The organism is Cupriavidus nantongensis (assembly GCF_001598055.1).
GTDB classification, from domain to species: Bacteria; Pseudomonadota; Gammaproteobacteria; order Burkholderiales; family Burkholderiaceae; genus Cupriavidus; species Cupriavidus nantongensis.
Genome location: NZ_CP014845.1, coordinates 1,083,765 through 1,141,435, shown reverse-complemented (window position 1 = coordinate 1,141,435; position 57,671 = coordinate 1,083,765). Strand labels below are relative to the sequence as shown.

Below are 57,671 nucleotides of genomic sequence, written 5' to 3'. Positions count from 1 at the left end.
CGCAGCATGGGGCAGCCGTTCGAGGTGCTGATGGAGAAAACGCTGTTCCCCGCGCTGGGGCTGCGCAGCACCTACATCACGGTGCCGCAGGCGCGCATGAAGGACTATGCCTATGGCTACACCAAGGACGGCAAGGCGGTCCGCGTCACGCCCGGCGTGCTGGATGCCGAGGCCTACGGCGTGAAAACCACGTCGGCCGACATGATGTGCTTCGTCATGGCCAATATCGACGGCAGCGGGCTGGACCAGACCCTGCAGCGCGCGCTGGCCACCACCCGCACCGGTTACTTCAAGGTCGGCGACATGGTGCAGGGACTGGCGTGGGAAATGTACGCATGGCCGGCGCAGCGCGACAGCGTGCTGGCCGGCAGCTCGCAGCAGGTGGTGTTCGAGGCCAACCCGGTGGCGCGACTGGAGCCGCCGCAGGCGGCGCGCAGCGCCATGCTGGTCAACAAGACCGGCTCGACCAATGGCTTCGGCGCCTATGTCGCCTACGTGCCATCGCAGCGCATCGGCATCGTGATGCTGGCAAACAAGAACTACCCGGTCGCGGAGCGGGTGAAGGCGGGGTTCAAGGTACTGCAGTATCTGGACGGACGGCCGGTGGGGGAGGGGAAGCAGCCTTGAGCGGATGATTGATGCGGCTGGCTTCGTTGATGCGCTGGCCCTCACCCCCGCCCCTCTCCCGCACGCGGGAGAGGGGAGCAAGCAAGCGGGCAATAAAAGCCGGAGGGATCGCCAGCGACAACGCGTGCGAGCGCAGCGACGCACTCCATGCCCGCGCAGCAGACCTGAGATAGTGAGCGCGCGCAGCGCAGCCGAAGGCGTCCCACCAATAACGTGCTTAGCAGGCTGCCACCGACCTAAAGTCGGGTTCGTCCATCCGACCCCGAACGCCAGGCACCTCCAGGTAGCGTCAGCAGGGTGGAACCACCAAGCGCCTGACCGCAAGTCACCACCATTGGAACCGCCAGCGCCGCCTTAGCCAGCCGCTTAGGCGACGCGCTCTTTGCCTCCTTTCTGTCGCTCGGACAGAAAGGAGGTCGCCGGCTACGCCGGCGAAACAGCCGCGCCCGCCAAGCACCCGATCCCAACCACAACCGATATTTTTCACGCGTGACGGAATAGTCCAGACACCTCACGTGTATACGCAGAAAACCCTCCCGAACCAGGCCCAAGCCGGTCCGGGGCAACCGGAGACCCTGCGATGCAACGGAGTTCCTTACCCCATGGCGCCGCCGCGGCACGCGTCATCGCGGCCCTGTGCCTGTCGGCTGCAAGCCTTGCCGCGCCGGCCCAGAACGCACACCCGCATCCGCATCACGCGACGGCACCGCCTCCCTTCGTCGCCAGTACCGCCAAGCCCTATGCCACCCTGATCGACGACGCCATGAACGTAATGCACCACGGCATGACGCAGGCCCCCACCAACGGCTTCCCCGACCATGACTTCGTCGCCATGATGATCCCGCACCACCAGGGCGCGATCGACATGGCCAAGGCGCTGCTGCTGTACGGCAAGGATCCGGCGCTGCGCAACCTGGCGCAGGGCATCATCACCGAGCAGCAGAACGAGATTCGGCTGATGCAGGCGTGGCTGCAGCGCCACCAGGCCCAGCCATCGCAGGTCACGCCGCGCTGACCATGCCAACCGCATCCATACCCCTTACTGCCATGAAGAAGAACACGCTTGTCGCCCTCGCCATCTCGCTCGGCGCACCACTGGCCAGCGCCGCCCCGCAACCGCAGGACCGCGTCTACACCGCCGACCAGAACAGCAACACCGTGTCGGTGATCGACCCCGCCGCCAACAGGCTGCTCGGCCAGATCCGGCTTGGCAATGCACGGCCCGATGTGCTGTCGCCGCTGTACAAGGGCGAACTCAATGTACATGGTCTGGGTTTTTCCCCGGACCACCGGACGCTGATCGCCGTCTCCAATGGCTCCAACTCGGTCGCGTTCATCGATACCGCCACCAACCGCGTCAAGGGCATCGCCTATATCGGCCGCTCGCCGCACGAGGGCTTCTTTACCGCTGATGGCAAAGAGGTATGGGTGGTGGTGCGCGGCGAGGACTACATCTCGGTCATCGATCCCGCCACGTTCCGCGAAACCCGCCGAATCCCGACCACGGCCGGGCCAGGCATGGTGCTGTTCCATCCGGCGGGCAAGCTTGCCTTCGTCGTGTCGAGTTTCAATCCGGTGGTCGATGTGATCGACGTCAAGGCCCGCAAGGTGGTGAAGCGGCTTGACGTGGCCAGCCCGTTCTCGCCCTTCCTGCAATTCACGCCGGACTTCAGGGAAGTCTGGATGACGCACAAGGACGTGGGCAAGGTCACGCGCATCGATACCGAGAAGCTTGCGGTAAAGGGCGTGTTCGATACCGGCTTTATCACCAACCACCTCGCTTTCGCCCGCACCGCGCGCGGCACGCTCGCCTACGTGACGGTCGGGGGCGAGAACGTGGTGAAGGTGTTCACCACCGACGCCACCCCCACGCTGGTCGCGACCATTCCCGTCGGCGCGCTGCCGCATGGCATCTGGGCGGCGGACGATGGCTCGCGCGTCTATGTCGGCCTGGAAAACGGCGATGCGGTCGATGTGATCGACACCGCCGACAACCGCGTCACCGCGCGCGTGCCGGTGGGCCAGGCGCCGCAGGCGCTGGTCTATGTCAGCAACGCCGTGCCCAACGGCGCCGGCACCGCCAACCTGGTTCCGAGGGCGAACACCGAGCCGCTCAACGTTGCGCTCAAGCCGGTCCGCGGCGGCGACGCCAAAGGCTTTGTCGTGGCGCGCAACCTGGGCGTGGTCGACGCGCTCGAGGTCTCGCTGTTCAAGCTGAAGCCGGAAACGCAATACAGCGTCTACGTGGGCGCGCACAAGACGCCGGTGGCAAGCTTCAGGACCAACCCGGCCGGCATGGCCAACGGCACCGCGATCGGGCCGCTGCGCGAGGTGGTGCCGACGCTGTCGCCGCAGGCGCCGTCACCGGTGCAGCTGGTGGTGATGGAGGGCAACGCGCCGCCGGACCCGGCCAACGCGGTACTGGTCAGCGCGCCGTGAGCGCGTTTGCGTATCGCGAGGCATGCATCACGGGGCAGCGTGCTCACGGCACATTGCTCTGCGTAAAATCGAACGGCTTGCCGGGCACTTCATAGGCGCCGCCGAACTCGAACGGCGCATTGCCCGACTTGCCGACGCCGATATGCAGCGGCGTATTGCCGCCTTGCAAGGCAATTGGCGCATAGCGGTAGTTCATCACCTGCCTGCCGGTGTAATCCGCAATGGTGATGACGCTGGTCAGCAGCGGGTTCTGCTGGGTCTCGTCCACCGTGATGGGGTCGACGATGCGCGAATCCTGCAGCGTCTTCTCGACGGTCAGGCCCACCATGTCGACCAGCAGGATCTTCTGCGCGCCGCGCGAGACCACCCACAGCCGGGTGTTGGAATTGCCCAGCCCCACGTTGACATGGTGCTTCATGCTGGTGGGATTCTTGCCGACCTGCACGCTCAGCATTTCCTCGATCCGCCCGGGGTCGGGATTGCGGCCGGACTGCAGCCCCGCCACGGAGAACGCGCGGATCTTGCCTTCTTCCGTCGCTACCCAGGCGCGGCCGGGAACCGGCAGGATCGAGATCCGGACCGCCGTGGGCTTTTGCGGCAGGCGCACCGACTTGACGATGGTCGGCGCATAGTGGTCGACGGCAAAGACCGGCGGCCACTGCGCATCGCCCAGGCCGGTGTTGGCCAGAGTCGCCTGCAGCGCGGCATGGCTGCTGTCGAAGTAGGCCCGGTTGACCTTGTCGAACAGCGGCTTCAGGTCCAGGAAGATCACCTTCTTCTCTGACTTCGAGATCACCGCGGCCACGCCGGCCCGCGACACCAGCTTGCCGTTGATGCCGGTACGCGTGAAGCTTCTCTGGTTCACGCTGCTGGTGGCGGGGTTGACCTCGGTCATGGTCAGGCTGGCACCGCGGCGGCCGACCGGGTCGATCAGCCAGCCCTGCGTGCTGTTGTCCTGCATCACGGCGAAATCCGTCACCGCCGACACATCGGTCGGCGCCACCATCCCGGGCAGGTCGATAAAGCCCAGCAGCTTGATAAAGACAAAGTTGGACATATTGCGCAGGCCGGGATAAAGGCCCGGCCACGACCCCGCGCTGGGGTCATAGGGCCCGCCCACCTTGCTGCCATCGGCCAGGCTGCCCAGCGCCAGCACCGCCAGCTGCCCCTTGAAATTGACGGTATCCCAGACCGTTACCAGTGCGAATTCCGAATTGGTGGTGATCGCAATCGCCGTGGGAACCTTGCCGGCAGGCAACTTCACGGCCGCCGAGTGCGAGGCGGTATTGCTGCCAACGGAGGCGATCAGGCCGTTCTGGAACGCGATCAAGGCCTGGGCGCAATCGTGTTCGCTGCAGCGCCCCATGGCAATCGGGCGCCTGGGCAATTGGCCGCCATTGGCCGCGATATGGTTATTCAACTGGGGGTCGGTCGCGACATGCCCGTAAACCCACGGCAATTGCGGTTTCTGGGCAACCGTCCCGGCACTCAGCGCCAGCGTCAGCAAGGAGGTAACGCCAGGGTCCGACGCCGCATCGGCGCGATAAATGACATCGCCCATATTGCTGCCGTAATCGTTGCGGGAGCAGTCCAGCTTGCCCAGCTGATAGATGACCTTGAGGCTGTGGTCCAGTTCGGCCTTGGGAAATTCCTTCTGATAGCAGGGATTGGCGTGCGGATAGAAGGTCTGGTCGGCCGGCTGCCAGTGCGTTGGCGCCCCCGCCACCGGCCTGGTATTGGCAGGGCCGTAGCGATAGGCGATGGCCTCGTCGCTGCTGTAATCCGACGCAATCGCCAGATAGGCTTCCCGCACCAGCTTGCCTTCGGCATCCAGGATGTCGTCGAACCAAGCCCGCGGCGGTGCTGCTGGTGCCGCCGGTGCTTGCGGCGGGCGCTCCGCCGGCGCCTGCGCGGGCACCGGTTTGGCGGCCACCGCCACCGATGCGGTACCAGGCGGCACCGGCGCCGCGCTGCGGCGCTCCGCGTCGCGTTCGCAGCCCGCCAGCGCCGGCACGACGGCGCAGGCAGCCAGCGTCAGGTTCACGGCCCGACGCACGACAGTGTGGTGCGATGGCAAGCGTTTCCCAGGCATCAGTCTTTATGCGGCGCAAAAGAAAATCGTGGGGCGCAAAGATTCGCCAGGTTGGACTTTGGCAGCTTTTTGGGCGCGGCTTAGTACGCCAGCACATATTTCTGGTGCATTGGCTCTCGTGGCTGCACTCAATGTCTGCATTGTTATCGGTAATCGCCCCAATCGACGTTGCGGCGCGCTTGTAATCCGTGTTGCCGGTTCCGGCACGCTGCTTGCTTTTTGCCACAAAACGACATAGGTTTCCTCATGCATATCGGTTGAGCCATTCGTTCGCCGGCTGCATCAGGGGTCGAGAAACCGGCTGGCAAAGCGCGGGACCAAAACACAGGACCAACACGCGCGCACAGGGCGGTTTCGATAAATCGAACTGGGAGGAATCGATTTGTCGTGGCGGCGTCGGCATTCTCGCCAACGCCGCTTCGGTGTCTTCGTCGGCGGCCTTGCAGTCGGCTCGCCAGCCCGAATATGACCGGCTCCCCTGGGCCCCCGCGATGATCCATCTGCCCCCGCGCGTGCAAAGCATGACGATCCGCATGAGAACGGTCACCCTGTCGGCGGCCTTCATGCTGGTGGTGTTTCTGCTGGTGACCTGGATGGTTTCGTACCAGATGGTCAGCCATTCCCGGCAGGACCGCAAACAGGTCCAGGCCGTCTACGTCGCCAGCAAGGAAAAGGAGCTGCGCCACTACGTCGAACTCGGACACGCGACCCTGACCCGCATCGCCCAGGGCAGCGGCGAGGAAGCCGCGCTGCAGCAGCAGGTGATTGCCGCGCTGTCGCGCATGCACTTCGGCAATGACGGCTACTTCTTTGTCTACGACCGTCTCGGCAACGTGCTGCTGAACCCGGGCAGCATGGGCATCGACGGGGTCGATTTCTGCGACCCGGCCGATACCGGCAGCGACCAGGCCAGGATGCTGATCAAGCAGGCGCAAGCCGGCGGCGGCATTGTCCGCTACAACTGGATCAAGCCATCCTCGCGTACCGAGGCGCCCAAGATGTCGTATGTCAGGACCGCCGACAAATGGGGCTGGATCATCGGCGCCGGCCTCTACATGGACGACATCGAGCGCGAACTGGCCACGTTCGATGCCAACGCCGCGCGCACGCTGCGCGATACGCAGATCCGGCTGACCGCTTTCGCGATCGGCTCGGTCATGCTGATCAGCCTGGCCGGACTGGCCTGGAACCTGCGCAATTCGCGCATCTCCGGCGAGAAGCTGCGGCGCCTGGCGCGGCGCGTGGTGAGTTCGCAGGAAGAGGAACGCGCCCGCGTCGCGCGCGAGCTGCATGATGGCGTGGTGCAGGTGCTGGTGTCGTCCAAGTACCTGCTGGAGACCGCGCAGGTGCATCTGGAACAGGACCCAGGCACCGCCCCGGACAAGGACCACCCGCCATCGCGCCGCCACGCGCCGCAGGCACTGCTGGCGCAGGGCCTGGGCCGCCTGCAGGAAGCGCTGGTCGAGATCCGGCGCGTCTCGCACGGGTTGCATCCGGCCTTGCTGAGCGACCTGGGGCTGGCCGCCGCGCTGCGCATGCTGGTCGAGCAGCTGCACCCGCCGCGCGCCGTCGAGGTGCGCTTCATCGAGCAGGGCACCGTCCCCACGCTGTCGCAGGCCCAGCGCACCGCGCTGTTCCGGGTCGCGCAGGAGGCCTTGAACAACGCCCTTACGCATGCACAGGCGGGCCGGGTCCAGGTCAGGCTGGCCGGCAGCGGCCATCACGTCGCGCTGACGATCGAGGACGACGGCCATGGCTTCGACCTGAACAAGGTCCGCGCCGACGGCAAGGGCGGCATCGGCCTGCGCAATATGCGCGAGCGCATCGAAAGCCTGGAAGGCAGCGACTTCGCCGTGCACACCGGTCCCGCCGGCACGCGCGTCGAGGCCCGCCTGCGCCTGCCGGCGCCAGCGCCCGCGCCCGCAACCCAGACCAGGACCACAACCCGGCGCGGACGACGCCTGGGCCATCATTCCCCCGCCAGGAGGCCTGCCGCATGACCCCCAACCTTCGTGTGCTGCTGGTCGATGACCATCCGTTTGTGCTGGACGGCGTCCGCCTGCGCCTCGAAGCCACCGGGGAAATGACGGTGGTGGGCCAGGCGGCGAGCGTGGAGCAGGCGATCGTGCTGGCCGGCCAGCACGACCCGGACCTGGTGGTGTCGGACATCCACATGCCCGATGCCAACGGCCTGCAGCTTGCCACGCGCTTTGCCGAACGCTTTCCGTCGGTGCGCGTGATCGCGCTGTCGATGCACAAGGACCCCGAATACGTGCGGCGCGCCTTTGCGCTGGGCGTGGCCGCCTACGTCCTCAAGGAAGCGCCCGCGCAGGAACTGGTGACCGCAATCCGCACCGTCGCGGCCGGCGGCACTTACCTCAACGCCGAACTGCAGGCCTTCCTGCACACCGACGAGCCGTCGCCGTCGTCGCGCCGCGCGCTGACGCCGAAGGAAGCCACGGTGCTGAAGCTGCTGGCCGAGGGGCGCTCCAACAAGGAGATCGCCGAGCGGCTCGGCACTTCGGTGCGCACCGTCGAAACGCACCGGCTGCACCTGCGCCGCAAGCTGCGGGTTGGCGGCCGCGCCGAGCTGGTGAAGTACGCGGTCCACTTCTCCGACCTGCACGCGATCCAGCTGGCCGACGCCGCACTGGCCGCCGACTGCTGACTGCCCTCCAGCCGTGCGATGTGTTCATGCCTGGTGCGTCTGCACCGCGGCAGGGCGGTGGTGCGCACCATCTTCGCCGCGCAAACGGGCTCTCTGTATTACTGCGTAGGGGAAAGTCGTGCTGCTGTTGCCGCGGTTGTTTGCGTAGACTTTTTTCCAGAACAGGCGCCAGGCATGCGGGCACGCTGGCCGCCGATGCGCCGAACGTCGGACACAACGGGAGAGCACCATGGACGAGCTGAAGCAAACGCAGAGAGCGGCTGTCGCGACGCCACCGCATCCGGAAGACATGGCGACCTGGACGCCAAAGCGGCGAGAATTCTTGCGCATGCTGGCCTACGGTGCCGGCTCGCTGGCGCTGGCGCCGCTGATCAGCGCCTGTTCGGATGATGCCTCGGCGGCATCGTCGGACCTGCGCTCGCAGCTGGCGCAGGATGAGGCCTTCTGGAACGAGGTGCAGGGCATGTTCGTGCTCAAGCCCGAGAAGGTCTACATGAACATCGGCACCGGCGGCTCGATGCCCAAGGTGGTGCTCGATGTCTTCAGCCAGGAGAACCTGGCCAAGGCCGCCGATTCATCGAGCGGCTACGGCAACCTGGCCGACCTGCGCGCAGCCGTGGCCAAGGGCTTCGGCGTCGACGGCGATGAGGTGGCATTCTCCGGCAATACCTCGTCGGGCATGTGCCATGCGATCCTCGGCATCAAGTGGGAGCCGGGCGATGTGGTGGTCACCACCAACCACGAACACGGCGGCGGCCTGACCCCGCTCAATATCGCGGTCGACCGCTACGGCATCGAGGTCTCGACCATCGCGCTGCCGGTCGGCAACAACCAGACCGCCAGCACCTATGTCCAGCTGTTCGACGAGCGCATCCGCGCGCTGAAAGGGCAGGGCAAGCGGGTGCGCGCGATGATGTGGTCGTCGCCCACCTACAAGACCGGCACCATGCTGCCGATCGCCGACCTGATGCAGGTGGTGAAGACCCACAGCCTGATCAGCATCGTCGACGGTGCCCACCTGCCTGGCATGATGGCGTACGACTACGGTGCGCTCGGCATGGACTTCATGTCCGGCGCCGGCCACAAGTGGCAGTGCGGCCCGGGCTCCACCGGCATCCTGGTGATCCGCAACAAGATGCGCCCGTCCAACCCGCTGCCGCTGCCGGAGTGGTATCCGATCCATACCAGCTCCTACGTCAGGCAGCCGCGCGGTGCCTATGACATCGCCGCCACGGTCACGTCCTGCGGCAGCCTGCACGTGCCGATGTTCCGCGCACTGGCGCGCGCCTGCGAAATGTGGGACACCATCGGCAGGAAGAAGATCGAGACCTACGACCTGACGCTGTCATCGTACCTGAAGGAGAAAATCGTCGAACGCTGGGGCGTCGAGTCGCTGTACTCGCCCAAGGACGATCCGAAGCTGCTGTCCGCGCTGACCTGCTTCAACCCGTTCCGCAACCGCAACGATGTCATGAACCAGCAAAAGGCCACGATGTTCGTCAACCGCATGCTGAGCGACTTTGCCCCGGGCTTCGTGATCCGCTCGGTGAACTTCGAGGTCATCGGCGCGCCGGCCCAGCACTACGGCATCCGCATCTCCACGCACCTGTGGCACGACGCGAACGACATCGACCGGCTGGTCGATTCGATGTGGACCCTGTCCGGTGCCATGGCCTAACCGGTTCCGTTCCAACACGACAAGAGTCAAGCCCATGAAACGATCTATCGCTCTGATGGCCGCGGCGCTGTGCGGCGCGGCATCGCTGTCGGCCTGCGCCCAGCACGGCGGCACGCTGCGCGCGGTCTCGTCGACCGACGCCCCCAAGGCCATCGGCCCGTACTCCCAGGCCATCCGCGCCGGCAACGTGCTGTATCTTGCCGGCCAGATCCCGATCCACCCGAAGACCGGAGAACTGCTCAAGGATGCCCCCATCGAAGCCCAGACCCGGCTGGTGCTCGACAACCTCAAGGCGGTTCTGGCGGCCGACGGCATGACCATGGCCGACGTGGTTTCCACCACGGTCTACATGAAGGACCTGAACGACTTCGCCAAGATGAACGAGGTCTACGGGACCTACTTCACCGGCGTTGCGCCGGCACGGGCGACGGTGCAGGTCGCGCGTTTGCCGCGCGATGTTGCCGTGGAGATTGGGGCGATCGCGGTCAAGCCCTGAGGGTAGTGCGTGCGGAGCAGGGCAGCGGGGTACGGTTCGACCGTCCCCGCTGTTGGCGTTGGGCTTTCGGGATGCGCCTCGCCATTACAATGTCGCAAGCCATTTCCATAGCAGTGCGCGGCCACCAGCAGGCGCGGATGTGCCCCGCATGAAGGGCGATGGCCAGGGAGACGTTCAGTATGGAGCGAGGATGCAGCCGGTTATCGAATCATCAGACAGCACCGTGGCATCGGCCTCGGCCAACCCAGGCCGGAGTAGCGCCTTCAAGGCCGGCATAGCGATCGGGATTATCGTTAGCATCACGACAGCCATGGTGATGGTCCTGGGCGAAGTCGACCCGTATCCCTTGGGGGGAAATCAGAGCCTGCGCTGGTGGTTGCTGCGTTTTCCACTGGTTTTTGCGGGGCTGTTCATCTTCATCATGGCCCAAACGCTGTTGGCCGCGCTGATCCGCCCCATCGGCCCACAGATCAGCGATGCTGGCAGCGGTCTTTTGTACTCCCTGTTTCCCTGCGCCCTGATGCTGGTGGCATTCGAAGGAGCTACCGTCATGAACCTCTACAACGCGGCGTATGGCACGCCCTTGGCGGTGACCGCGCAGCGTTGGAACACGACCATCCAGCCTGCGGCGCATCGGACGCCTGCCAGGACCTACGTTCAATACAAGGTGCTGACAGGGCCGATGAAGGACGAAGTCTTTTCCGTCGGCCGGTATGGCGCCGTCGGGCACGGAAATTATGGGGATCAAGGCAACGCGGCTTTGCTGTACCTGCGAACAAGCTGGATGGGGGCGTCTGTCGTGAGCGTGAAGGAGCAGGCTGACACCCTTCACAAAAACTGAACACGCCTTAATCACCACCATCTTTCGTCTCCGTCGGGCCCTGCTTACAGTCGAGCCCACAAGGAGATTCCCCCATGAAAGATGTGCTGGTGATCGGCGGCGGCAATGCCGCGCTGTGCGCCGCGTTGATGGCGCGCGAGGCGGGTGCCTCGGTGCTGCTGCTGGAGGGGTCGCCGCGCGCATGGCGCGGCGGCAATTCGCAGCACACCCGCAACTTGCGCTGCATGCATGATGCGCCGCAGGATGTGCTGGTCGACGCCTACCCGGAAGAGGAGTACTGGCAGGACCTGCTGAAGGTGACGGGTGGCATCACCAACGAACGGCTGGCGCGCATGACGATCCGTGCATCGTCGCGCTGCCGGGGCTGGATGCGCCGGCACGGCGTGCATTTCCAGCCGCCGCTGTCCGGAGCGCTTCATGTGGCGCGCACCAATGCGTTCTTCATGGGCGGCGGCAAGGCGCTCGTCAACGCCTATTTCCGCAGTGCCGGGGCACTGGGTGTCGAGATCCGCTACGACACCCCGGTGGTTGCCATCGAGCGCGACGGCGACCGTTTCGTCGCTGCCGTGACCGCTGCCGGCGAGCGCATCGAGGCCAGCACCTGCGTGCTGGCCGCCGGCGGCTTCGAGTCGAACCGGGACTGGCTGCGCGAAGCGTGGGGCCAGAACGAACGTGGCGAGTGGCCGTCGGACAACTTCCTGATCCGCGGCACGCGCTTCAACCAGGGCGTGCTGCTGCGCCATATGATCGACGCCGGCGCCGATGCGATCGGCGACCCGACCCAGGCGCATATGGTGGCGATCGACGCGCGCGCGCCGCTTTATGACGGCGGCATCTGCACGCGCATCGATTGCGTCTCGCTCGGCGTGGTAGTCAATCGCGACGGCGAACGCTTCTACGACGAGGGCGAGGACTTCTGGCCCAAGCGCTACGCCATCTGGGGACGGCTGGTCGCGCAACAGCCGGGGCAGATCGGTTACTCGATCATCGACCAGAAGGCCATCGGCCGCTTCATGCCGCCGGTGTTTCCTGGCACCAGCGCCAACACGCTCGGCGAACTGGCGCGCAAGCTCGGCGTGCCGGAAGCCAGCTTCGTGCGGACCGTCGAAGCCTTCAACGCCGCCTGCCGGCCCGGCACCTTCGACCACACGGTGCTGGACGACTGCGCCACGGCGGGCCTTACCCCGGCCAAGACGCACTGGGCGCGGCCGCTCGACACGCCGCCCTACATCGGCTACGCGCTGCGTCCCGGCGTGACCTTCACTTACCTGGGCCTCAAGGTCAACGAGAGCGCTCAGGTCCACTTTGATGGCAGGCCCAGCCCGAACCTGTTCGTCGCCGGCGAGATGATGGCCGGCAACGTGCTTGGCAAAGGCTATACCGCCGGCGTCGGCATGGCGATCGGCACGGCCTTCGGCCGCATCGCCGGCGTGGGCGCCGCGCGTGCCTGCGGCTTCCGACATCCCGATTTCGAAATGGAGCAGTCCGATGCCATCGCTGGCTGAACTGGTCGATCAGGCTCGTGCCGACGCCCAAGGCGTGGGCGGCGCTGACCGGCGCGTGATTCCGATCCACCCCGTACTGCCGCTGACGGCTGCCGAAGGCGAAGTCGCGCGCATCCTGCAGATCTGCAATGCCTGCCGCTATTGCGAAGGCTTCTGCGCGGTGTTCCCCGCGATGACACGGCGGCTCGAGTTCGGCCGCGCCGACGTGCACTATATGGCTAACCTGTGCCACAACTGCGGCGCATGCTTGCATGCCTGCCAGTACGCGCCGCCGCACGAGTTCGGCGTCAACATCCCGGTGGCGATGGCGGAACTCCGTGGCCAGACCTACCAGGACTATGCCTGGCCGCCAGTGCTGGGCAAGCTGTACCGGCGCAATGGCCTGGTCGTGTCGCTGGCCCTGGCGCTTGCGCTGACCCTGTTCCTGCTGCTGGCCGTGGCGCTCAACGGTACGTTGTGGGGCGGTCCTGCCAGCGGCAATTTCTACGCGCTGTTCCCGCATAACCTGCTGGTGTCGATGTTTGCGCCGGTGTTCGGCTTCGTCGTGCTTGCGCTGGCGATGGGCGTGCGCAGGTTCTGGCGCGAAGTCACCCCTGCAACCAGCGGTGCGCCAGTGAGCGCGCCGGCCGCGGCAGAGGCGGGGGCCGCCGTGCTGCAGCTGAAATACCTCGATGGCGGCCACGGGGCCGGCTGCAACAATGCCGACGACGCCTTCACGCTGTCGCGCCGGCGTTTCCACCACCTGACGTTCTATGGCTTCGCGCTGTGCTTTGCCGCCACCGCCGCGGCGACGATCTATCACTATGTCTTCGGCTGGCAAGCGCCATACGAACTGCCGAGCCTGCCCAAGGTGCTCGGTGCCCTTGGCGGCGCCAGTCTCGCGATCGGCACCGCAGGGCTCGGCTGGCTCAACCTGCAACGCCACCGCCTGCACCTGGCGCAAGGCCAGCGGCCGATGGACCTGGGCTTCATCGCCTTGCTGTTCCTGACCGCCACCAGCGGCCTGGCGCTGTGGCTGGGACGCGGCACGCCGGCTATGGCGATGCTCTTGTGCCTGCACCTGGGCGCGGTGATGGCGTTGTTCGCCACCATGCCCTACGGCAAGTTTGCGCACGGTGTGTTCCGCAGTGCCGCGCTGCTGCGCCATGCAGTCGAAAAGCGCCGGCCGAACCCGGTCGGGCTCGGCGCGGACTGAGCGGCCGAGGCTTGGCCAATCCCCACGCCTTTCCAGATAGACCTTTTACAGAACGACAATACGGAGACCGATTCAATGGACCGTCGACTGATGCTGCGCGCCACCTTGCTGACCGCGCTGTGCTTTTCCTTCTCATCGGGCCTTGCGCAAGCGCAACCCATTGCCGGCGGCAAGCCGGTCACGCTGGTGGTAGGCTTCGCCGCGGGCGGCGCAGCCGATGCGGCTGCGCGGCTGATTGCGAAGAAACTGGCGGACAACCTCGGCCAGCCGGTCGTCGTCGACAACCGCGGCGGCGCCGGCGGCAATATTGCACACCAACTGGTGGCCCGCGGTCCCGCGGACGGCAGCATGCTGCTGTTCGGCTCGATCGGGCCGCTGACCATCGCGCCACACCTGATGAAGCTGCCCTACGATCCGTTCAGGGACCTGGCCCCGGTCTCGGGCGGCGTGAACTTTCCCAATATGCTGGTGGTGCACAAGGGCGCCGGCGTGAACAACCTGGCCGAGCTGGTCGCGCTGGCGAAGAAAAAGCCAGGGACCGTGGACTACGCGTCGACCGGTGCCGGCTCCGCCTCGCATCTTGCCGGTGAAATGTTCAACCAGCGTGCCGGCATCGAGATGGTCCACATTCCCTACAAGGGCGGGGCGCCGGCACTGCAGGACCTGCTTGGCCAGCGTGTGACCTCCTACTTCGCGGCACCGCCGACCGCGATGCCGCAGGTCGAGGCCGGCAAGCTGGTGCCGCTGGCTACCACCGGTCCGGTGCGCCCGGCGTACCTGCCCAACGTACCCACCGTGGCGGAATCCGGCTACCCCGGCTTCGAGGCGCTGAACTGGTATGCCTTCGTGGCCCCGGGCAAGACGCCGGCCCCGGTCCTCGATCGCTGGAACCAGGAGATCGTCAAGGTGCTGAACGATGCCGCGGTGAAGGATGCGCTGAACAAGCATGGCCTGACGCCGCAGCCGACCACGCGGCCGGAACTGCTTGCGTTCATGAAGAAGGAGAGCGCCAAGTGGAGCGCGATCGTCAGGGAGCGGAAGATCACGGTCGATTGAGGCCGACGGTCAGACCGGGCGGCAGCGCCGCCGTCCCGGTCTCAATCCCTGTGCAGCGTGGCGCCGAACCACGCGCCGTCGCGCACCAGGCTGCGCGCGGTATCGGCCAGCACCACCCGCGCCGCCAGTGCCGCAGGCGACAGCTCATCATCGGAAAGGCTCGCCAGCAGGTTGTGCCGCCCGACCTGGGCATCGACCACCAGCGACCGGACCAGCGTCGGGTCATTGAGGCGGGCGGTCGCCGCGCCCGGCTGGATGGTGGCGCCAAAGCCCGCGCGCACCGCATCCATCAGCAGCGACAGGCCGTCGATCTCCGCCACCACGTTCGGCGCCATACGCACCCGCGCAAAGGCTGCATCGAGCAGGGCCCGCAAACCGTGGCTCGCACTGGGCAGGATCAGCGGCAGTTCCCCCAACTGGGCGAGCCGGGCGCGCTTGCCCTTCGGCAAGCCAGGCAGGCCCGAAGCCCCTAGCACATAAAGCTTCTCGTCGAGCAGCGGCGTCACGCTCCAGCGGCGCGCGGTCTCGGTGCGGAATACGATGGCCAGGTCCAGCCGGCGCGCATTGAGCATCTCGGTCAGATGACCGGACAGCGCCTCGACCACGTGCACCCGCACGTCGGGATAGCGCGCAGCCATGGCACGCAGCAGCGGCACGCCCAGCACCGCGGCGGTAGTCGAAGCCAGGCCGATGCTGACATGGCCGGACAGCCGCGCCTGCTGGGCGGCGCGTACCGCATCGTCGGCGTGGCGCAGCGTCAGCTGGGCCTGCCGCAGGAAGGCAAGCCCCGCATCGGTCGGCACCACGCCCGTAGACTGGCGCTGCAGCAGGCGCGTGGACAGTTCGCGCTCCAGCCGGCTGATCTGCTGGCTGAGCGCGGAGGTGGCGAGCTCCAGTTCGAGCGCTGCCTTGCCGAAGCTGCCAAGTTCGCAAACCTTGGCGAAATAGCGGAGTTGACGCAGTTCCATGGAATATTCGGTGGCATCGCACTATGCGAGCGCCGCGGCGACGGGCCATTGGCTGGCCGTCGTTGCGTGCGGCATGCCGCCGATGGTAGCACCTGGCAGGATGGCTGCGCGGATGGGAGCAGGGAACGGAACTGTCCGGGCGGGTTTTGAAGTAGGGTACCCGCCCGGGATCCAAGTGGACATTTCTGCTTCAGTTGTAGCCCAGCACCGCGATCGTTGCGACATCCGGCCGGTCGTTCGAGTTGTCGGTCAGCACTTCCGTGGGGGTCTTTTCCTTGCCGGTCCGGATCACCCGATGCGAGCCAGGCTGCGGCGCCTGTCGGACAGCTCGAAGCAAAGATGCAAGAGACGGGTCAATGCTCGTGATGGCGTTCATGGGCTTTTCTCGATGGTAAGCACTTCAGGTCGACGACTGTTCAGGCTTGGCCTGCGTGGACAGCGCCATCAAGGGATTTCTGGGTCCGGCTGCGCTTGATGACGCCGAACACGATCAGCACCACCGGAAGGATCAACAGGCCTTCGGCCAGTTCGGGATCCACGGGCAGCCTGACGACATGCAACGCCTTCAGTCCCGCTGCCGCGATGGACAGCACGTAATAGGAGATCGCGGCAACGGACAGCCCCTCGACGGCGTGCTGCAGATGCAGCTGGTTGCGCGCGGTACGTTCCAGCCCCGCCAGCAGCCTGGTGACATCGCGCTCCTGCGCCAGGTTGACACGCGTGCGGAGCAGGTCGACCGCGCGCGCGACCCGTGCCGCGATCTGTTCGTGGCGCGACCAGACGCTGCGGCACGTCTCCATGGCGGGACCGAAACGCCGCTCCATGAATTCGGAGATGGTGGGCATGCCTTCGATGCGCTGTTCCCGCAACTCGAGGATGCGCGCCAGCACGATGCGCTCATAGGCGCGCGATGCGCTGAAGCGCCCGCTGTGCCCGGACAGCGATTCCACGCGCACGGCCAGTTCGGTCAGCCGATCCAGCAATCCGGCATCATCGTCGCCGGCGCGGCGTGCGTCCATGGCCCGCATCAGTTCCTGCAGCGATGCGTGGATGTCGTCCAGCTCGCGCGCCAGGCCGCGAGCGACCGGCAACGCCAGCAATGCCATCATGCGATAGGTCTCGATCTCGTAGAGCCGCTGCAGCAGCCTGCCGCCCTGTTCCTCGCGGAAGCCCTCGTCGATCGCCAGCATGCGCATATAGCCGTCGGCGCGTACGTTCCAGTCGCAATAGACCTTGCCGCCGCCCAGCACGTTGCTGCCGACCAGAACCGGCCCATCGAGCCAGTCACGCAGGTTCGCGCTGGCGGCCGCCGCGGCCTGTCCCGACAGCAATTCCATCCGCACCGCATGGAAGCGCTTGCCCGCCAGCAGGCTCAGCCAGTCTGCCGGAACACCATCGATGGCGAGGTCGTTGAAGTAGTCGGTATCGTCGCGCGGACTGACGAAGGTGAAGGTGGAGAACTCGGTGTGGCGCTCCCATTTCAGGTGCCAGCCGAACCGGGATTGCACGGCGTAGTGCGTGACCCCGTCCGCGGGCAGCGCCATGCCGGTCTGTTCGCACAGGCTGCGTACCAGGTATTCGTGGATCGCGGCATCCTCGTCCGAGTAGATGGCGTAGTGGGTCAGTGACACGCTGCCGCTGAGCCGGAGAAAGGGCCGGGCGTGCAATTCCGCGACCAGGGAGGCGCGTAGCGGGTGGTCGACGAGTAGGGGAGCGGCCGGGTTGTCCATTCTCGGAGGGCGGAATCTTGTTTGCTGTTGCCCAATATCGCACGCCGTTTTCAACAAGAAAAACGCATAATATTGATCGTTACATCCAGTTTTGCTGATAGCCATGAAGACGCTCGACCACGATGTCCTGGCCACGGTGATTGCTGTGGCCGAGACCGGCAACATGACGCGGGCCGCGGAAGCGGTGAACCGTTCGCAATCCGCGGTCAGCATGCAAATCAAGGCACTCGAGGAAGCGCTGGGCCGTCCGCTGTTCGTGCGGCGGCCGCGCAGCATCGTGCCGACGCACGAGGGCGAAGTGCTGCTGGGCTTCGCCCGGCGCATGCTGGCGCTGCGCGACGAGGCCTGGGCGGCGGTGGTACGGCCTGAGGTGACGGGCAAGGTGGCGATCGGCGTGCCCGACGATTACGCGTCGTCGCTGCTGCCTTCTGTGCTGAAGAAGTTCTCGACCACGTACCCGAAGGTGGAGATCCAGGTCGTCGGCCTGCCGAGCAGCGCGCTCGCGCCGCTGGTCAAGGACGGCACCGTCGACCTGGTCTGCGGCACGCGCGTGAAGGGCCTGTCCGGCGACTTTATCCGCCATGAGCCGATGGCATGGGCCGCCATGAGCAACGGGCCGCAAGTGTGGGAGGACCGGCCGCTGCCCATCGCCGTGTTCATGCCGGGCAGCGTGGCGCGCGAGAATGCGATACGCAGCCTCGACCGCGCGCGCATCGCCCATCGAACCTCGTACGAGAGCCCGAGCCTGCTGGGCTTGCTCAGCATGGTCGAGGCGGGCCTGGCCGTCGCCGCGCTGGCCCGCTGCGCATTCCCGGCGCAACTGACCGTCCTCGGCCACGCCCATGGCTTGCCCGACCTGCCGCCGCTCGAGCTGATCCTCGCCCGCAGCGCGAAGTCGAAGCGGCCGCCTTGCGATTTCCTTGCGGAGCAAATCATGACGGACTTGCGGGCGGGGTCGGTGCAGGGGTAGCGCCGGCCGGCTGTGTAACTGCTCACAGCCGCCCCCGGCCTATTACTATCTTCATCGTAGGGCCGGAGGCTCGAATCCGCTACCGCGATCGCAAATCCTCTACCGCGATCGCAACGTTTATCGCGATGCAGCTAGCTTTCGACCCTCTATTTTCATTTCCATCTCCCGCGTCAGAGATTCCAGCACATGCCGAACGGTATCGTCCACGACGCCGGTCATCGTCATTTCCCCCAGGAAGCCCCGCAATAGCGCATGAATCTCGCACCAGCACGCCGCCATGGCATCGTCATTGCCCGGTGGGAGACGATGCTGCGCGGGGTGTGCACGCTGCGCTTCACTGGCGATTTCCACGAGTCTTGACAGCGACTGAACTCCTGCTGCAACTGCGAGCTCGGCCAGCGCCACCCGGAACCGCAGCACGAGGTTGCGATAATGACGATCAATCACCGCCGCGAACAAGGCCTCCTTACACGGATAATATTGGTAGAGCGAGCCTATGCTCACGCCGGCCGCGTCGGCAATATGATTCGTGCTCGCCCTGGCCTGGCCGTCACTGGCCAAAATGCGCGAGGTCGCTTCTATCAAGGCGTCGACCGTCGCGCGCGCCCGCGCCTGCGAGGCGAATTTTCTGGGCCTGGTCGCGACAGGTGTAGTACGGGTCGACCGCATACCGGCACTGCGCTAGATCCGCAGCCCGAGCATGCCTGCACTGATCAAGGTGGCGACTGTTATAGCGCCAGCGATCAGGCCCCAGGTGACCCGTGCAAGCCTTGCCTCCGCCATGCCGTGGGCGCGCAGTACAATGCGCAGCCCGCAGGCCAGATGGACCAAGAGGGCCAGCACCGCAAGACTGTAGTGCGGCACCAGGCGAATGTCCCAGCCATCCATCAGCAATCCCCTGGGGACCGAGGTGGCCCAGGCATAATCTGTCTCGATGCCGAAATGGCGGGCCAGGGTGAACACCGAATTCATATGGGTCAGGATGTACACCGTCAAGTAGAGGCCTGATGCGCGTTGCAGGGAATCGAGCAGCCCGCGCCCTGGGCGCCCGGCAGTGCGCAGCAGCACGAGGCCACTCAGCACTTGGAACAGAAAGCCGGCGACGATAACCGGCTCCACCAGGTCGTGGCGATACGCTGAACGAAGTACAAGCATCACTTCCCTGTGCAGCCCCTCGCCCAGGATGCCCAGGGAATGGTTGAAGAGATGGGGGCCAAGGAACAGGCAGAGAAGCGCGAGCGCGACGATGCCGTGTGCTGTGCGCAGCCGCATGTGCCGCTTGGGCGCCGTCATTCCTGCCCGGTCATCGCGTCTGGCGTAGGCCAGCAGAACAGCGAGGCAGGTCGCGGCTGCGCACAGACCCAGCCAGACGACCTGGTCGGATATTGTGATCTTCGCAAGGTAGAGCACTACGCCCACCAAGGTATAGGCGGGAGGGACGACCACCGCCCAGCTCGCGATCCGGGCAAGGCCTTCGTTGCTCCCTTCGTCCGACTGCCGGAGAAAGTACGCGACTCCCAAGCCGGACAGCGGCGCCAGGAATGCAAGCAGCAGCCAGGCGCTGCCGATCGCCAGATCGCCGCCGACGAACGCCGCATGCGCCGCGCTAAGGAGGGATGGATAGATCAGCATGGCACCGAGCGGGAGCAACATGGCGCGTATCGCGACATTTTGCGCCGCATACGCGATGGCGGATTTGAACAATAAAGCCACGACAAGCCTCCTGTAGAAAACGTAGGCATAATTGCGCAGCTCAAATTTCCTGAACAGCTGGCGGAAGGGAAACGCCGCGGTGACAGGAAGTTGACGGTTTCGAGGACGAGTTTGATGAATAATCTTTCTGCCATCGTGGCCTTCGTCAAGGTCGCAACTGTGTTGAATTTCGCCACGGCGGCGCGCGAACTTGGCTTGTCACGGGCAGCTGTCAGCAAGAGCATACAAAGGCTCGAGACCTCGCTCGACGTACGCCTGTTTCATCGTGACACCCGCAGTGTCAGTCTGACCGACGAAGGCCGGGTGTATCTGGACAAGATCCGCCCGCTGATGGAAGGGATCAATGCGGCGGCTGACGAACTGGACAAGTACCGCACTGGGCCTTACGGAACGGTCAAAGTGAGCGCCACCGTCGGATTCGGACGGCATGTCATACTTCCCGTGATTTCAGACTTCCTCCATGCCTATCCCGACATCAAGATCGACCTGATCCTGGAAGACAGGCATGCGGACCTGGTCTCCGAACAAATCGATATCGCCATCCGTAACGGCGCGTTGGGCGATCAGGACATCATCTCCAGGAAGCTGGCGAACATGCAGATCCTGGTGTGCGGATCTCCAGCCTATTTCGCGCGCCGTGGCGTGCCGACCTCGCCGGACGATCTTGCCGGACATGATTGCATCGGATTTCGATCCACTACCACGGGTCGCCTGTTCGCCTGGGAATTCGAGAAAGCGGGCGAGATGCTCATTCGCCCGATCGAGAGCCGCGTCACCGTGAACGACGTGGCATCGGCAGTTGAACTGGCCATCGCAGGGCAAGGCCTGGTGCAGGTAGGGGCCTACCAGCTGAAGGAACACATCCGGGCCGGCCGCTTGCGACCCGTGCTTGCCGACTATCTTGCATCGCACCGGGGACACCACGCATGCTACGCAAGCCGTCGGCAATTGCCCGTGCGAGTGAGGACTTTGCTGGATTTCTTGCGCGCCAAGGTGAGCGACGCAGATACCTGCATGGACCGCGAGGAGCTAGCCCATTTTCGCGCCCTGCCTTAGAACGGTGACGGAATATATGGCTTCTTGAACATGACCGCCATGATTGAGACATACAGGGCAAGGAAGGCGACGCGCCCCAGAAGTGCGCGCTTGTCGCGCGATAGCGCGGCCACTCCGTCGCCAGCCCCTATGGCGCCCTCAAGCGCCAGCATCCAAGGCCTGACCCAGGTACGCGCCACCATGGCCCACAACCCGATGAGGGCGAGCGACAATAGCAGCCAAGGGGTTAGCAGCGGCCATGGCCCGGTAATGACCAATGCCAAGCCGGCAAGCAAGCCGACGCCGGCAAGCATGTGGCTGGTCCGATTCGCGACCAGGACTACCCTGGCCAGGGCACTGCGGTCCGTGCGCACGCCTGCGATCAAGACTTCGGCGGCAAGCAGGGCGGCAAGCGAGGCGAACAGAAGCGATGCATGTATCCGCACTAAGGTTGTGTAATCCATGTGAGCTCCTTTCATCAGCAGGGCTAAATGGTTGCGAACATGGTACGGCGCTGAGCTTTTACCTGACTACTCGCATTCCACCGCCTGCACCAGATGACCAGACCATCGACGACGGCGCAGTGACCCTGCAACTCACGCGGCCAGACGCTGAGACGTAGAGTCAGAGCCTTTGAACAAGCACAGCCATGCTTCGGCCGAGGTAGCTACACGGCGCTATAACTGATGCGCCAGCGACTGCCGCCAGCATGACGGCCCGGGCAAGGAGGTACGACATGTCTATTTGGCCGTGACACTGTCATGTCAAAAAGGCGCATAACAGTTATTATGTCAAATCGTGCAGATTCAAGTCAGCCATCGCCCCCATGTACAACCCACCCCGAATTACCGAGACTTGAAGCCTGATTCGTGCGATAAGCCCGGACATGGACAAGTCCCATCTGCCACCACACCCGTTGCTTGACGCGACACTGCGCGCCGTTCCACGCCGCTATCGCCTGCCGGAACTCGACGACGCTCGCACGCCGGCCGCGGATCCCAATCCAGCAAGCACGCTCGCACTCGTGATCGAACAAGCTCGCGCCGCGCTCGCGCGCGGCGAGACGCCGGATGCCGCCTTGAAAGACCGCTTCACCGGCGCGCTCGCGCGCATGGTGCTCGACGCGATGCGCGCGGATGGTGGCGATCCGGTGTTCCAGGCGATGGTCCTGCGGCATCGGGCGGCGCCGGTGCGGGAATACGCGTCGCTGTCCGCACGTGCGGACCAGGACCGCCGCGCCATCCACGCCGCCGTCAACGCGGTCGCGCATCCCGGCAAGCAGCAACGCCTCGGCCCCGGCCCGCAGCGCGAGGCGCTTGCCCGGTTGCACACATATGCGGGCGCTGCAGCCTGGGACGATCTGCAAGAGGCCGTTCAGCGGCTGCTGGAGACGCCCCTGACGCCTGCGTCGGTGAGCGAAACACCGACAGCGCGCGCCCTGGCCCAGCTGCTGGAACACCCGGCCCTGACACGTCTGCGGCGTCTGGATGCGCTGGCATCGGACCCGCTAGTCGCGCAATACCGGGCCCTGTGGGACCGCTACGGTCCGCGCTCGGGCAGCGCTTCCGCCGTTGCGCAGGGACTGTCGTCACGGCAGCGTGGCGATGCCGCGGAGGCGCTGGCCGCGCAGGCGCTCGAGGCGTTGGCGCAGCGGCTTAACGCCGCGGCGGGTGCATCGGCACCCTACCGTGTGGTGACGTCGATGCGCGTACCGGCGGCGATCCCGGCCACACATAAGCACGCCAAAACCGAATGGGATGTCGTGCTGCTCAGGCAATCTGCCGCGGCAGGCGACGCGGTTGTCGGCACTGAAGCATGGGACGTGTGCCTGCTGGTCGAGGTCAAGGCTTCCGTCGATGCTGCGACCACGGATTTTCCGCGGCTGCTGCGCGGCTTGCGACTGCTTGCGCATGCGGACAAGGACGTCGTTTATCCGTTTGCGACCCGGCAAGGCACGATGCCGCTGCGTGGCGCCGCGCTGTGCGCCCTGCCCTCGGCAGCCGCGGCACTGTCCCGCACGGTGCTCTATTGCTGCGACGCCCCTGCCGAGCCGACACCACGCCTGCTCAGTGCCGCGAGCCGCATGCAATTGCTGTCGGCAACGCCGACGCTCGATTTCGCCGCCGCGCTGACGGCGACACCGCCTGCGGACGCGCGCGCGCTCGAGCCGGTCTGGCATGCCATGCTGGAAGTGCCCGGCTGGCGTGCCGTGCTGAACCAGTACGCGACGCTGCGGCAGGTCCGTGAACTGATGGTGCATACGGACGACTTGCTGGCCGCGGTCTAGGCACGGCTTGGCCAGGCCCGACGCGCCGGCATGACCGCCCTACGATCCACTACCGGGACGCGGCGCCAACAGGTCTTCGAAGAAGAACGCCGCCAACTGATGGCGCCCGTTCACCTTGGCCTTGGCATAAAGATTGGCGGCGTGCTGCCGCACGGTCTTCGCCCCGGTCTCGCGCACGCCGGCGATTTCCTCCAGAGACAAGCCCTTCACCAGCAATAACGCGACATCCCTTTCGGCCGGAGTCAGACCCCAGCGCTCGAACTGCTCCTGCATCGACTGCAGAAAGTCGCGCGTGGAGCGTTGTGCGGCCGCGTCGCGTTCGGCCGCGGCGCGCACTGCGGCATCGGCCGAATGCTTGAGCGTTTCGAACGCGTGCAAGGCGCGTCGTCGCTCGCCGATCACGATGCCGAGGATCGCCAGGAACGCAATCGTCGCCGCGGTTTCGGCATAGAAATGGAACGACGGCCCGCTGCTGACAAGCTGGTACAGGTCCCATGCCTGATAAAGCGGGAAGACGGCAAGCATGAGCAGGAACTTTGGGGGCATAGGCGTTCGGTCTCGGGCCAGCCATGACAAGCCGGCTGGGAAAAAACGAGCATCACGGCGGACGCGTAATGTAACTGATTCTCAATAACAGGCCAAGACCCGTAGCGCCAAAATCGCCTTCACAAGTGGCTCGGCTGGCACAAAGTGGCTACCGGACATATGTCCCGGGCGTGGATGATGTGCTGTGGATGGCACGCGGATACGGAACAAACGGCCCGGGTGGCCATGGCAAATGCCGCTTACCGGCATCCGTCGCGTTGAGCATGAGAATGAGTCGCATTAGCATGATTCGGCTGCTTCGTATCCCCGGCACTGCTCATTGCGCTCCCCCGCACATTCACCTGAGGCCCGACTCATGCAAGAGATTTTCGTACTCGCACACGTAGCGACCCCTGCCGTCAACGAAGGATTCCTGCCGGCAGCGCGCGCGCTCGGGCGCTCCGTCGTCTTATTGACGGATTGTGCCGATGCCCATCGCGCACACTTTGCCGGCACCGGCCTGTCCGCCTACCCGGACGACATCGTCCCGTGCGATGTCTTCAACCCGCTGGCGGTGATCGATGCCATCACGCGCCGCGGCGGCAAGCCCGCGGCCGTCTTTTCGAATAGCGACCACCTGCAGGCGGCCACGGCGATCGCCGCGGCCTACTTTGGCCTGCCGGGCAAGGACTGGCGCACCGCCTACGCCGCCAAGAACAAGGCCGAGATGCGGCGGCGCCTGCAAGAGTCGGGCATCGACACGCTGTGGCACGCGGTCGTTTGCGACAGCGCCGGCCTGGCCGCGCTGGCCGATGTGCCGATGCCGTGCATCGTCAAGCCGCGCGAAGGCGTGGCCAGCCAGCAGGTCAGCCTGGCGCGCAGCCACGCGGAGCTGGCCGAGCATTGCGGTGCGATCTGGGCGCGGCACCCGGGCCAGGTATTGCTGCTCGAAGAATACCTGGAGGGCCCGCTGTATACGCTGGAAACGCTGGGCGATGGCAAGGAACTGCGCGCGCTGGGCGGCTTCCGCGTGACGCTGTCGCCGCCGCCGTACTTCGTTGAGCTGGAAGCGGTATGGGGCACCGGCCTGCCGGCCTCGGTCGAAGCCGAGGTGCTCGACACCATCCGCCGCTTCGGCATCGGCTTCGGCGCCTGCCATACCGAATACGTGCTGACCGCGAAGGGCCCGCGGCTTATCGAGATCAACTACCGCAGCATCGGCGACTACCGCGAGTTCCTGCTGTGCGACACCCTGCAGTTCCCGCTGTTCGAGCAGGTCCTGCGCCTGCACCTGGGCGAGGCGCTGCCGGCGCTCGAGGTGCCGAAGCGGGCGGCGTGGATCCGCTATTTCACCGCGCAGGCGGAAGGCACGCTGCGGCACGCGCCCGCCCACAGCCAGCATGAAGGCGAAGGCGTTCGCCTGACCTACCAGCCGCTGCGCAAGGTCGGCGACGCGATCCAGCTGACCAACTCCAACAAGGATTACCTTGGCGTGCTGCGCGGCAGCGGCCCCGACAGCGCGGGTCTGGCCGCCGCGGTCGAACTGGCCAGCAGCAAGCTGGCCTGGGAGATCGCGCAATGAGCGCCCGCATTCCCAAGCAGCCGTCCCGGTCCGCCACTGCTGCCGACGCCGATGTCGACTACATCTGCGTGCGCGTCGTCGACACCTTGCTGCGCGAGGACGTGCGCGGCTGCGCCAGCCGCGGCGAGTTGTACGGCGCGGACGCGGTACCGGGGGCCGCGCATGGTTTCGATGCTGGCCAGCAGTGGCTGCGCGTCCCGCGTCTTGGCGCCGGCACGCTGTGGATCCCGGTCACTCCGACGCGCTATATGCAGGACTGGCGCCTGACCCGCCTGCCCGTGCTGCACGAAGCCGACGGCGCGTTCTCCGCGCTGCATCAGGTCGAGTCCATCCTGGCCGCGTTCGCCGGCGGCCTGCCCGAGGCAGATGCGCGCCTGTTCACCGCCTACGTCGACGAGTGCCGTGCCGCAGCCAGGCATCGGACCGTCTCGATGGCCGAGCGCGCACGCTGGTTCGCGCAGGCTGACCGCACTGCTGGCCATGCGCTGCGGGCCTGGAACCAGCGCATGCTGCACTACGATCGCGTCGCGGGTTTCCTCGACCACCCCTACTACCCCACCGCGCGCGCCAAGCTGGGCTTTGCCGCCGATGACCTGGCTCGCTACGCGCCCGAGTTCGGTCCGGCATTCGCGCTGAACTGGCTCGCGGTCCCGCGCCAGCACCACCATGCCAGCGGCGACGCGCTGCCACCAAACTGGCCGGATTTCGCCGAGGTCGGCCTGGATCCCGCGCTGGCCAGCTCGCATGCGCTGGTGCCGGTGCATCCCTTCGTCTGGCAGCATCACCTGGATGGCTTCCTTGCCGAAGCCGGGCTGGACGGCCAGGTCATCCGCGCACCGCGCGCCTGCCTGCGCGTGTCGCCCACCTTGTCGGTGCGCTCGCTGGTCGTGCTCGACGCCCCCGCATGGCATATCAAGCTGCCGCTGACGATCCGCACGCTGGGCGCCAAGAATATCCGCACCATCAAGCCCAGCACCATCGGCGACGGCCATCGCATCCAGACCCTGCTTGGCGACATTGTCCGGCAGGAACCCGGCCTGCACGGGCAGGTGCTGCTGACCGACGAAGCCAACGGCGCCCATGTCGACCAGCGGCCGTTCCTGGGCTATATCCTGCGCCGCTACCCAGAGCCGCAACTGGTGGACAAGACGGTGGTCCCGGTGGCGGGCCTGCTGGCGGAAACCGCCAGTGGCCAGTGCGTGGCCGAGGAACTCGCCGGCCGCTATCACGGCGGCGATCTCGATGCCTGGCTCGATGCCTACCTGGCGCTGACGCTGCAGCTGCACCTGACGCTGTGGCTGCGTTATGGCGTGGCGCTTGAGTCGAACCAGCAGAACTCGATGCTGGTCTACGGCGACGACGGCCTGCGCCTGATGCTCAAGGACAACGATGCTGCGCGCATCGACCGCGCCATGCTCGCGCGCCGCTGGCCGGCATTGGCGGCCCGCCTCGACGGGCTGGAAGACCAGCGCATCGGCGTCGACGCGGCGCTGCCGCTGGCGCAGATGTTCGTCACCATCACGCTGCAGCTGAACATCGCGGCGCTGGTGGAAGGCCTGGCGCAGCGCCGCGGCACCGACCCCGCCGCCGGCTACGCGCGCGTACGGCGTCACGTCGAGGCCGTGCTTGCCGACCTGGCCGCCGCGGGCGAAGACACCGCCTGCGCGCGCCAGGTGCTGCTCGACGACGACCGGCTGCACCTGAAGTACCTGCTGACCGCCGCGTCGCTGGCGGAAAAGGCCCAGACCGGCGCGACCGACGTCAACAAGTTCTACGGCAAGCGGGCCCCCAATTTCCTCAGGGTGGCCGCATGAGCGCCGGCACGCGGCGGGTGGTCGCGGTGGTGATGCTGTGCCATTTCATCGCCGCCTTTGCGGCGCTGGGCATGCCGCCATTCTTCGCCCTGATCCTGCAGCGCTCGCTGCACAACGACGTGCCGTGGCTCGCCGGCGCGTTCTACGTGGTGCCAACGCTGCTGGCGGCGATCTCGGCGCCATGGTGGGGCCGGCTCGCGGACCGCTTCGGCAAGAAGCCATTGCTGATGCGGGCGCAGCTGGGTCTGGCGGCAAGCTTCCTGCTCGCCAGCTACGCGACCAGCTCGTTTGCGTTCCTGGCGGCGCTGGTGCTGCAAGGCGTGCTGGGCGGGACCTTCTCGGCCTCCAACGCCTACCTGGCCACGGTCGCCAGCGGCACCACGCTCACGCGCAGCCTGACGGCGATGCAGTGGTCGGCGCGCGCCGCGCTTGTGGCGGCGCCGGCCTGCCTGGGCCTGTGGATGGGCGCTGAATCGCCGATCGAACTGTACCGCTGGCTGGCGCTGCTGCCGCTGGCCGCCGCGGCGCTGATCGCCTGGCTGCCCGCGGGCGACGCCGCCGGGGCGGCGCAGCGGCCGGCGGCACGCTCCAGCGGCGCCAGCACGGCGGCGCCGGCGACGCCGCGGCAGATCTATGTGCTGCAGTTCGCGTTCGTGTTCGCCACCGTGGCGACCTTCCCCTACTTCATCCCGGACCTGCAGCAGCGCATGCCCGCCCTGTCGACGGCCACCGCGGGACTGCTGTTCGGCCTGCCGCACCTGGTGTACCTGGCGGCGGCACCGTTGCTGTCGCGGCGGCTCGGGCTGGCACCGTCGCTGACATTGCTTGCCTCGGCCTACGGCACGCTGGCGGTCGCGTTGCTGGCACAGGCCGCGCCGCTGGGGCTGCCCGCGCTGGTGGCCTGGCGGCTGCTGATGGGCATCGCCATGACGGTCGGCTTTATCGCGCTGCATGCGCTGGTCGCCAGCGTGGTGCACGCGGGCAACGCCGGCCGCACCTTCGGCTGGTTCGAAAGCAGTTCCAAATGGGGCGGCGTCGCCGCCGGGCTTGGCGCCGGCGCCGCGGTCGGCCTGGCCGGCCAGCGCGCGCCCTACCTGCTTGGCGCGGCGTTGCTGCTGCCTGCCGTCGCCTACCTTCTTACCGCCCGCCAGCGGATGAGCCCGCTCTGATCCCTCCCGACGAACGAGGTCACAAGACAATGCAAACGCAATCCCAAATGGAACATACCGGCACGCGCCGCCCCATGGCTGAACTTGCCGCGGCGCGGCGCTGCCAGGAAACGCTGCTGAACTGCTACTGCCGCGAAGTCGCGGGCCCCGCCGGCCAGTTGCGCGTCGGCCCGCGCGCCGGGCACAACGACTGGCCCGCGACCATCGCCATGACCCTGCAGCGCGAAGCTGCCCAGGTGGCCCAGGTGCTGGAAGTGCAGCTGCCGCATATCCACGACCGCCTGCTGGCCGTGGTCGGCGGTGCCTGGCTGACCGGCAACTACCGCTATCTGTCGCCGGTTTTCCACAAGGCCGAGAACAAGCCGTGGGCGCTGCTCGACTGGGAAGCGCTGGCCGCGCTGCTGTTGCGCGAGATGGCGCAACAGCATGAGCTGCCGCCCAACACCGAGCTGATGGAGCAGATCCGCAACAGCGTCGCGGTCAGCACCGAAGTGCTGTCGATGCCGGTACCCGCGACCATCCCCGCCGATCCGGTCGAGGCCTATATCGACTCCGAGCAATCGCTGACCTTCGGCCACCCCTTCCATCCCACACCAAAAAGCCGCCAGGGCTTCTCCGACGAAGACCTGCTGCGCTACTCGCCGGAGTTGCGCACGCGCTTTGCGCTGGCGTGGTTCGCGGTGCCGCGCGACGACATCGCACAGCAGTCGCTGCTCGACGCCAGCTGCGACCAGCTGATCGCGGCGAATGCCCCGACCGTAGCCGCCGATCGCGTCGCGGTGCCGGTCCATCCGTGGCAGGCGGGCGACCTGCGTGGGCATCCGCTGGTGCGCGATGCGCTGGCAAGCGGACGCCTGCAAGACCTGGGCACGCAGGGCGCGGACTTCTTCCCGACCTCTTCGATCCGGACGCTGTACCAGCCCGGCAATCCGTACTTCTACAAGCTGTCGCTGAACATCCGCATCACCAACTGCGTGCGCAAGAACGCATGGTATGAGCTGGAAAGTGCCACGCACGTCAACCGCGTGCTGCGCCCGCTGCTGCCGGAGCTGGCGCGCAAGTTTCCGAGCCTGGCGCTGATGGAAGAGCCGGCGTTCCTGTCGGTCGACCTCCGCCACGCCGACATCGAGCAGAACCGCCAGGTCATCGAAGGCTTCGGCCTGATCCTGCGCCAGAGCGTGGATACGCTGCGCGCGCCCGACTGCGTGCCGCTGCTGGCCGGCTCACTGTTCGGCAACCACTATTACGGCGATGCGCGCATGCAGCGGCTGCTCGCGGCGCTCGCCGCGCAGGAAAGGACCACGGTGGATGCCATGACCGAGCGCTGGTTCTCCGCCTATGTGGAGCAGTTGGTTTACCCGGTGTTCCACCTCTTCTTCGCGCACGGCGTCATCTTCGAGCCGCACTTGCAGAACGTGGTGCTGGGCCTGCGCCAGGACATGCCGGCGCAGCTGTTCCTGCGCGACTTCGAAGGGGTCAAGCTGACGCCTTCGCGCCATCCCGCATCGTCCATGGCGGGCATCAGCGAGCGCGCCCGGGCGTCGCTATGGTATGACGAGGAGCAGGGCTGGAACCGCGTCGCCTACTGCCTGTTCGTCAACAACCTGTGCGAAGTGATCGCGCAGCTCGGTGCCGGCCGGCAGGTCCTTACCGCGCGGCTGTGGTCGGTGGTGCGCCAGCACCTGCACAGCTACCAGCATCGCCACGGCAATGCGGCGTCGGCGCGGCGCATCAACGGCCTGCTGGCCGGCAGCCCGTTCCCGGCCAAGACCAATTTCAGCAACCGCTTCTTCCAGCGCGCCGACCGCGCCTCGACCTACGTGCCCGTCGCCAATCCGATTCCCTTCGCCGGCATGGAGGCAGCATGGCAATGACCGCCCCCGTACTGCGCTGGTCGCACGTCGCCGACCACCTGCACCAGGCGCTCGCCGACGCAGGCGCCCCGCTCAGCGCCTACGTCTACGACCTGGAGGCGCTGCGGGCGCACGCCGCCACCATCGCGGGCAGCCTGCCGCCGGGCTTCGAGCTGTTCTACGCCATCAAGGCCAACTCCGACCTGCCGATCCTGCAGACGCTGGCACCACTGGCGCATGGCTTCGAGATTTCGTCGGGCGGCGAACTGGCCTGGGTGCGCGAGCACTTTGTCGAGGTGCCGCTGATCTTCAGCGGTCCCGGCAAGACCGATGCGGAACTGGCCGGGGCGCTGGACCTCGGGGTCGAGGCGCTGCATGTGGAAAGCCAGCATGAGCTGGAACGGCTGGCCTGGCTAGCGCGCGAGCGCGGCGTCACGGCGCCGGTCCTGCTGCGCGTCAACCTGGCGGTCGAAGGGTTGCAGGCCACCACGCTGATGATGGGCGGCAAGCCCACGCCGTTCGGCATCGCCGGCGACCAGCTGCCCGCATGCCTGGCATGGCTGCGCGCGCACCCGGAAATCCGGCTGCGCGGCTTCCATTTCCATTTGATGTCGCACCAGCTCGACGCCGACGCCCACCTGCGCCTGCTCGATGCCTACCTGCGGCAGGTCGGGCGCTGGCGCGCGCAATACGGGCTCGGCACGCTGGACCAGGTCAACGTCGGCGGCGGCATCGGCGTCAACTACCGCGAGCCCCAACGGCAGTTCGACTGGGCCCGCTTTGCCGAAGGCCTGACGGCGCTGTCGGCACGGCGCGACGGACTGACCGTGCGCTTCGAATGCGGGCGTTATATCACCGCGTTCTGCGGCTACTACGCCATGGAGGTGATCGACGTCAAGCACGCCTTCGACCGCGCCTTCGCTGTGGCCAGCGGCGGCACGCACCACTTCCGCACGCCCTATGCACAGGGGCACAGCCACCCGTTCCGGGTACTGCCGGTGGCGTCCTGGCGCTATCCGTTCGCCCGCCCCGGCGTGCGCGAGGCGCGCGTCAGCGTGGTCGGGCAGCTCTGCACGCCCAAGGACATCCTCGCGCACGACGCGTACGTCGACAGCGTGCGCGCCGGCGACCTGGTGGTGTTCCCGTATGCCGGCGCCTATGCCTGGCATATCTCGCACCATGACTTCTTGCGCCACCCGCACCCGCGCCACTGCTACCTGCCGGTGGAGGTTGCCGATGCTGCAGCCTAACCGTCTCAAGGCCGCGCTCGCGGACGGGCGCGATGTGTTCGGGCTGATCAACTCGCTGCCGTTGCCGCTGGTGACAGAGATGATCGGCTACGCCGGCTTCGACTTCGTGATCCTGGACCTCGAGCATGTCGGCGTGAACCCGCAGACGCTCGAGAACATGATCCGCGCCGCGGAATGCGCCGGCACCACGGCACTGGTGCGGGTGCCGTGGGCAGCGCCGGACATCATCCTGCGCGTGCTGGATGCCGGCGCGCAGGGCATCGTGGTGCCGCACGTATGCAGCCGCGCCACCGCCGAACTGGCAGTCCAAAGCGCGCGCTACCACCCGCTCGGCAAGCGCGGCATCGCCGGGGGCCGGACCACCGGCTTCGGTACCCTGACATTGCCCGAGTACATGGAACGCGCCAATCGCGAGCTGATGGTGGTGGCGATGATCGAGGACCGCGCCGGCGTCGACGCGATCGAAGAGATCGTGGCCGTGCCGGGCATCGACATGGTGCTGGAGGGCGCGATCGACCTGTCGCAAAGCCTGGGCGTTCCCGCCGACGCGCAGCATCCCACCGTGCAGGCTGCGATCCGCCGCATAGCGCAGGCCTGCCAGGCCGGGGGCGTGCCGTTCTGCGCCATTCCGCGCGCGGCCGGACAATGCGAGCAGTGGCGCGAACAAGGCGTGCACGCCTTCCTGCTGGGGGACGACCGCGCCACCGCCTTCGGCGCGATGAAGCAGCTGCTGGCAGGCTACCGGCGAGAAGGCTCGGGCTGAAGCATAGGCAACCGACACTCTGGCATCATGCAAGCTGGCACAACGCGACAGGAGCCTGCATGAACGATCCGCACGCCGCCGCGCCCGGCACCTCCGGCCCGGCCCCCGCGCGCCCGCGTACCACGCTCAAGCCCCAGGTGGTCGTGCCGGCATTGCTGGCGGTGGGCCTGCTGCTGGTATTCTGCGCCGCGTTTCCGCGCGAGGCCGATGCCATGTTTTCCGAAGCACAGGCCTGGGTGACGAGCCATTTCGACTGGTTCTACACCATCACCGTCACCATCTTCCTGCTGTTTCTGGTTTTGGTCGCGGGCAGCCGTTTCGGCGATATCCGGCTGGGGCCGGACGATGCGCGGCCCGAGTTCAGTTTTGTCTCGTGGACCGCCATGTTGTTTGCCGCGGGCATGGGCATCGGGCTGATGTACTTCGGCGTGGGCGAGCCCATGCAGCACTACCTGAAGCCGCCCACCGCCACCGGCGGCACGCCCCAGGCCGCGCGCGAGGCCATGCTGATGACGTTCTTCCACTGGGGCTTTCATGCCTGGGCGGTGTATGGCGTGATGGGGCTGGTGCTGGCGTACTTCGGCTTTCGCTATAACCTGCCGCTGACCATGCGCTCGGGGCTGTATCCGGTGCTGCATCAGCGCATCAACGGCATTGCCGGCCATGCCGTCGATGCCTTCGCGCTGGTCGGCACCATCGCGGGCATTGCCACCACGCTGGGATACGGCGTGCTGCAGCTGGGCGCGGGGCTGCAGCAGGTGGTCGGCTGGGATACCGGCGGCGCGGGTTTCCGTGTCGGGCTGGTGGCTGCGGTGGTGGCGCTGGCCGGCATCTCCGCGGCAACGGGACTCGACAAGGGCGTGCGCCGCCTGTCCGAGCTGAACCTGACGCTCGCCTTCATCCTGCTGGCCTTCATCATTGTCGAGGGGCCGACCGTGACGCTGTTGCGTGCGCTCAGCGACAACATCGGCAACTACCTGTCCGGCGTGGTGGGCCTGTCGCTGCGGACCTATGCCTATGCCCCCACGCGCGATGCCGGCTGGTTCGGCGACTGGACCATCCTGTACTGGGCCTGGTGGATCTCATGGTCGCCGTTCGTCGGCATGTTTATCGCGCGCATTTCGCGCGGGCGCACCATCCGCCAGTTCGTGATCGGCGTGCTGCTGGTGCCGACCGCGTTCAACCTGGTGTGGATGACGGCCTTCGGCAATACCGCGATCTGGCTCGACATGCATGCCGCCGCGGGCGCGCTGGGCCAGGCGGCCGGCAATGTCGACGCGCTGCTGTTCCGCTTCTTCGGCTATTTCCCGTTCAGCACGGTGCTGTCGTGGCTGGCGATCGTGCTGATCGCGGTGTTCTTCGTGACCTCGGCGGATTCGGGCGCGTTCGTCATCGACACCATTGCCTCGCAGGGCGCGAGCGGCTCGCCGGTGTGGCAGCGGCTGTTCTGGGCCGCGGTGCTGGGCGCGACCGCTGCCATCCTGATGGTCGCCGGCGGCCTCAAGGCCTTGCAGGCGATGACCCTGGTGGCGGCGCTGCCGGTGGCGCTGGTGATGTTGGCGCTGTGCTACGGGCTATGGCAGGGGCTGCAGGCGGATCTGGCGCATTCATCGCAGGAGCTGGCGCCGGCCACCAGCTTCTGGAGCGGCCAGCACTGGCGCCGCCGGCTGGCGCAGATTGTCCACCAGCCCAGCGAGGCCGATGTGCGGCAGTTCATCGAAGGCTCGGTGGTGCCGGCGATGCGCGACGTGTCGGCCGAGTTGGAGCGGCGCGGCGTCGCCAGCACCGTGCTGCTGCACGCGGACGGTACGGAGCCGGGAGACCAGGGGGAACCGGGCGGCCCCGGCGCGCGCCTGACTATCCCCGTGGCGGACATGCGCGACTTCGTCTACGGCGTGCATTGCCGGCGCCAGCCGCTGCCCTCGTTCCTGGTGCGGGATGCGGCCGAGCCCGAGGCGCGGCGCCAGCACGCCTATGCCCCGGTGACGTTCTTCGAGGATGGCCGCGAAGGCTACGACATCCAGTATCTGCGGCAGGAAGAGATCATCGCCGACATCCTGCGCCACTATGAGCGCTATCTGTCGCTGGCCGCCGACCGGCGCACGCAGTTGCTGCGGCGTGCGCCCGGGCATGCGTCGCTGACTGGTGAAGGGGAATGACCGGGCGGCACCCCGTGTGGCGGCATCGGCACGCCGCAATTGCCGCAGTGCCCGGTATTCCCCGACCTGTTCTTCCAGTGCTGCGCGTAATTTCTGCACCGCTCCCGCCTGGCGGGCTCTGACAGGGGCCCGCGCCGCGCCACGCGTCTGGAACGGGATTTGCACCGGTTCGCCCGCCTTTCAAATAAGGAGGTGCTATGTCAACCATCGAAGAGTCGATCGACGTGCGGGTGCCGGTGCAGGTCGCGTATCAGCAATGGTGCCGTTTCGAGGAATTCCCACGGTTCATGGAGGGTGTCGAAGAAGTCAGGCAGCTCGATGACCGCCGTCTGCACTGGCGCGCCGAGGTCGGCGGCAAGCAGAAGGAGTGGGATGCCGAGATAACGCAGAATGTCGCCGACCAGTGCATCGCGTGGCGCAGCGTCGCCGGCGCGGAGAACTCGGGTCAGGTGAATTTTTCTCCGCTGGATGCGGGCTTGACCCGGGTCTCTGTACGCATGAACTACGAAACCGAGGGCGTGGTCGAGGCGGTCGGCGATGCCGCCGGCGTGCTCAAGCGCAAGGTCGAGGGCGACCTGAAGCGCTTCAAGGAGTTCATCGAGGCACGGGCTTGACGGCTTCAGCCTGATCAACGCGGTCGCGGTCGCGGCCTGGCCGGGCAGGCCGCGACACCATCCCGGATTCCGCCCGGTTCCTCCCGAAACGTCCGCCTTGCCCATCGGGCCACCGGCCGCCGCTGTGTCCCGTCCCGCCTAAATATTCCCGTTCCGCCTTCGTCCAACAGGGTGATGCGCCAGATGGCGCCACACACTTTGCACTGAACGGGAGCCCGCCATGAGTTTCGACCGCGACGACGCCACTTTCCTGGTCCTCGTCAACCACGAAGAACAGTATTCGATCTGGCCGGACTACAAGGCCGTGCCCGGCGGCTGGCGCGCGGCGGGGTTCAGCGGCAAGCGGCAGGACTGCCTGGACTATATCGAGCGCACCTGGGTGGACATGCGTCCGCTCAGCCTGCGCCGCTTCATGGAGGCGCAAGCGCAGACGGGCGCCTGACCATGGCGCCCTTGCAGCTCTACTGCCTGCCTTACGCTGGGGCCAGCGCCACGGCGTACCTGCGCTGGCGGCGCCTGTTGCCCGCGCACGTCGGCCTGGTGCCGCTGGAACCGCCGGGCCGCGGGGCGCGGCTCGACGAGCCGTTATTGCGCGATTTCGAGGCGCTCGCCGATGAAATGGCCGACGTGCTGTGCCGGCAGCTCGAGCGTCGCGCCGGGCCGTACGTACTGTTCGGCCACAGCATGGGCGGGCTGCTGGCCTGGCGCCTCTGCCACCTGCTGCGCGAGCGCGGCCACGCGCTGCCCCAGCGGCTGGTGGTGTCCGGCTGCGCCGCGCCGACCCGCCGCGATCCGCGCCGGCTGGCGGCACTGCGCGGCGACGCCGCGCTGAGCGCCGACCTGCGCAAGCACGGCGGCACGCCCGAGGCGGTGTTTGCCGATGCCGAGCTGCTGCGCCTGACGCTCGATGTGCTCGACGCCGACTATCGCGTATGCGAGAGCTTCCGCTGCGGCGAGGTGCCTCCCCTGCCCTTGCCCGTCCACGTCTTTGCCGGCCTTGACGATCCGATTGCACCGGCCGACCTGCACGCCTGGGCCATCGAGACCCGCGCCGGGCACACCCTCGACTGGTTCGCCGGCGGCCACTTCTTCCTGCACGACAGCCAGGCCGAGGTCGTCGGCCGGCTCGTTGCCTGCCTGGACGCAGCGCCAGCATCGGCCTCGCTGTTGCCTGCCTGACCCGTCCGCACGACCCAACGCCAACCGTCTTCCCGAAGAGCCGATCCAAGCATGCAGCCCGATCCAAATCAACCGGCCACGCTGGTGGCCCATCTCAGCCTGTTGGCCGCTCAGCGCGGCGCCGACACGGCGCTGGTCATCGTCGACGCCGCCGGCGAAACCCGCTACAGCTACGCCGCGCTGGACCAGCGCGTGCGATCGCTGGCAGCACACCTTTCCGCGCAGGCCGGGCCAGGCGCGCGCGCGCTGCTGCTGATGGACAGCGGCATCGACTACGTCACGGCGTTCTTCGCCTGCCTGTACGCCGGACTGGTCGCGGTACCGGCATTCGAGCCCGGCGCGGTGCGCTCCGCGCAGGTGGCACGTCTGCGCGCGATTGCCGTCGACGCCGAACCGGCACTGCTGCTGACTACCAGCGCGCAGGCGCGCGACCACGCCGAGGCGCTGGCCGAGATTGCGCCCGGCGCGGCGGTGGTGGCTGCCGATGCCACGCTGCCCGCCGCGGCGGAACCCTGGCAGCCCTACCCCGCCCGTGCCGAAACGCTGGCCTTCCTGCAGTACACCTCGGGCTCGACGGCCTCGCCGAAGGGCGTCATGGTCAGCCATGGCAACGTCATGGCGAACGAGGTGGCGATTGCCGAAGGCATGCGCGTGGCGCCCGGCGACGTGATGGTCAGCTGGCTGCCGCTGTATCACGACATGGGCCTGATCGGCGGGCTGCTGCAGCCCATCTACAGCGGCATCCCGGTGGTGCTGATGTCGCCCCAGTTCTTCCTGGAGCGTCCGGTGCGCTGGCTGCAGGCAATCAGCCAGCATCGCGGCACGCTGTCCGGCGGCCCGGACTTTGCCTTCCGGCTGTGCGTCGAGCGCGTGCGCGACAGCCATCTGGCCGGGCTCGACCTGTCGAGCTGGGCGGTGGCGTACTCCGGCGCCGAGCCGGTGCGGGCCGACACCCTGCGCGCCTTTGTCGAGCGCTTTGCCGCGGCCGGTTTTCGCCGGCAGGCGCTGTATCCGTGCTACGGGCTCGCCGAGGCCACGCTGTTCGCCACGGGCTGCGAGCGGGGCGCGGGCATGGTCAGCACGCGCTTCGATGCGGCAGCGCTGGCGCGCGGCACGGCGGAACCGGCGCAGGATGGCATGGAACTGGTCGGATGCGGTTTCCCGCGCGCGGGCCATGCCATCCGCATCGCCGGCGCCGACCGGCAGGCGCTGCCCGACGGACAGATCGGCGAGATCGAGATCGCCGGGCCCAGCCTGTGCGGCGGCTACTGGCGCAATGCCGAAGCCAGTGCCGCGGCCTACGGCGACGATGCCGGCTCCGGCGCAGAGCGCTGGCTGCGCACCGGCGACCTCGGCCTGTGCCATGGCGGCCAGCTCTATATCGCCGGGCGCCGCAAGGACCTGATCATCGTGCGCGGCCAGAACCTCTATCCGCAGGACATCGAGCGCGCGGTCGAAGAACAGGTGCCCGCCGCACGTCGTGGCCGCGTGGCGGCGTTCGCGGTCGAAGGCCCCAACGGCGAGGGCATCGGCATCGCCGTGGAAATCTCGCGTCCGGAGCAGAAGCGCGCGGGCCACGCGGCCCTGGTGCAGGCGCTGGCGCAGGCGGTCGGCAATGCCTGCGGCGAACCGCTGGCGGTGGCGCTGCTGCTCAACCCCGGCGGCCTGCCCAAGACCACCAGCGGCAAGCTGCAGCGCAGCGCGTGCCGCGCGGGCTGGCTGGACGACAGCCTGGACGCGTGCGCGGTCTGGGCACACGGCAGCTTTACGCGCGGCGGCACCCAGTCCGAGGATGCGACGTCCACCTCGGTCGATGCCCCGCGCGGCACCACTGAACTCGCGCTGGCCGGGCTGTGGCCGCAATTGCTGGGCACCGCGCCGGCCGGCCGTGATGCGCACTTCTTTGCCAGCGGCGGCAACTCGCTGACCGCGGCGCAGCTGGTGGCGCGGCTGCGCGAGCAATTTGGGGCGGCGGTGCCGATGCGCCTGCTGTTCGAGCATCCCACGCTGCAAGCCTGCGCCGCGGCCCTCGACCAGCTGCAGGGCGCTACCGCCGAAGCACCGCTTGCTCCCGTGCCACGCCTTCCGCAAATGCCGCTGGCGCCGGCGCAGCAGCGGCTCTGGCTGACCGACCGCATTGCCGCCGAAGCCGATCGCTGGACCTACAACATGGCCGGCGGGCTGCGCCTGACTGGCGCGCTGGACGCGGCAGCGCTGCATGCCGCCCTCAACGCACTGGTCGCGCGCCATGAAATCCTGCGTACCAGCTACCCCGCCGATGCCCAGGGCACGCCGTATGCGCGGATCGAGGCCGAACTGGCGCTCGACCTGCCTGTCAGCGACCTGTCCGCGCTGAGCGCGGCGCAACGCGACGCCGCGCTACAGGAACTGGCCGAGAGCCAGGCGCGCGAACCCTTCGACCTGGCCCGGGCACCGCTGCTGCGCGCGCGCCTGGTGCGTATCGCCGACGACGACCACGCGCTGCTGCTGACGCTGCACCATATCGTCGGCGATGGCTGGTCCGTCGCCATCCTGCTCGATACGCTCGCCGCCGCCTACAACGCGGCGCGCGCCGGCGTCGCGCCCGACTGGCAGCCGCTGCCGATCCAGTATGCCGACTACGCGGCGCACCAGCGCGCCGCCGACACCGGCCCGCAGCAGCAAGCCGATGCCGACTACTGGCGCGCCGCGCTGCGGGACGCGCCGAAGCTGCCGACGCTGCCCACGCCCAACCGTCGCCCGCCGGTGGCATCGAGCGACGGTGCCGCGTGCCACACCACCGTGCCCGCCGCGCTGCTGGCGCAGGCCGACGCGCTGGCGCAGGCCCATGGCGCGTCGCGCTACATGGTGCTGCTGGCCGCCTTCCACGCCCTGCTGCACCGGATCAGCGGCGCCGAAGACCAGCTCGTCGGCATCGACGTCGCCGGCCGGCCGCGGCGCGAGCTGGAGCAACTGATCGGCTTCTTCGTCAACGTGCTGCCGCTGCGTGCGCAATGCCACGGCGGGCTGCGCTTTGCCGAGCTGCTGGCGCAGGTGCGCACGCGCACGCTGGCCGCGTTCGACCACCAGTCCTTGCCGTTCGAGCGCATCGTCGAAGCCGCCGGCGTGCCGCGCGAGCGCGCCTGGCATCCGCTGGTGCAGGTGCTGTTCGTACTGCAGAACACGCCCGCCCAGGCGCGCGGCTTCGACGGCCTGCACGCGGCGCGCCTGCCCACGCCGGTGCATGCGGCCAAGTTCGACCTGGCCGTGTTTCTGGAACCGTGCAACGACGGCCTGCGCGCCGAATGGGTCTATGCCACCGCGCTGTTCCCGCGCGCCGCGATGCAACGCCTCGCCGATGCCTACGGTGCCGTGCTGGCGCAGGCGCTGGCCGCCCCCGACTCTCCACTGGCCGGCTTGCAGGTCCCGGCCGGCCTTTGCGAACCCGCTCCGGAACCGCCCGCCATGACCGCCACCACCGCGCCCCACCCCAGCAAGCTCGACAAACTCGGCAAGCTCGCCAGCCTGCCCCGGCGCGCAGCCGAGGCAAGCCCTGCCGCGCCCGCCGCACCGCTGGTGCGGACCTCGTTCCTCGCGCCGGGCCAGACCTTCCCGATCGTGATGGAACCCGCCTCGCCCGATCTCGATCCGGTCGCATGGGCGCTGGCGCACCGCGAGCAGATCGAGGCCACGCTGTGCCGCCACGGCGGCATCCTGCTGCGCGGCTTCGGCCTGTGCACGCCGCAGGAATTCGAGCAGTTCGCCGAATCGATCGAGCCCGGCCTGTACGGCGCCTACGGCGACCTGCCGAAGAAGGAAGGCGGGCGCAACACCTACCGCTCCACGCCGTACCCCGAGCGCGAGATGATCCTGTTCCACAACGAAAGCGCGCACCTGCCGCGCTGGCCGCGCAAGCAGTGGTTCTTCTGCGAGCTGCCGTCGCCGGTGGGGGGCGCCACGCCCATCGTCGATTGCCGCGAGATGTACCGCCGGTTGCCGCGCGAACTGGCCGAGCGCTTCGAGCGCAAGGGCCTGCGCTATGTGCGCACCTTCAACGACAAGCTCGACGTCAGCTGGCGCGACTTCTTCAAGACCGATTCGCGCGACGAGGTCGAGGCGCGGCTGCGCGCCTCCGGCACCGACTTTGCGTGGCTGGACGCCGACACGCTGCAGACGCGCGAACACTGCCCGGCCGTGATCGCGCACCCGGTCACCGGCGAGCGCAGCTTCTTCAACCAGGTCCAGCTGCACCACACCGCCTGCCTGGACCCGGAGGTGCGGCGCGACCTGCTGGACATCGTCGGCCCGCAGCGGATGCCGCGCCAGGTCAGCTTCGGCGACGGCAGCCCCATCGGCGACGACGTCATGGCCCTGATCGGCGATCTGTATGAAGCTTGCGCGGTGCGCTTTGCCTGGCGCCAGGGCGACGTGGTGATGCTGGACAACATGCTGGCCGCCCATGCACGCGACCCCTACCAGGGACCGCGCAAGATCGTGGTGGCGATGGGCGATATGTTCGAGCGCAAGGACCTGCCGCCGCTGGCGGCCCGCGCCGACGCGCAGGACGCCGCCGTGGCGGCCGACACCGCGGTGGAGGGCTGAGCCGATGGACGCCATCACCCAGGATTTTGCGCGCCACGCCCGCGCGCTCGGGCGCGAACAGCGCGCGCTGTCGGCACACGCGGCCATGCCGGTCACGCTGTCGGCAACCATCGGGGGGCCGCTGGACGCGCAGCGCCTGCAGCGGGCGCTGTGCCGGGTCGCCGCACGCCATCCGGCCACCGGGCTGGTGTTCGGCCGTGTCGAAGGCCTGCGCGGCCTGCGCCAGCACTTTGCCGGGGCCTTGCCGGCGTGGTCGGCGGCGGGCCCGGACCAAGGCACGCCCGAAACAGCCCTGCGGGCCGCACTGCAGGTGCTCGACGACAATCGCGCGCAGCTGACGCTGACCGCGCATCCGCTGGCGGCCGATGGCCCCAGCCTGGTCACCCTGCTGCGCGAACTGGCCCAGGCCTACGCCAACGACACTGCCCCGGCCAGCGAAGCGCCGCTGCCCTATGCGGACTACCTCGACTGGACCGACGGGCTGGCGCAAGAGAACACCGAAGCCGGCGCGGGCTACTGGCAAGCCGTGCGCGAACGGCTTGCCGGCCTCGATGCGCCGAGGCTGCCGTGGCAACGCGCCGGCAACGCAAACGCAGCGCTGTCGGCGCAATGTGTGGAGCTGCCCGCGGCGGAGGCCGCTGCAGTGGCCGCCTGGGCCGCCGCGCTGGGCCAGCCGCTGGCGCATGCGTTGCAGGCAGCGTGGTGGCTGCTGCTGGCACGCCTCGATCCCGCCGCCGCGTTCGGCGCCGGCTGGGTGCACGACTGCCGCGATGACTTCGACGTGCTGGCCGGCGCGGTGGGCCGTTATGAAGCGCTGCTGCCGGTCGCGGTGCAGCCGGACATGGCCGCGCCGTTTGCCGACTGGCTTGCCGCGTTCGGCGCACAGTTGCAGCAGCACCTCGACTGGCGCGAGCATTGCCCGGCGGAGGCCAGCGCGGACGCAGCCGCGCGGGTCGGCTTTTACTGCAGCGGCCCTGCCAGCATGCAGTGGTGGCGTGGCGAGCTGCATTGGCGTGCCGACGCTCCGCGGGCGCTGCTGCCGGGCCTGGCGCTGGCCTTGCAGGTCCACGTGGAAGACGGCACGCCACGCCAGCTGGTCTTGCACCATGCCGACGGCATCCACGGCGCCAATGCGATGGCATGCCTGCTTGACCAGTACCGCACGCTGCTGCAAACGCTGCGCGCAACGCCCGCCACCGCCGTCGGCGCAGTGCCGCTCGCGACCGCCGCCGAGCGCGCGCGCGCCGATGCCATGCATGCGCCGGCGCTGCATGTCGGCGCACAGATGCTGCCGCAGCGGCTGGCCCACTGGGCCAGCGAGCGCCCGCATGCGCCGGCGTTGTCGGCCCCTGGCCTGCAGCTTAGCTACGCCGGCCTCGCCCGCGCCGTGGACGCAGTGGCGCGGCAGTTGCCGGCACTGGGTTTGCGCCCGGGCAAGCCGGTCGGCCTGCTGTTGCCGCGCTCGGGCGAACTGGTGGTGGCATTGCTGGCGGTGATGCGTGCCGGTGCGCCGTACCTGCCGCTCGATCCGGCGTGGCCGCCGCAGCGGCGCGCGCAGATCCTGGCCGACGCCGGTGCCACGCTGGTGCTGACCGATTTGGCTCGTGCGCCTTCCGCCGGGCCGCTGCCGCATGCCGATATCGCAGCACTGCTTGCGGCGGACAACCACGCCGGCAGCAACCAAGCCCTGCCCGTGCCGGACGCCGCGCAGCTCGCCTACGTGCTCTACACCTCCGGCTCGACCGGCACGCCCAAGGGCGTCGCCATTACCCACGGCCAGTTGCTGAACTACGCGGCGGCGTCCGGGCAGGCGCTGCGCCTCGACCGCTGCCAGCGTTTCGGACTGACCTCCACCGTCGCCGCCGACCTGGGCAACACCACCCTGTTCGGCGCGCTGTGGCATGGCGCCTGCCTGTGCGTCGCTGAGGAGGCCGACATGCAGCACGCCGCCGCCTTCGTCGCCTTCCTGGCGCGCGAGCATGTCGATTGCCTGAAGATCGTGCCCTCGCACCTGGATGCCTTGCTCGACGACGACACCGCGCCGCTGCCGCTGCCGCCGCATGCCACCATCGTGCTGGGTGGCGAGGCCGCCTCCGCGGCGCTGCTGCAGCGGCTGCACGTGCGCATGCCGCAGGCCCGCCTGTGCAACCACTACGGGCCGACCGAGACCACCGTGGGCATCCTGGTCCACGATGCCGGCCGCGCGGCGGACGCGGTGGACGCACCGCTGCCGCTGACGCAGGTGCTGGCCAACTGCGAGGCCCATGTGCGCACCGCCACGGGCCAGCTGGCCGCCGTGGGCGAAACCGGCGAGCTCTATCTCGGCGGCGCGCAGCTGTGCGCAGGCTATCTGGGCGGCGCCGCGGCCGGGACGGCTTTCGTTGCGCACCCGGAACGCCCGGGCCAGCACCTGTACCGCAGCGGCGACCTGGCCCGCTACCTGCCGCGCGGCGGCATCGAGCTGATCGGGCGTGCGGATCACCAAATCAAGGTGCGCGGCTTCCGTATCGAATGCGGCGAGGTCGAACAGGCGCTGGCGGCGCTGCCCGGTGTACGGCAGGCGGTCGTGATGCTGGCCGCTCCGGCCGGCGGCGTGCCCCAGCTCGCCACGTGGATCGTCCCCGACGGCGCCACGGCCACGGACGCCGCCGCCCTGCGCAATGCGTTGCGCCCCGCGCTGGCCGAGCGCCTGCCCGAAGCGATGATCCCCGCGCTGTGGTTCGCCGTGCCGGCGCTGCCCCGGCTGCCGAACGGCAAGGTAGACCGCCGCGCGCTGGCGCAAGCTGCTGCCGCGGGCCCGGCGCCCTCCGGCCCCGCCGGCACCGCGCGCGAACCGGCAAGCGAACTGGAAGCGCTGCTGCTGGACCAGCTGCGCGACCTGCTCGGCGCGCCCGGCCTGGCGGTGCACGATGACCTGTTCGAAGCCGGCGGCCATTCGCTGCTGGTGATCAAGCTGGTGGCGCGCATCCGCAAGCTGCTCAAGCTGGAGATCGCCCCGGCCGTGGTCTTCGACGCGCCGGACGCGGCCGCGCTGGCGCGGGCGCTGCGCAACGCCAGCCCCGACCCCGACGGCCTGGAAACACTGGCCGGCCTGCAGCGCCAGCTGGCGGCAATGTCGCCCGAGGCGCGCGCGGCGCTGCGTGCCTCCGCCACGGCCAACGCCACCGCATAACGTCTTTTCCCTGGAACGCATCCATGACGCAATCCTCGACCGCTGCCTGCCAGGCGGCGCTGCTGGCGCTGCTGCTGGAGCAGGACGCGGAGCCGGCGGCAGCGCCGGCCAGCCCCGCGCCCGCCGCGGCGCCGCTGTCTTTCTCGCAGCAACGCCTCTGGTTCCTGCTGCAGTACGAGCCCGGCAGCACGGCCTACAACCAGACCCGCGCCTTCGTGCTGCGCGGCGCGCTTGACCGCCGCGCGCTGCAGGCCGCGCTGCGGGCCGTGATTGCGCGCCATCCCACGCTGCGCACACGTTTCGTCGCGGATGACGCCGCGCCGGGCAGCTTGCCCCGGCAGGTGGTCGAGCCCGCACCGGCCTTTGCGCTGGCCGAAGCAACGCTTCCCGCCGGCCAGGATGCGCTGCAGGCATGCCTCGACGCCGAGGCCGCACGCCCGTTCGACCTCGGCCACGCGCCGCTGCTGCGCGCCACGCTGCTCACGCGTGGCCACGACGACCACGTGCTGCTGCTGTCGCTGCACCATATCGTCTCCGACGCGGTTTCCAACGCCGTGATCGCGCGCGACCTGGGCATGGCCTATGCGCAGGCGCTCGCGGACGAAGGCGAGATCGCGCTGCCTGCCCCCGCCACGACCTTCGCCGCCCATGCCAGCCGCCAGCGCGAACGCCTGGCCAGCGGTGCCCTCGACGCCCAGCGCGCATGGTGGCAGCGCCAGCTCGGCAATCACGTGCCAGCCTTGCAGTTGCCCACTGACCGCCCGCACGGCAACCCCGCGACGCGCGTTGCCCGACGCATCGACACGGAAATCGACCTGCCGCTGCTTGGCGCATTGCGCTGCTTCTGCGCATCGCAGCGCTGCACGCCGTTCGTGGCGCTGCTCGCCGCGTGGCAGGCGCTGCTGAGCCGCTATGCCGACCAGCACGATTTCGCGATCGGCGTGCCGCACGCGGGCCGCGACGGCGACGGGCTGGACGATGTGGTCGGCTTCTTCGCCAACACCCATGTGTACCGCTCGCGCACCGCACCCGGCATCAGCGGCCGCGCACTGTGCGAGCAGCTGCGCACCGACGCGCTGGGGGCGCTCGGCCACGCCGAGCTGCCGTTCGAAGTGCTGCTCGACGGCATGCAGGTGCCGCGCGACGCCGGCCGCAGCCCGCTGTTCCAGGTCATGTTCAACCTGCGCACGGCAACGGCACCTGCCGCGCTGGCGCTGCCGGGCTTGCAGGTGCAGGCAGTGGAAGCGCGCCGGACCGGCGCCAAGTTCGACCTGATCCTCGACGCCGAAGACCGTGGCGACAGCATGGCGGTAAGCCTCGAGTACGACTGCGCGCTGTTCGATGCCGTCACGGCGCAGCGCATGCTGCGCCACTACCTGGCCCAGCTGGGCGGCCTGCTGCACAAGCCCGAACTGCCGCTGGCGGCCACGCGCTTGCTCGGCGACGACGACGCGGCCGCGCTGGCGCACCAGCACGCTGCCGGCCAGCCGGCGCGGCACGTTGCCGCCGAGCTTGCCCACCGCCGCATCCAGCGCCATGCCGAGCAACAGCCGCAGGCCATCGCCCTGCGCCATGGCGAGACCACGCTGACCTACGGTGAACTGGAGCGGCGCACGAACCGGCTGGCGCACCGGCTGATCGCGCTCGGCGTCGGCCCGGAAGTGCGCGTCGGCATTGCCATGGAGCGCTCGCCGGAGATGATCGTCGGCCTGCTCGCCATCCTGAAGGCCGGCGGCGCCTACGTGCCGTTCGACCCGGCCTATCCTGCCGAACGCCTGGCCTACCTGTTCGAGGACAGCGGCATTGCCGCCTTGCTGACGCAGCCCGCGCTGCGCGGCCTGCTGCCGCAGCGTGATGGACTGCCAGTGCTGGAACTCGATGCGCAGGACGATGGCGGCGCCTGGCCCGAATACGCGCCCAAGGTCGAGGTCCGTCCCGAACACCTCGCCTACGTGATCTACACCTCCGGCTCCACCGGCCGGCCCAAGGGCGCCCAGCTGAAGCACGGCAACCTGTCGCGCCTGCTGGCCGCGACGCAGCACTGGTTTGGCTTCGGCCCCGTCGACGTCTGGACGCTGTTCCATTCGTACGCGTTCGATTTCTCGGTCTGGGAGATCTTTGGTGCGCTGTGCCATGGCGGGCAACTGGTGATCGTGCCGTTCCACGTCAGCCGCGCGCCGCAGGAGTTCATCGCCCTGCTGCAGCGCGAACGCGTCACCGTGCTGAACCAGACCCCGTCGGCATTCCGCGCGCTGCTGGCCCAGCCCGAGCTGTACGGCGCGCCGCTGGCGCTGCGCCATGTGATTTTCGGCGGCGAGGCGCTCGATCCGCAGGCGCTGCGGCCGTGGATCGACCACTTCGGCGATACGTCGCCGCAACTGGTCAATATGTATGGCATCACCGAAACCACGGTGCATGTGACCTACCGCCCGATCACGCGCGCCGACCTGGACCCGTCCAGCCGCGCGCGCAGCCCGATCGGCGAACGCATTCCGGACCTGGGCGTGCGCGTGCTGGATCCGGGGCTGAATCCCGTGCCCCCCGGCGTCGCCGGTGAGCTCTACATTGCCGGCGCAGGTCTGGCACGCGGCTACCTGAATCGTCCGGGGCTGACTGCCGAACGCTTCGTGCCCGATCCGTTTGCCGGCGATGGGTCGCCGCTCTACCGCACCGGCGACCTGGCGCGCTGGCTGTCCGACGGTCAGCTCGAATACCTCGGCCGCATCGACCAGCAACTGAAGATCCGCGGCTTCCGCATCGAGCCGGGCGAGATCGAGGCGCGCATCCTGGCGCAGGCAGGCGTGGCCAATGCGGCGGTGATCGCCGCCGAGGGACCGTCCGGGGCGCGGTTGGTCGCGTATGTGGTGCCCGCTGCGGGCGCGACGATCGATGGCGCAACACTGCGCACCGCGCTGGCCGCGGAACTGCCCGACTACATGGTCCCGGCCGCCTTCGTCGTGCTCGACACGCTGCCGCTGACGCCCAACGGCAAGCTAGACCGCCGCGCGCTGCCCGCGCCGGCCTTCGACAGTGCCCAGGACTTCATCGCCCCCGAAGGCGACGCCGAAACCGCGCTCGCCGCGATCTGGTCCGAGGTGCTGGGCCTGCCGCGCGTCGGCCGTGCCGACAACTTCTTCGAACTCGGCGGCGATTCGATTCTGAGCCTGCAGATCGTCGCCCGCGCCCGCGCCGCGGGCTGGGTGCTGACGCCGCGGCAACTGTTCGAGCGCCAGACGTTGGCCGAACTGGCGGCCGTCGCCGCGCCGCTGGTGCAAGATGCGATCCATGGCAACGCCGTGCCCGCAGGCCCGGTGCCGCTGCTGCCGATTCAGGCCGATTTCTTCGACATGCCGATGGCCCGGCGCCACCACTGGAACCAGTCGGTGCTGCTCGATTGCCGCGAAGCGCCGGAGCTGCCGGCACTGACTGCGGCGCTTGCCGATGTGGTGGCGCATCACGATGCGCTGCGCCTGCGCTTCGTCCAGCGCGACGGCGCATGGCAGCAGGCGTATGCCGACGCCGAAGCCTGCGCGGACCTGCTGTGGGTGCGCCATGCCGCGTCGGACGCGGAGCGACTCGCGCACTGCGAAGCCGCCCAACGCAGTCTCGACCTGGCCGAGGGGCCGCTGCTGCGTGTTGTCGCACTGCAATGCGGCGAGCGCTGCCAACTGCTGCTGGTGATCCATCACCTGGTGGTCGATGGCGTGTCGTGGCGCGTGCTGGTCGAGGATCTGCGCGACGCCTACGCGCAACGCCGTCAAGGCCAGCCGGCCGTGCTGCCGGCTCGCACCGCGTCGTACCAGCGCTGGTCAAAGGCGCTGCGCGCCAATGCCAAATCGCGCGGTGGCGAAATGGCGCACTGGCAGACGCTGGCACAAGTCGATGCCAGCCTGCCGTGCGACGATTCAAACGGAGCCCTGACCATCGCCGACCGCGACATCGTCACGCTGACGCTGCCCGCCGAACTGACCCAGGCGCTGCTGCAGCGCGCCCCGGCGGCGTACCGCACGCGCGTCAACGACCTGCTGCTGACGGCGCTGGCGCGTGCACTAGCGGGCTGGAGCGGCCACGATCGGGTGCTGATCGACCTCGAAAGCCATGGCCGCGTCGCCGGGGTTGACGATACCCTCGACCTGAGCCGCACCGTCGGCTGGTTCACCACACTGTTCCCGGTCGCGCTCGATGGCAGCGGTGCGCTCGATGATGCGATCAAGACGGTCAAGGAGCAATTGCGCGCGGTACCCGGCGACGGCATCGGCTTCACCCTGCTGCGCCGCTTCGGCTCGCCCACGCAACGAGCTGCGCTGGTCGATGTGCCCAAGCCTGAAGTGGTGTTCAACTACCTGGGCCAGCTCGACGCCAGCTTTGCCGACGACAGCCCGTGGCGGCTCTCCGCCGACAGCGCGGGCGCCAACCAGGATCCCGCAGCGCCGCTATCGCACCCGTTGTCCGTCAACGGACAGGTGCTGGATGGCGAACTGCGGCTGACGCTGGCCTTCAGCCGGGCACGCCATCAGGCCGACACGGTCCGTCGACTCGCCGCAGCCTTGCGCGACGAACTGGAAGCGCTGATTGCCCACTGCAATGCGGGCGCTGCGGGCTTGACCCCGAGCGACTTCCCGCTGGCGCGGCTGACGCAGGCCGGGCTGGATGCCCTGAAGCTCGATCCGGCGCAGGTGCAGGACCTCTACCCGCTGTCGCCGATGCAGGCCGGCATGCTGTTCCACAGCGTGCTGGCGCCCGAGGGCAGCGCCTATACCAACCAGCTGCGCGTCGATATCGACGGGCTCGATCCGGCGCGCTTTATCGCGGCGTGGCAGGCCGCGCTGGCGCGCCACGACAGCCTGCGCTGCGGTTTCCTGCACCGCGGCGATCAACCGCTGCAGTGGGTCGCCCGTTCGGTGCGGCTGCCGGTGACTACCGAAGACTGGTCCGGCCGCGACGCCGCCGAGCTGGACCGTTTTGCCGCCGCTGAACTGGCCGAGCGCTTCGACCTGCAGCGCCCGCCGCTGATGCGGCTGGCGCTGCTGCGCACCGGCGCGCATCGCCACCACCTGGTCTGGACCGTGCACCACCTGCTGCTCGACGGCTGGAGCACTGCGCAGCTGCTGGGTGAAGTGCTGCGCCACTACGCCGGCGAAACGCAGCCCGCCAGCGGCGGCCGCTTTGCCGACTATATCGGCTGGCTGCAGTCGCGCGACGCCGCCGCCGGCGAAGCCTTCTGGAAGACGCAGTTGGCACCGCTCGATGCGCCGACGCGCCTGCTTGCCGCATTGCCGGCTCCAGAGGACGGCCAAGGCCAGGGCGAACACCACCACGAACTCGACGCCGCCGAGACCACCGCGCTGGTCGGCTTCGCCCGCGCGCAGAAGGTCACGCTGAACACGCTGGTGCAGGCCGCCTGGCTGTTGCTGCTGCAGCGCTGCACCGGCCAGCCCTGCGTGGCCTTCGGCGCCACCGTGGCGGGCCGCCCCGCCGAACTGCCGGCCGCGCAGCAGATGCTAGGTCTGTTTATCAACACGCTGCCAGTCATTGCGTCGCCACGCCCGCAACAACCGGTGGGCGACTGGCTGCGCGAGGTGCAGGCGCTGAACCTGGCGCTGCGCGAGCACGAGCACACCCCGCTCTACGACATCCAGCGCTGGGCCGGCCAAAGCGGCCAGGCGCTGTTCGATTCGATCGTGGTGTTCGAGAACTACCCGGTCGATGCGGCGCTGCGCCGCGCGCCGGCCGGGCTGTCGTTCTCTGGCATCGGCAACCGCGCCGAGACCAACTACCCGCTGGCGCTGGTGTTCGCGCACACCGACACGCTGCGCCTGACCTGCCGCTTCGACCGCGCCGTGCTCGGCGAACCGCAGGCGCGACTGCTGGCGCACAGCCTGTTTGCGGTGCTGCGCCAGCTGGCCGCGGACGCGGCGCGCCCGCTGGGCCGGATCAGCCTCGCCACGGCTGACGCGCCCCTGCCGGCCGCAGCAACTGCTGCCCAACTTGCCCACCATCGCTTCGAAGCCCATGCCGCCTCGACCCCGGATGCCGTGGCGCTGGCGGCTGACCACGTGCAACTCAGCTACCGCGAACTCAATCGCCGCGCCAATGCCCTCGCGCATCGCCTGCTCGCACAAGGGGCAGGCCCCGACGTGCCGGTTGGTGTGCTGGCCGAGCGCTCCGCCGATCTGGTGGTCGCGCTGCTCGCCATCCTCAAGGCCGGCGGCGCCTACGTGCCGTTCGATCCGGACTATCCCGCCGACCGCCTGGCCTATATGGTCGAGGACAGCGGCGTGGCGATGCTGCTGGCGCAGCGGCCCGACGCCATCGCGCCGTTGCCCGCGGCCGTGCCGGTGATCGACCTGGGCGCGCCTTCCCTGTACGACGGCGAGCACGCCAACCCGTCGCCGGCGCTGCATCCGCACCACCTGGCCTATGTGATCTACACCTCGGGCTCCACCGGGCGGCCCAAGGGCGTGGGCGTTTCGCACGGGGCGCTGGCGCATTACCTGCGCGGCGTGCTGTCGCAACTGGCGCTGGCGCCGGCGTCGCGCATGGCGATGGTGTCGACGCCGGCGGCCGACCTCGGCCATACGGTGCTGTTCGGTGCGCTGGCCAGCGGCGGCGCGCTGCACCTGCCGGCGCGCCGCTGCGTGTTCGATGCCGCGGCGTTCGCGCGCTACATGGCGCAGCACCGCATCGGCGTGCTCAAGATCGTTCCCGGCCATCTGCGTGCCCTGCTCGACGGCGCGCAGGCGGCCGGGGTGCCGCTTGCCGACGTGCTGCCCGAACACACCCTGGTGCTGGGCGGCGAAGCCACCGACGCGGCGCTGCGCGCGCGCCTCCACGCAGCCAGGCCCGGATGCCGGCTGGTCAACCACTACGGGCCGACCGAGACCACCGTCGGCGTGCTGGTGCACGTGGCCGGCACCATGCCGCAGCCCGGGGCAGGCTTGCCGCTGGGGCAGCCGCTGGACGGCACCGGCGCGTACGTGCTGGACGCCGAGCTGTGCCCGTTGCCCGACGGCATCGCAGGTGAACTCTATGTCGGCGGACCCGCGCTGGCGCGCGGCTACCTCGGCCGCGCGGCGTTGACTGCAGACCGCTTCGTGCCCGATCCGTTCGCCCGCGACGGCGCACGGCTGTACCGCACCGGCGACCGCGTGCGGCGCCGCGCCGACGGCGTATTCGAGTACCTGGGCCGCATCGACGACCAGGTCAAGATCCGCGGTTTCCGCGTCGAGCCGGGCGAAGTCGCGGCGCAGCTGGCGGCGCTGCCGCAGGTGCGCCAGGCCGCGGTGGTCGCCGCGCCTGCAGCCGGCGGCATGCAACTGGTCGGCTACGCGGTGCCGCAGGCCGATGCGAGGCCCGATCCCGTCGCGCTGTGCCGCGCGCTGGCCGCGACGCTGCCGCCGCATATGGTGCCGGCCGCCATCGTGCTGGTCGACGCGCTGCCGCTCACCGCCAACGGCAAGCTGGACCGCCGCGCGCTGCCGGCGCCGGACGCCGCCGCGCCTTCGGCGGCGGCGGAGCGGGAAGCGCTGAAAGGCGACCTCGAGATCCGTCTCGCCGGCATCTGGCAAGCGCTGCTGCAGGTGCCCGCGGTGGGCCGCCACGACAACTTCTTCGCTCTGGGCGGCCATTCGCTGCTGGCCGTCCAGCTGCTGTCCCGGATCCAGCGCGAGCTTGGCATCGAGGTGCCGCTGGCCCTGCTGTTCGGCGCCGCCACGCTGGCCGAGCTGGCCGCGGCGTTGCCGGCGCAGCAACGCCATGCCGACGAAGCCGCCCTGCTGGAACTGGAAGCGTTCGCCAATACCCTGGAGTCAGTCTGAATGATCGAAGCCAACACCGCGGCCCGGCTGGCCGCGCGCTTTGCCACGCTGGCGCCGGCCCAGCGCCGCGCCTTTCTCGACAAGATGGCCGGGCAAGGCATCGCATTCTCGCAACTGCCGATCCCCGCGCTGCCGCGGCCCGATGCCGCGGCCGGCTACGATGCGCCGCTGTCGTACGCGCAGCAGCGCCAGTGGTTCCTGTACCGCTTCGCGCCGGACAGCGCGGCCTACCATATCAGCAGCCGTGTCGAGCTGCACGGCCAACTCGACGCCGGCGCGCTGCAGGCGGCGTTTGCCACGCTGGCGCAGCGCCATGAAGCCCTGCGCACGGTGTTCCTGGCGGACTCCGATGGCAAGGTGCGTCAACATGTGCAACCCGCAGCCAGCATCGAACTGCCGCTGACCGACTTGTCGGCCGACCCTGGCAGCGCCGATGCGCAAGCCGCGGCGATCGCCGAGGCGCCGTTCGACCTGGCCCGCGCGCCATTGCTGCGCGTACACCTGCTGCGCCTGGGCGCACGGCACCATCGGCTGGTGCTGGCGATGCACCATATCGTCTCGGACGGCTGGTCGATGCAGCTGCTGATCGACGAGCTGGCAGCGGCCTACCGCGCGCAGCGGCTCGGCCAGCCGATGCCCGGGGCCGCGCCCGCGATCGGCTATACCGACTATGCGGTGTGGCAGCGCAACTGGCTCGAGGCTGGCGAACAGGCACGGCAACTAGCCTGGTGGCGCACAACGCTGGAGGGCGCGCCGGGCGTGCTGGCGCTGCCGACCGACCGTCCGCGCCCCGCCGTGGCGGCCTACCGCGCGCAGCGCTGCGAGATCGCCATCCCCGCCACGCTCGCCGATGCGCTGCGCCAACGCGCGCAAGCCAGTGGCGGGACGCTGTTCATGGCCTTGCTGGCCGGCTTCCAGGCACTGCTGTACCGCTATACCGGCAGCCGCGACCTGTGCGTGGGGGTGCCGGTGGCGGGCCGCAACCGCCTGGAGACTGAGCGCGTGGTAGGCCTGTTCGTCAACACGCAGGTCGTGCGGGCAAGACTTGACGGCAGCCAGCCGCTGTCCGCGCTGCTCGGCCAGGCCCGCGAAGCCGTGCTGGGCGCGCAGGCGCACCAGGACCTGCCGTTCGAGCAACTGGTGGAAGCGCTGCAGCCCGAGCGCAGCGTCAGCTACCACCCGCTGTTCCAGGTGGTGCACAACCACCGCCGCGGCGACCGCGCGGCGCGCGTGTCGCTGCCGGACCTGGAAATCGAAAGCGCGCCGGTGGGCGAGCGCACCACGGCGCTGGAGCTGACGCTCGATACGCGCGAGGACAGCGACGGCCAGGTCCATGCCTGCTTCCACTATGCCGCGGAACTGTTCGACGCCGGCACGGCGGAGCGGCTTGCACGCCATTACGTGCGGCTGCTGAGCCGGCTGGCCGACGCTCCGGAACAATCGCTCGATGCGGTGGACCTGCTCGACGAGTCCGAACACAGCAGCCTGCTGGCGCTGGGCCAGGGCGACGCGCCTGCCGGCGAGACCCTGCCGGTGCACGCGCACATCGCCCGCCACGCCGCGGCCTGCCCCGACGCCGTCGCCGTGATCTGCGGCGACCGGGTGCTGCGCTACGGCGAACTGCTGGCCCGCGCCGACCGCCTCGCCGCCGTGCTGCGCGCGCGCGGCATCGGCGCCGAGGACCGCGTCGGCATTGCCCTGTCGCGCTCGCCCGACCTGATCGTCGCGCTGCTGGCGGTGATGCGCGGCGGCGCCGCCTATGTGCCGTTCGATCCCGCTTATCCCAAGGATCGGCTGGCATATTTGTTCGACGACAGCGCGATCCGGCTGCTCGTCACCGAGCCCGCGCTGCTCGATGCGCTGCCCGCGCCGGCGGCGTTGCCGGTGCTGACGATGGATACGGTGGACGACGCCATCTCGCCGCTGGCGGAGCAGCCGATCCACCCCGGCCAGCTTGCCTACGTGATCTACACCTCCGGCTCCACCGGTCGGCCCAAGGGTGTCTGCGTCGCGCACGGCCCGCTCGCGATGCACGTGGCCGCGACCATCGACGCCTACGAGATGGGCCCGCATTCGCGCGAGCTGCATTTCCTGTCGTTCGCCTTCGACGGCGCCCACGAACGCTGGCTGTGCGCGCTGGCCTGCGGCGGCTCGCTGCTGCTGCGCGACGATGCGTTGTGGACGCCGGAGCAGACCGCTGCCGCCATGACCCGCCACGGCGTCACCAACGCCGGCTTCCCGCCCGCCTACCTGCGCCAACTGGCCGAGCATTGCGAACAGAGCGGCGAGCGCCCGCCGGTGGCGCTCTACTCCTTCGGCGGCGAAGCCATGCCGCGCGCCGCGTTTGCGCAGGCGCGGCGTGCGCTGGCGCCGCGGACCTTCATCAACGGCTATGGCCCGACCGAAACCGTGGTCACGCCGATGGTCTGGAAGGTGGGCGCCGACGAAGCCGAGTTCGCTGGCACCTATGCGCCGATCGGCCGCCCGGTGGGCGCGCGCCGCTGCTACCTGCTCGATGCCGAACTGAACCTGGTGCCGCCGGGCGTGGCCGGCGAGCTTTACATCGGTGGCGAAGGGCTGGCGCGAGGCTACCTGAACAAGGGCGGAATGACCGCCGAGCGCTTCGTGCCCGATCCGTTTGCCGGCGATGGGTCGCGACTCTACCGCACCGGCGACCTGGCGCGCTGGCTGCCTGACGGTCAGCTCGAATACCTGGGCCGCATCGACCAGCAACTGAAGATTCGCGGCTTCCGCATCGAGCCGGGCGAGATCGAGGCGCGCATCCTGGCGCAGGCGGGCGTGGCCAACGCGGCGGTGATCGCCGCCGAGGGGCCGTCGGGTGCGCGGCTGGTCGCTTATGTGGTGCCCGCGGCGGGCGCGACGATCGATGGCGCAACACTGCGCACCGCGCTGGCCGCGGAACTGCCCGACTACATGGTCCCGGCCGCCTTCGTCGTGCTCGACACGCTGCCGCTGACGCCCAACGGCAAGCTAGACCGCCGCGCGCTGCCCGCGCCGGCCTTCGACAGTGCCCAGGACTTCATCGCGCCCGAAGGCGACGCCGAAACCGCACTCGCCGCGATCTGGTCCGAGGTGCTGGGCCTGCCGCGCGTCGGCCGTGCCGACAACTTCTTCGAACTCGGCGGCGATTCGATCCTGAGCCTGCAGATCGTCGCCCGCGCCCGCGCCGCGGGCTGGGTGCTGACGCCGCGGCAACTATTCGAGCGCCAGACGCTGGCCGAACTGGCGGCCGTCGCCGCGCCGCTGGCGCAGGACGTCGTGGATGGCAATGCCGTGCCGGTTGGCGCGGTGCCGCTGCTGCCGATCCAGGCCGATTTCTTCGACATGCCGATGGCCCGGCGCCATCACTGGAACCAGTCGGTGCTGCTCGATTGCCGTGAAGCGCCGGAGCTGCCGGCACTGGCTGCGGCGCTTGCCGATGTGGTCGCGCATCACGATGCGCTGCGCCTGCGCTTCGTCCAGCGCGACGGCGCCTGGCAGCAGGCGTATGCCGACGCTGAGGCCTGCCAGGACTTGCTGTGGGTGCGCCATGCCGCGTCGGAAGCGGAGCGACTCGCGCAGTGCGAAGCCGCCCAACGCAGCCTCGATCTGGCCGAAGGGCCCCTGCTGCGTGCCGTCGCACTGCAATGCGGCGAGCGCTGGCAGTTGCTGCTGGTAATCCATCACCTGGTGGTCGATGGCGTGTCGTGGCGCGTGCTGGTCGAGGATCTGCGCGACGCGTACACACAACGCCGGCAAGGCCAGCCGGCCGTGCTGCCGGCTCGCACCGCGTCGTACCAGCGCTGGTCGCAGGCGCTGCGCGCCAATGCCAAAGAGCGCGGTGGCGAAATGGCGCACTGGCAGACGCTGGCACAAGTCGATGCCAGCCTGCCGTGCGACGATTCAAACGGAGCCCTGACCATCGCCGACCGCGACATCGTCACGCTGACGCTGCCCGCCGAACTGACCCAGGCGCTGCTGCAGCGCGCCCCGGCGGCGTACCGCACGCGCGTCAACGACCTGCTGCTGACCGCGTTGGCACGAGCATTGGCAGGATGGATCGGCCGCGCGCAGGTGCTGATCGACCTCGAAAGCCATGGCCGCGTCGCCGGGGTTGACGATACCCTCGACCTGAGCCGCACCGTCGGCTGGTTCACCACGTTGTTTCCGGTCGCGCTCGAGGGCTCGGGCGCGCTCGATGATGCGATCAAGACGGTCAAGGAGCAATTGCGCGCGGTACCCGGCGACGGCATCGGCTTTGGCCTGCTGCGCCGCTTCGGCTCGCCCGCGCAACAAGCTGCGCTGGTCGATGTGCCCAAACCTGAAGTGGTGTTCAACTACCTGGGCCAGCTCGACGCCAGCTTTGCCGACGACAGCCCGTGGCGGCTCTCGGCCGACAGCGCAGGCCCCAACCAGGATCCCGCCACGCCGCTGTCGCATCCGTTGTCGATCAGCGGGCAGGTGCAGGACGGTCAGCTCAGGCTGTCCGTAGCTTATGCCCGTCGCCGCTATCGCAGCGCGACGATCGAAGCGCTGGCGGCGGCGTTTCGCGCGGAACTTGAAGCAGTTATCGCGCATTGCACTGCCGGCGCAGCGGGCCTGACGCCGTCCGACTTCCCGCTCGCCCGCCTTGCGCAGGCCGGGCTGGATGCGCTTGGCCTGGCGCCGCAGCGGGTGCAGGAACTCTACCCCTTGTCGCCGATGCAGGCGGGCATGCTGTTCCACAGCGTGTTTGGCGAGCACGTCGGCGCCTATACCAACCAGTTGCGCGTCGATGTCGACGGCATCGAGCCGGAGCGCTTCCGCGCGGCATGGCAGGCCGTGCTGGCGCGCCACGACACCCTGCGCAGCGGCTTCCTGCACCGGGCCGACCCGCCGCTGCAGTGGGTAGCCAGGCAGGCGGCGCTGCCCGTGCTGGTCGAGGACTGGCGCGGGCGCGGCGAGGACGAGATCGACGCCTTCGCAGACGGCCAGCGCGCACAGGGCTTCGACCTCGAGCGCCCGCCGCTGATGCGCGTGGCGCTGCTGCGCACCGGCGAGCGCCGCCACCACCTGGTCTGGACCGTGCACCACCTGCTGCTCGACGGCTGGAGCACCGCGCAGCTGCTGGGCGAAGTGCTGCGCCACTACGCAGGCGAAACGCTGCCCGCCAGCGGCGGCCGCTTTGCCGACTATATCGGCTGGCTGCAGTCGCGCGACGCCGCCGCCGGCGAAGCCTTCTGGAAGACGCAGTTGGCACCGCTCGATGCGCCGACGCGCCTGCTTGCCGCATTGCCGGCTCCAGAACACGGCCAAGGCCAGGGTGAGCGTCATCACGAACTCGACGCGACCGAGACCGCGGCGCTGGCCGGCTTCGCCCGCGCGCAGAAGGTCACGCTGAACACGCTGGTGCAGGCCGCCTGGCTGTTGCTGCTGCAGCGCTGCACCGGTCAGCCCTGCGTGGCCTTCGGCGCCACTGTGGCCGGCCGCCCGGCGGAGCTGCCGGCCGCGCAGCAAATGCTGGGGCTCTTTATCAATACGCTGCCGGTGATCGCGTCGCCACGCCCGCAACAAGCGGTAGGCGACTGGCTGCGCGAGGTGCAGGCGCTGAACCTGGCGCTGCGCGAGCACGAGCACACCCCGCTCTACGACATCCAGCGCTGGGCCGGCCAAAGCGGCCAGCCGCTGTTCGATTCGATCGTGGTGTTCGAGAACTATCCGGTCGATGCGGCGCTGCGCCGCACGCCGGCGGGCCTGTCGTTCTCAGGCGTGCGCAACCGGGCCGAAACCAATTACCCGCTGACGCTGCTGTTCGCGCATACCGACACGCTGCACCTGACCTGCCGCTTCGACCGCGCACAGCTGGCCGGGCCGCACGCCGCCCAGCTGGGGCAAAGCCTGTTTGCCGTGCTGC

General features: G+C 68.6%; 36 protein-coding genes (2 of these 36 cut by a window edge). 28 read left to right on the top strand and 8 right to left on the bottom strand.

What is annotated here, in order from left to right; translation table 11 throughout:
- The 3 genes from ampC to A2G96_RS26215 all read left to right on the top strand — a co-directional run.
- Nucleotides 1-627, top strand: partial view of a class C beta-lactamase gene (ampC, locus tag A2G96_RS26225; RefSeq protein ID WP_082819102.1) — the 3' portion only. Its footprint begins 570 nt before the window's first position; 627 of the gene's 1,197 nt are visible here — the last part of the coding sequence; its start codon lies off the left edge, out of view; the stop codon is at nt 625-627.
- Between the two features lie 580 nt (nt 628-1,207).
- The gene (gene copM, locus A2G96_RS26220; RefSeq protein ID WP_062803112.1) at nt 1,208-1,642 is read left to right on the top strand and encodes a CopM family metallochaperone; all 435 of its coding nucleotides are present in this window, start codon (nt 1,208-1,210) and stop codon (nt 1,640-1,642) included.
- A 32-nt stretch (nt 1,643-1,674) separates the two neighbouring features.
- The gene (locus A2G96_RS26215) at nt 1,675-3,066 is read left to right on the top strand and encodes a YncE family protein (RefSeq protein ID WP_062803111.1); all 1,392 of its coding nucleotides are present in this window, start codon (nt 1,675-1,677) and stop codon (nt 3,064-3,066) included.
- Between the two features lie 43 nt (nt 3,067-3,109).
- On the opposite strand, the gene A2G96_RS26210 is transcribed toward A2G96_RS26215, so the two are convergent.
- A complete protein-coding gene (locus tag A2G96_RS26210) occupies nt 3,110-5,122 on the bottom strand; it encodes a hypothetical protein (protein WP_231909752.1) in 2,013 nt (670 codons plus the stop codon).
- Nucleotides 5,123-5,691: 569 nt separating this feature from the next.
- Here A2G96_RS26210 and A2G96_RS26205 point away from each other — a divergent pair.
- From A2G96_RS26205 to A2G96_RS26170, 8 genes are all read left to right on the top strand, one after another.
- Complete coding sequence (locus A2G96_RS26205; RefSeq protein WP_231909751.1) at nt 5,692-7,158, top strand: cache domain-containing protein; 1,467 nt, start codon at nt 5,692-5,694, stop codon at nt 7,156-7,158.
- Nucleotides 7,155-7,826 (top strand): response regulator, encoded by a 672-nt coding sequence (locus A2G96_RS26200; protein WP_062803108.1) that lies wholly within the window; start codon nt 7,155-7,157, stop codon nt 7,824-7,826. The genes A2G96_RS26205 and A2G96_RS26200 overlap by 4 nt, the downstream gene beginning before the upstream one ends.
- Nucleotides 7,827-8,055: 229 nt before the next feature.
- Nucleotides 8,056-9,504: an aminotransferase class V-fold PLP-dependent enzyme gene (locus A2G96_RS26195; RefSeq protein ID WP_150124254.1), complete on the top strand. Its 1,449-nt coding sequence runs from the start codon at nt 8,056-8,058 to the stop codon at nt 9,502-9,504.
- A 34-nt stretch (nt 9,505-9,538) separates the two neighbouring features.
- Complete coding sequence (locus tag A2G96_RS26190) at nt 9,539-10,000, top strand: RidA family protein (RefSeq protein ID WP_082819101.1); 462 nt, start codon at nt 9,539-9,541, stop codon at nt 9,998-10,000.
- A 190-nt stretch (nt 10,001-10,190) separates the two neighbouring features.
- Nucleotides 10,191-10,841, top strand: coding sequence for a hypothetical protein (locus A2G96_RS26185; RefSeq protein ID WP_150124253.1), 651 nt, complete (start codon nt 10,191-10,193; stop codon nt 10,839-10,841).
- A gap of 74 nt (nt 10,842-10,915) precedes the next feature.
- Nucleotides 10,916-12,346, top strand: coding sequence for an FAD-dependent tricarballylate dehydrogenase TcuA (gene tcuA, locus A2G96_RS26180; protein WP_062803106.1), 1,431 nt, complete (start codon nt 10,916-10,918; stop codon nt 12,344-12,346).
- Entirely contained in the window at nt 12,330-13,541 is a 1,212-nt protein-coding gene (tcuB, locus tag A2G96_RS26175) for a tricarballylate utilization 4Fe-4S protein TcuB (RefSeq protein ID WP_062803105.1), read from the top strand. The genes tcuA and tcuB overlap by 17 nt, the downstream gene beginning before the upstream one ends.
- Before the next feature lie 90 nt (nt 13,542-13,631).
- Nucleotides 13,632-14,597, top strand: coding sequence for a Bug family tripartite tricarboxylate transporter substrate binding protein (locus A2G96_RS26170; RefSeq protein ID WP_417926444.1), 966 nt, complete (start codon nt 13,632-13,634; stop codon nt 14,595-14,597).
- A 41-nt stretch (nt 14,598-14,638) separates the two neighbouring features.
- Here A2G96_RS26170 and A2G96_RS26165 read toward each other — a convergent pair whose 3' ends face one another.
- From A2G96_RS26165 to A2G96_RS26160, 3 genes are all read right to left on the bottom strand, one after another.
- Nucleotides 14,639-15,565 (bottom strand): LysR family transcriptional regulator, encoded by a 927-nt coding sequence (locus A2G96_RS26165; protein WP_062803103.1) that lies wholly within the window; start codon nt 15,563-15,565, stop codon nt 14,639-14,641.
- 190 nt (nt 15,566-15,755) lie between these two features.
- Nucleotides 15,756-15,941: a hypothetical protein gene (locus tag A2G96_RS33525; RefSeq protein ID WP_150124252.1), complete on the bottom strand. Its 186-nt coding sequence runs from the start codon at nt 15,939-15,941 to the stop codon at nt 15,756-15,758.
- Between the two features lie 40 nt (nt 15,942-15,981).
- Nucleotides 15,982-17,295 (bottom strand): DUF3422 family protein, encoded by a 1,314-nt coding sequence (locus A2G96_RS26160; protein ID WP_062803102.1) that lies wholly within the window; start codon nt 17,293-17,295, stop codon nt 15,982-15,984.
- Nucleotides 17,296-17,398: 103 nt separating this feature from the next.
- Between A2G96_RS26160 and A2G96_RS26155 the strand changes: the two genes are divergently transcribed.
- Nucleotides 17,399-18,265, top strand: coding sequence for a LysR family transcriptional regulator (locus tag A2G96_RS26155; RefSeq protein ID WP_062803101.1), 867 nt, complete (start codon nt 17,399-17,401; stop codon nt 18,263-18,265).
- 117 nt (nt 18,266-18,382) lie between these two features.
- Here A2G96_RS26155 and A2G96_RS26150 read toward each other — a convergent pair whose 3' ends face one another.
- Both A2G96_RS26150 and A2G96_RS26145 read right to left on the bottom strand, forming a co-directional pair.
- Nucleotides 18,383-18,934 carry a TetR/AcrR family transcriptional regulator gene (locus A2G96_RS26150; RefSeq protein WP_062803100.1) on the bottom strand — a complete coding sequence of 184 codons (552 nt, stop codon included), beginning with the start codon at nt 18,932-18,934 and terminating at the stop codon, nt 18,383-18,385.
- Nucleotides 18,935-18,946: 12 nt separating this feature from the next.
- Nucleotides 18,947-19,978, bottom strand: coding sequence for a hypothetical protein (locus A2G96_RS26145; protein ID WP_062803099.1), 1,032 nt, complete (start codon nt 19,976-19,978; stop codon nt 18,947-18,949).
- Between the two features lie 114 nt (nt 19,979-20,092).
- Between A2G96_RS26145 and A2G96_RS26140 the strand changes: the two genes are divergently transcribed.
- A complete protein-coding gene (locus A2G96_RS26140) occupies nt 20,093-21,034 on the top strand; it encodes a LysR family transcriptional regulator (protein WP_062803098.1) in 942 nt (313 codons plus the stop codon).
- Here the strand turns inward: A2G96_RS26140 and A2G96_RS26135 are convergent.
- A complete protein-coding gene (locus A2G96_RS26135; protein WP_062803097.1) occupies nt 21,031-21,477 on the bottom strand; it encodes a hypothetical protein in 447 nt (148 codons plus the stop codon). The two genes, A2G96_RS26140 and A2G96_RS26135, sit on opposite strands and share 4 nt — an antisense overlap.
- Before the next feature lie 422 nt (nt 21,478-21,899).
- On the opposite strand from A2G96_RS26135, the gene A2G96_RS26130 reads away from it, so the two are divergent.
- Nucleotides 21,900-23,300, top strand: coding sequence for a hypothetical protein (locus A2G96_RS26130; protein ID WP_062803096.1), 1,401 nt, complete (start codon nt 21,900-21,902; stop codon nt 23,298-23,300).
- Between the two features lie 39 nt (nt 23,301-23,339).
- On the opposite strand, the gene A2G96_RS26125 is transcribed toward A2G96_RS26130, so the two are convergent.
- Nucleotides 23,340-23,846 (bottom strand): helix-turn-helix transcriptional regulator, encoded by a 507-nt coding sequence (locus A2G96_RS26125; protein ID WP_062803095.1) that lies wholly within the window; start codon nt 23,844-23,846, stop codon nt 23,340-23,342.
- A gap of 355 nt (nt 23,847-24,201) precedes the next feature.
- Here A2G96_RS26125 and A2G96_RS26120 point away from each other — a divergent pair, with 355 nt between their 5' ends.
- The 14 genes from A2G96_RS26120 to A2G96_RS26055 form a co-directional block, all read left to right on the top strand.
- Nucleotides 24,202-25,407 carry an ATP-grasp domain-containing protein gene (locus tag A2G96_RS26120; protein ID WP_062803094.1) on the top strand — a complete coding sequence of 402 codons (1,206 nt, stop codon included), beginning with the start codon at nt 24,202-24,204 and terminating at the stop codon, nt 25,405-25,407.
- Nucleotides 25,404-27,221: an IucA/IucC family protein gene (locus A2G96_RS26115; protein WP_062803093.1), complete on the top strand. Its 1,818-nt coding sequence runs from the start codon at nt 25,404-25,406 to the stop codon at nt 27,219-27,221. The genes A2G96_RS26120 and A2G96_RS26115 overlap by 4 nt, the downstream gene beginning before the upstream one ends.
- Entirely contained in the window at nt 27,218-28,390 is a 1,173-nt protein-coding gene (locus tag A2G96_RS26110; RefSeq protein WP_062803092.1) for an MFS transporter, read from the top strand. Before A2G96_RS26115 ends, A2G96_RS26110 begins: the two co-directional genes overlap by 4 nt.
- A 74-nt stretch (nt 28,391-28,464) precedes the next feature.
- Nucleotides 28,465-30,264: an IucA/IucC family protein gene (locus A2G96_RS26105; RefSeq protein WP_231909750.1), complete on the top strand. Its 1,800-nt coding sequence runs from the start codon at nt 28,465-28,467 to the stop codon at nt 30,262-30,264.
- Nucleotides 30,261-31,493 carry a type III PLP-dependent enzyme gene (locus A2G96_RS26100; RefSeq protein WP_062803090.1) on the top strand — a complete coding sequence of 411 codons (1,233 nt, stop codon included), beginning with the start codon at nt 30,261-30,263 and terminating at the stop codon, nt 31,491-31,493. Before A2G96_RS26105 ends, A2G96_RS26100 begins: the two co-directional genes overlap by 4 nt.
- Complete coding sequence (locus A2G96_RS26095) at nt 31,480-32,256, top strand: HpcH/HpaI aldolase family protein (RefSeq protein ID WP_062803089.1); 777 nt, start codon at nt 31,480-31,482, stop codon at nt 32,254-32,256. Before A2G96_RS26100 ends, A2G96_RS26095 begins: the two co-directional genes overlap by 14 nt.
- Before the next feature lie 59 nt (nt 32,257-32,315).
- Complete coding sequence (locus tag A2G96_RS26090; RefSeq protein WP_062803088.1) at nt 32,316-34,415, top strand: BCCT family transporter; 2,100 nt, start codon at nt 32,316-32,318, stop codon at nt 34,413-34,415.
- A gap of 197 nt (nt 34,416-34,612) precedes the next feature.
- Nucleotides 34,613-35,029 (top strand): SRPBCC family protein, encoded by a 417-nt coding sequence (locus A2G96_RS26085; RefSeq protein ID WP_062803087.1) that lies wholly within the window; start codon nt 34,613-34,615, stop codon nt 35,027-35,029.
- Nucleotides 35,030-35,249: 220 nt separating this feature from the next.
- Nucleotides 35,250-35,471: an MbtH family protein gene (locus A2G96_RS26080; protein ID WP_062803086.1), complete on the top strand. Its 222-nt coding sequence runs from the start codon at nt 35,250-35,252 to the stop codon at nt 35,469-35,471.
- Between the two features lie 2 nt (nt 35,472-35,473).
- Nucleotides 35,474-36,208: a thioesterase II family protein gene (locus A2G96_RS26075; protein WP_062803085.1), complete on the top strand. Its 735-nt coding sequence runs from the start codon at nt 35,474-35,476 to the stop codon at nt 36,206-36,208.
- Between the two features lie 51 nt (nt 36,209-36,259).
- Nucleotides 36,260-40,789 carry a condensation domain-containing protein gene (locus A2G96_RS26070; protein WP_062803084.1) on the top strand — a complete coding sequence of 1,510 codons (4,530 nt, stop codon included), beginning with the start codon at nt 36,260-36,262 and terminating at the stop codon, nt 40,787-40,789.
- A gap of 4 nt (nt 40,790-40,793) precedes the next feature.
- The gene (locus tag A2G96_RS26065) at nt 40,794-43,961 is read left to right on the top strand and encodes a non-ribosomal peptide synthetase (protein ID WP_062803083.1); all 3,168 of its coding nucleotides are present in this window, start codon (nt 40,794-40,796) and stop codon (nt 43,959-43,961) included.
- 23 nt (nt 43,962-43,984) lie between these two features.
- The gene (locus A2G96_RS26060; protein WP_062803082.1) at nt 43,985-51,778 is read left to right on the top strand and encodes a non-ribosomal peptide synthetase; all 7,794 of its coding nucleotides are present in this window, start codon (nt 43,985-43,987) and stop codon (nt 51,776-51,778) included.
- Nucleotides 51,779-57,671, top strand: the 5' end (the start) of a protein-coding gene (locus A2G96_RS26055; RefSeq protein ID WP_062803081.1) for a non-ribosomal peptide synthetase. It continues 5,993 nt past the right edge of the window; the window shows 5,893 of its 11,886 coding nt (coding positions 1-5,893); its start codon is at nt 51,779-51,781; its stop codon lies beyond the right edge, outside the window.

Bases quoted from the DNA above. Each gene is read 5' to 3' on its own strand.
- copM (WP_062803112.1), top strand. From the start codon at position 1,208: ATGCAACGGAGTTCCTTACCCCATGGCGCCGCCGCGGCACGCGTCATC.
- A2G96_RS26215 (WP_062803111.1), top strand. From the start codon at position 1,675: ATGAAGAAGAACACGCTTGTCGCCCTCGCCATCTCGCTCGGCGCACCA.
- A2G96_RS26205 (WP_231909751.1), top strand. From the start codon at position 5,692: ATGAGAACGGTCACCCTGTCGGCGGCCTTCATGCTGGTGGTGTTTCTG.
- A2G96_RS26200 (WP_062803108.1), top strand. From the start codon at position 7,155: ATGACCCCCAACCTTCGTGTGCTGCTGGTCGATGACCATCCGTTTGTG.
- A2G96_RS26195 (WP_150124254.1), top strand. From the start codon at position 8,056: ATGGACGAGCTGAAGCAAACGCAGAGAGCGGCTGTCGCGACGCCACCG.
- A2G96_RS26190 (WP_082819101.1), top strand. From the start codon at position 9,539: ATGAAACGATCTATCGCTCTGATGGCCGCGGCGCTGTGCGGCGCGGCA.
- A2G96_RS26185 (WP_150124253.1), top strand. From the start codon at position 10,191: ATGCAGCCGGTTATCGAATCATCAGACAGCACCGTGGCATCGGCCTCG.
- tcuA (WP_062803106.1), top strand. From the start codon at position 10,916: ATGAAAGATGTGCTGGTGATCGGCGGCGGCAATGCCGCGCTGTGCGCC.
- tcuB (WP_062803105.1), top strand. From the start codon at position 12,330: ATGCCATCGCTGGCTGAACTGGTCGATCAGGCTCGTGCCGACGCCCAA.
- A2G96_RS26170 (WP_417926444.1), top strand. From the start codon at position 13,632: ATGCTGCGCGCCACCTTGCTGACCGCGCTGTGCTTTTCCTTCTCATCG.
- A2G96_RS26165 (WP_062803103.1), bottom strand. From the start codon at position 15,565: ATGGAACTGCGTCAACTCCGCTATTTCGCCAAGGTTTGCGAACTTGGC.
- A2G96_RS33525 (WP_150124252.1), bottom strand. From the start codon at position 15,941: ATGAACGCCATCACGAGCATTGACCCGTCTCTTGCATCTTTGCTTCGA.
- A2G96_RS26160 (WP_062803102.1), bottom strand. From the start codon at position 17,295: ATGGACAACCCGGCCGCTCCCCTACTCGTCGACCACCCGCTACGCGCC.
- A2G96_RS26155 (WP_062803101.1), top strand. From the start codon at position 17,399: ATGAAGACGCTCGACCACGATGTCCTGGCCACGGTGATTGCTGTGGCC.
- A2G96_RS26150 (WP_062803100.1), bottom strand. From the start codon at position 18,934: ATGCGGTCGACCCGTACTACACCTGTCGCGACCAGGCCCAGAAAATTC.
- A2G96_RS26140 (WP_062803098.1), top strand. From the start codon at position 20,093: ATGAATAATCTTTCTGCCATCGTGGCCTTCGTCAAGGTCGCAACTGTG.
- A2G96_RS26135 (WP_062803097.1), bottom strand. From the start codon at position 21,477: ATGGATTACACAACCTTAGTGCGGATACATGCATCGCTTCTGTTCGCC.
- A2G96_RS26130 (WP_062803096.1), top strand. From the start codon at position 21,900: ATGGACAAGTCCCATCTGCCACCACACCCGTTGCTTGACGCGACACTG.
- A2G96_RS26125 (WP_062803095.1), bottom strand. From the start codon at position 23,846: ATGCCCCCAAAGTTCCTGCTCATGCTTGCCGTCTTCCCGCTTTATCAG.
- A2G96_RS26120 (WP_062803094.1), top strand. From the start codon at position 24,202: ATGCAAGAGATTTTCGTACTCGCACACGTAGCGACCCCTGCCGTCAAC.
- A2G96_RS26115 (WP_062803093.1), top strand. From the start codon at position 25,404: ATGAGCGCCCGCATTCCCAAGCAGCCGTCCCGGTCCGCCACTGCTGCC.
- A2G96_RS26110 (WP_062803092.1), top strand. From the start codon at position 27,218: ATGAGCGCCGGCACGCGGCGGGTGGTCGCGGTGGTGATGCTGTGCCAT.
- A2G96_RS26105 (WP_231909750.1), top strand. From the start codon at position 28,465: ATGGCTGAACTTGCCGCGGCGCGGCGCTGCCAGGAAACGCTGCTGAAC.
- A2G96_RS26100 (WP_062803090.1), top strand. From the start codon at position 30,261: ATGACCGCCCCCGTACTGCGCTGGTCGCACGTCGCCGACCACCTGCAC.
- A2G96_RS26095 (WP_062803089.1), top strand. From the start codon at position 31,480: ATGCTGCAGCCTAACCGTCTCAAGGCCGCGCTCGCGGACGGGCGCGAT.
- A2G96_RS26090 (WP_062803088.1), top strand. From the start codon at position 32,316: ATGAACGATCCGCACGCCGCCGCGCCCGGCACCTCCGGCCCGGCCCCC.
- A2G96_RS26085 (WP_062803087.1), top strand. From the start codon at position 34,613: ATGTCAACCATCGAAGAGTCGATCGACGTGCGGGTGCCGGTGCAGGTC.
- A2G96_RS26080 (WP_062803086.1), top strand. From the start codon at position 35,250: ATGAGTTTCGACCGCGACGACGCCACTTTCCTGGTCCTCGTCAACCAC.
- A2G96_RS26075 (WP_062803085.1), top strand. From the start codon at position 35,474: ATGGCGCCCTTGCAGCTCTACTGCCTGCCTTACGCTGGGGCCAGCGCC.
- A2G96_RS26070 (WP_062803084.1), top strand. From the start codon at position 36,260: ATGCAGCCCGATCCAAATCAACCGGCCACGCTGGTGGCCCATCTCAGC.
- A2G96_RS26065 (WP_062803083.1), top strand. From the start codon at position 40,794: ATGGACGCCATCACCCAGGATTTTGCGCGCCACGCCCGCGCGCTCGGG.
- A2G96_RS26060 (WP_062803082.1), top strand. From the start codon at position 43,985: ATGACGCAATCCTCGACCGCTGCCTGCCAGGCGGCGCTGCTGGCGCTG.